This is a genomic window from Providencia sp. CIM-Carb-044 (assembly GCF_033901115.1).
GTDB classification, from domain to species: domain Bacteria; phylum Pseudomonadota; class Gammaproteobacteria; order Enterobacterales; family Enterobacteriaceae; genus Providencia; species Providencia hangzhouensis.
Window position 1 is genome coordinate 2,712 of sequence record NZ_JAXADV010000003.1, and the last position, 57,671, is coordinate 60,382.

The window sequence follows — 57,671 nt, forward strand, 5'->3', positions numbered from 1 at the left end:
AATCACTTAAATACTAAAAGTCACTATTCACCTCTTCCATTTTAAATCAATAATATCTTTTAGATTATGAATTACTGCGCGGTATAACCACCATCAATAGGAATAAATGCACCGGTTATAAAGCTACTTTCTTCTGATAACAAAAAGGCCACCACATTAGCAATTTCTAGCCGAGTAGCCATTCTGCCCATTGGGTGAGTAGAAGCCATCCATTGCTGCGTTTCCTGTGGTAATGCACTAATATTCGGTGTTTCTATATAGCCAGGGCCAACAGCATTGATACGGATACCTTTTTGAGCGTTCTCTAAGGCAGCGGAACGTGTTAATCCCAGTACCGCATGCTTTGCTGCAGTGTAAGGTGCTATACCCGCTATCCCTGTTACCCCATTGCAAGCTGATAAATTTACGATAGCTCCCCCACCACTACGCAAAATCATAGGAATACTGTACTTCATACCGTGAAATGTCCCTGTTATATCGGTTTCAATCACCTCATGCCAAGCCTCTAAAGGATAATCCTCAATATTGACGCCATGAGGTCCAGTGGTCCCCGCATTATTCACCAAATAGTGCAAAACACCGTATTGTTGCTCAATTTTTTCGACTGTTGTTTTAAAGTCTTGTGCATTTGCGACATTCATTTTTATAGCATAGACACGTTGTCCTGTTGGGTCTATCTCTCTAGCGGCTTGTTGTAAAGCGACCTCATTGCGCCCCGTAATTACCGTTATCGCGCCAAGTGAATACAGCTTTTGTGCAATAGTAAAACCGACACCTGTCGATGCCCCTGTAACCAATGCCACTCGCTGATTAAACTTCCCCATAGCTCACCTCAATTATGATTAACTTTAGTTAACTATAATTAATTAACCAAAGTTAATCAACTGGTCGTCTTATTATTAAAATCAATATATACTCAATAGATTGAATGTTACGGAGTTTTCATGATGCCAAATTCTCTTGAAGATGCACTTTCTCTGCTGCAATGTACGCTAGTTGCGCGCAGAGTTAGCTTTACCCCTGAGCAAATAACTTGGGGTCAATATGATGTGCTAGAGATATTGAGATTAAAAGGGGATTTAACACCAAGCCAGTTAAGCCAATCACTTGGCCTCTCTCGCCAAAATTTATCGAAATTTCTTCGAGTTCTGAAATCTTATGAATTTGTCGAGCAATATCAATCTGAAGAAGATAGACGGGAACTGATCACCCGTTTAACCGACAAAGGGCATCATTTTTTGCAGCGTGCAGCCACAGGACGTGCTGAAAATGCAGCTAAGGTCAAAGCAGCATTAACGCCCCAAGAACAAAAACTATTTATTACTTTAAGTCAGAAAATTACTCACGCACTAGGCCACGATTAACCCCGTTTTAAAGGCTTTACCAGCCCTTCTAAGCCTTCTATTTTTAGTCCTAGGGTCATCTCCATTAACTGCCCTAAACGTCCAGCAGGGAACTCTCCTTTCTTATAGAACCATAATAAATATTCTTCGGGTAAATCAATTAAGACACAGCCTTTATATTTACCAAATGGCATATACGTATTGGCCATATCAATGAGATCTTGTTTTTCCATTGTTATTTCTCTTTCGTATCAAAGCATAAAAAACGGCGCTCATTTGAACGCCGTTTCTTAATCTAACATGTTTTAGTGGATTACAAAACTAACCCAACAACCGCTGCGGATAAGAAACTAACTAAGGTTGAACCGTACAGTAATTTTAAACCGAAGCGAGCCACGGTATTACCTTGTTTCTCATCTAAACCTTTAATCGCACCTGCAATAATACCGATGGATGAGAAGTTAGCGAAAGAAACTAAGAATACGGACAAGATACCAACAGAACGCTCAGATAACCCACCAGCAATCGCTTGTAAGCCATCCATCGCAACGAATTCATTCGTTACCATTTTCACTGCCATAATTCCGCCAACCTGTAAGGCTTCATCGGCAGGAATGCCGAGCATCCATGCAAATGGATAGAATACGTAACCTAACATGGTTTGGAAGTCGATACCGAATACAGCTGAGAAAATACCGTTAATCATCGCAATGAGGGCAATAAAACCAATCAACATCGCTGAAACGATAATCGCTACTTTAAACCCTGCAAGAATATATTCACCTAACATTTCAAAGAAGCTTTGCCCTTCGTGCAGGTTGCTCATTTGAATATCTTCTTCACCTTCAGGTGGATACGGGTTAATCAGTGATAGTACGACGAAAGTACCAAACATATTTAGAACCAATGCAGCGACCACAAAACGCGGCTCTAACATGGTCATGTATGCCCCAACGATAGACATAGATACCGTTGACATGGCAGTTGCCGCCATGGTGTACATTCTGCGGTCTGACATCCGGTTCAATTGGTCTTTATACGCAATAAAGTTTTCTGACTGACCCAGTAACAATGAACTGACTGCGTTAAAAGACTCTAACTTACCCATACCATTCACTTTCGATAACACGGTACCGATAATACGGATCACGATAGGAAGAATTTTGATGTGCTGTAAGATCCCGATCAACGCAGAAATAAAGATGATTGGGCATAACACTTGTAAGAAGAAGAACGCTAAGTTCCCTTCAATCATGCCACCAAAAATAAATTTAGTCCCTTCTGCTGCATAGCCTAGCAAGTGAGTAAATACCCCTGCCACACCAAGAACAAAAGATTCGCCAATATTCGATTTTAAGAACAAATAAGCTAATGCAATTTGAATAACCAGTAGTTGAACAACATAGCGAGGACGGATCCCTCTACGGTTACTACTGGCTAAAATGGCAAGAGCGGCAATTACTACTAAAGATAAAACGAAATGCAGGATCGAGGTCATATGCGACTCCAACAAATTTAAGAATCAGTCTATGTGCATATTCTATGTAATAGACAACATTTAAATGAGACAGAGGTCACATTAATATGAAAGCTTACTAGGTGTATTTTGCAAAAAGAAGAAGGGGATCACGTTTCAACTATAACAATTCCTAGCATTCGCTTTTTTTGCACAGAAATTTTACTGAGAATTTAAGTTAAGACTTACAACAACCTGCGTATAAAATTGTTGCCTACAGAGATCGTAGGCAACTAAGTTAAATTGAATATAGTTCACTATTAAATATTCAGCAAACGAACCAATTCATTTTCATCAATAACGCGTATGCCAAGTTCATTTGCTTTGGCTAATTTAGAACCAGCGGCCTCACCTGCAATGACCAAATCTGTTTTCTTCGAGACGCTTCCTGAGACTTTTGCACCTAAAGCCACTAACTTGTCTTTGGCTTCATCACGCGTCAATACGCTCATTGACCCTGTTAGCACCACTGTTTTACCTGCAAATGGGCTATCGATTTCTGCACTATTAACGACTTTTACTTCAGGCCAATGAATATTTGCCTTCGTCAGTAAATCTTCAATCACCGCTTGGTTATGAGGTTCACGGAAAAAATTGACCACATGTTTCGCAACTACATGACCAATATCTTGAACGGTTTTTAGTGACTCTTCATCCGCCGCCATCACAGCCTCAAGTGTGGTGTAATGCGCTGCTAAGTTTGCCGCCGTTGCTTCGCCAACCTCACGAATTCCAAGGGCATAAATAAAGCGAGCCAATGTTGTTTGCTTAGACTTATTGAGTGCATCAACCAGATTCTGTGCCGACTTCGGCCCCATTCTATCGAGGCCAGTTAAAATACCTGCACTTAATTGGTACAAATCCGCTGGGGTTTTGACATACTCTTTTTCAACTAATTGGTCGATAATTTTATCGCCCATGCCATCCACATCCATTGCTCGGCGTGAGACAAAATGTTTCAGTGCTTCTTTGCGTTGTGCCCCACAAATAAGCCCACCAGTACAGCGTGCCACCGCTTCACCTTCAACTCGTTCGATATCAGAACCGCATACAGGGCAATGGGTCGGGAAGACAATTTCACGGCTATCTGTTGGTCGCTTGTCAACCACAACACTGACGATTTGTGGAATAACATCCCCTGCTCGACGAATAATGACCGTATCACCGATATGCACGCCAAGGCGTTCAATTTCATCTGCATTGTGTAACGTCGCATTACTGACCACCACACCTGCGACTTGCACGGGTTCTAAACGCGCCACAGGCGTGATAGCACCTGTACGCCCAACTTGAAATTCAACATCTTTTAATAATGTGACTTGTTCTTGAGCTGGGAATTTAAACGCTGTCGCCCAGCGAGGTGCTCGAGAAACAAAACCTAATTCTTCTTGAATCGCGATTGAGTTAACTTTAATGACTACCCCATCGATATCAAAGCCAAGATCAGGTCGAACTTGCTCAATTTCATGGTAAAAATCTAATACGGCCTGATGACCAACACGTAATTGAACATAATCACTAACCGGTAAACCCCATGCTTTAAATTGCATCAAACGGTCATAATGTGTGTCCGGTAACGAGCCACCTTCCACAAGCCCAACACCATAACAATAAAAAGTGAGTGGCCTTTTGGCGGTAATACGTGGGTCTAATTGACGTAACGAACCCGCAGCCGCATTACGCGGGTTTGCAAAGACTTTGCCATCCGTTTTACGTGCCTGCTCATTTAGTGCTTCAAAACCTTTTTGGGGCATGAAGACTTCGCCACGGATCTCAACGCGATCAGGAATATTGCTTCCCCTTAAACGCAATGGGATAGCGCGTATGGTTCGTACATTCGCGGTAATATTCTCACCTACGGTCCCATCACCACGAGTCGCCGCTTGTACTAATTCACCATTTTCATACAACAAACTTACCGCTAACCCATCGAGCTTGAGCTCACAACAGAAAGTCAGTTCTTGATGATTTTTCAAACGATCTCTTACCCGCTTATCAAACGCAAGGTAACTTTCTTCATCAAAAACATTATCTAGGGATAACATAGGTATTTCATGGCGTACGGTATCAAACGCAGCCAATGGTGCGGCACCAACACGTTGAGTCGGTGAATCACTCGTGACAAGTTCAGGATGCTGTGCCTCTATCTCTTTTAGACGTTGCATTAACTTGTCATATTCTACGTCTGGAATTTCGGGGGCATCTAATACATGGTATTGATATTCATGATGACGTAACTGTTTTTTTAATTCGTCTATTTCTTGTTTGGTAGTCATGATTCACTCATACAGATAAAAAACCCCCAATTAATGGGGGTTTTGTTCAACGTTTATTTAACTTAATGTGTTTCTAATTCGAGCATGATACACCTCTATTTTTTGAGGTGTCAGCATTTTGCGTTCGTCATCAAGAACAACCCCTCCCGCATCTGATGCGATACGTTGAGCAGCTTGCAACATCAATTTGAAGTTTTGCCCTGCATCACCGTAAGACGGGACCATCATAAACATGGAAACCCCTGGGGTGGTAAAATCAGCCATTGTCTCTGGGTCGAATGAGCCAGGCTTCACCATGTTGGCTAAGCTAAACAAAACAGGCCCCGTACCAGACGGGTTCACATGGCGATGGAATATTTTCATTTCCCCGAATTGGAAACCGGCTTGTAAAATACTTTGCAGTAATAATTCACCTTGAAGTTCCTGCCCTTGCAAAGCGGCTACGTGAAGTACCAGGACTGTCTCCTTGCTACTTGTTGTAGCAGAATCTTCCTGCGGCTCAGCTTTCTTCTCAATATGCTGCGTCTCTTGTTCATAGGTGCTCGGCTGAGGCTCTTCTCTCAATTTGGTTGAATCAATATGTGGTTCAGCGACAGTTTCAGTGGCTGGCTCAACAATCACTTCCTCACTCATATTAATGGTGAGTTGTTCGGGTACATGAACGGGTTCAGTACGTTGATGCATCGTAGGCTCATTATGAACCGGCGATTTAGCCTCAGGCTCCTTGTTCATAATAATGTCAGGTTCAACCGATGCTTTTGGCTGTATATTAGGCTCAACTGGAGACTCATTTTTTACCGGATATACAGGCTCAGTCGCAGCGGGATGAACAGGCGCCTGCTGAGTCGGTTGATTTTCAGTAAATAATGCAGAATCATCATATTCTGATGAATTCTCCTGCATATCGTTTTTTCTACGTTTTACGGGTCTGTCGCGAAATAACTTTGAGCGCTCTTTACGGCTGGTCCATAAACCATGCAGTAATAAAGCGACAATCGCTATCGCACCTACGACCACTAATATCAGACGCAAATCCTGCATCGCTGCTATCTCTAGTTGATGAATGATAATGCCAATACGGCGGAAACTTCCTTAAGATTATTTCTCAATTGCTCTAAGTGCAACCCCCAGAACGATTTTCTTACAAGAAAGAGAATATTCCGCTTTCATTTGCTGCTTTTTTAAGCGAATAATGGCTAGTCAGCCTAATTTCATATCTATATGATACATGGTCAACCGAAAAGGAGAGAACAAGAAGTATGACCCAATCGACATTTTCGACACAAAAAGACCATTCTGGTTTTTATTATTTTACACAAGGCTGGAGATTAATCACTCGGCCCGGTATTAAACGTTTTGTTATTTTGCCCCTATTAGCCAATATTTTATTCTTAGGCGGCGCATTTTGGTGGTTATATACAAAGCTTGGCGGCTGGATAGCCCAAGTGATGAGTTACGTTCCTGACTGGCTACAATGGCTCGATTATGTTATTTGGCCAATCGCTGTTATCTCTATTTTGCTCGTGTTTACCTATTTTTTTAGTACGGTTGCTAATATAATCGCTGCTCCTTTTAACGGTTGGTTATCAGAAAAACTCGAAGCCGAGTTAACGGGTAAACCATCACCAGATACTGGTGTTGCTGAGTTATTAAAAGATGTTCCTCGTATGATAAAGCGCGAGTTTGTCCGAATCGGTTACTACTTACCTCGCGCTATTGGGTTATTAATCCTATTTTTCATACCCGGTATTGGCCAAACAGTCGCCCCCGTACTGTGGTTTTTATTTGGTGCTTGGATGATGTCAATCCAATATTGCGATTACCCGTTTGATAACCACCGTGTTGGCTTTAACGAAATGAAGCAGGCGCTTGCCAAAGAGCGGATGAGAAACGTTCAATTTGGTGGCGTCATTAGCTTGTTAATGATGGTGCCTTTTGTCAACTTAGTGATCATGCCTGTTGCAGTTTGTGGTGCAACATTGATGTGGGTTGACAGGTATCGTGAGCGTTACGCACGCTACTAATCTATTAAATCATTGCGCAGGTTTATCGCCTGCGCTCTTTTATTTACTTATTATTGTTACACTATAATTATTCCTTAGAACTATTAGATCTAAAATAACATTTCGTTATAAGCTTATACTCAAATCATATTTGCATTAATTTGTTCTTAACGTATGTTGAATCCATCTCATTATTTTTAATTAATACCGATTACATTACTGGCTAACCGATTTTTAAGGATATCCCATGAGCAAAATTTATGATGATAACTCGTTGACTATTGGCCACACCCCACTTGTTCGCCTAAAACATTTTGGTGATGGCAATATTTTAGCAAAAGTGGAATCTCGCAACCCAAGCTTCAGTGTTAAGTGCCGTATTGGTGCTAACATGATTTGGGATGCAGAGAAAAAAGGTATCCTAAACAAAGACAAAGAATTAGTTGAACCAACTAGTGGAAATACGGGTATCGCTTTAGCCTATGTCGCTGCGGCGAGAGGTTATAAATTGACGTTAACCATGCCTGAAACCATGAGTATTGAGCGCCGTAAACTACTCAAAGCATTAGGTGCCAACCTCGTTTTAACTGAGGGGGCAAAAGGCATGAAAGGTGCAATAGCTAAAGCTGAAGAAATAGTGAATAGCAACCCTAAAAAATATTTATTACTTCAACAGTTTAATAACCCAGCAAACCCTGAAATCCATGAAAAAACCACTGGGCCTGAAATTTGGGAAGATACTGACGGCAATGTCGATGTTGTAGTCGCAGGTGTTGGTACGGGCGGGACGATTACAGGGATTGCAAAATACCTGAAAAACACCAAAGGCAAAGATGTGACTATCGTGGCTGTTGAACCAGAAACATCCCCTGTTATTACCCAAGCTTTAGCGGGCGAAGAAATTAAACCGGGCCCTCACAAAATACAAGGGATCGGCGCTGGTTTTATTCCGGGTAACTTAGATTTAAAATTACTCGATAAGGTCATTCAAATCAGCGATGACGAAGCCATCAAAACGGCTCGTGAGCTGATGGAAAAAGAAGGTATTCTTGCGGGTATCTCATCAGGCGCTGCTATTGCTGCTGCCACTAAAATTGCCGCAGACCCTGCCTATAAAGGTAAAAATATCGTCGTTATTTTACCTTCTTCAGGTGAGCGTTATTTGTCTACAGCCCTGTTTGCTGACATCTCGGCTGAGTAGCATAACTTCGTTACAATATCGTTAAAAAAGCACCTAAATGGTGCTTTTTTTGTGGCATAGATCAAACTTTAGCACGGATGGAGATGATTTATAATTCGGGGTTTAGTATTAAACATAGTAATTATTTTGCACCTCGAAATTAATCACTTTTTAGCCAACCTCTAGGGCGAGTAAAATAATTTGCCAATGAGAAAAAAGTATCGAGTTCGCAAGAAAAACAGAAAAAGGGTTGATACCGCACAAAGTAGGAAACCTTTTTTCAAGTTAATAATCTAACTTATACGCAAACCTAGTCTATTTCATCTACAATTGGCTGGGTAATTAAAAAAACGAAAGTTATTGAGGAAATACTATGTTTCAGCAAGAAGTTACTATTACGGCACCAAATGGTCTACATACTCGTCCTGCAGCTCAATTCGTAAAAGAAGCAAAAGCATTCTCTTCCGATATTTCTTTAATTTCTGGCGGCAAATCCGCTAGCGCAAAAAGTTTGTTTAAATTACAAACCTTAGGTCTAACACAAGGCACCGTTGTGACAATTTCTGCTGAAGGTGAAGACGAAAAAGAAGCCGTTGAGCATTTAGTTAAACTGATGGGCGAATTAGAATAATTTCTTACGAAAATAGCATTTACTGATTTCATTCAATGTCCCTGAGTGATGTCATTCGGGGACATTTGTATAATCGGCTATATTCATTGTCGTCTCTGCAACATCAGAACTCCCAGCACTAGCAGCAGTAAGGTAATATTATGATTTCAGGAATTTTAGTATCCCCGGGTTTTGCTTTTGGTCAGGCTTTAATCCTCAAAGAAGATCCTATCGTTGTTAGCACAAAAAAAATTGCTGACGATCAGGTTGATAAAGAAATTGCTCGCTTTATTGAGGGTCGTAACAAATCAGCCGAACAACTCAATTTGATTAAAGAGAAAGCCGAAAAAAATCTTGGAGCCGAAAAAGCTGAGATTTTTGAAGGTCATATCATGCTGCTAGAAGATGAAGAGCTGGAACAAGAAATTGTCTCTTTAATCAAAGGCGATAAAAAAACGGCAGATGCCGCTGCGTATTCCGTTATTGAAGATCAAGCTCAAGCGCTTGAATCCCTTGATGATGAATATCTTAAAGAACGTGCCGCTGACGTGCGTGATATTGGCAAACGTCTATTAAAAAACATCTTAAATATTCCTATCGTTGATTTAAGTGCAATCAGCGAAGAAGTTATTTTAGTGGCTGCGGATTTAACCCCTTCAGAAACCGCACAGCTAAATTTAGATAAAGTATTAGGGTTTATTACTGATTTAGGTGGCCGTACATCACATACCTCAATTATGGCGCGTTCTCTTGAGTTACCTGCCATTGTTGGAACTAGTGATGCCACCAGCAAAATTAAAAATGGCGATTTCATTGTATTAGATGGTGTCAACAACACCATCCACTTGAACCCATCTGAAGCCGAAATCGACAAACTGAAAGCTTTCCGTGATGAATATCTACAAGAAAAAGAAGAGCTCGCAAAATTAAAAGATTTGCCTGCCATCACCCTTGATGGTCATCAAGTTGAAGTTTGTGCGAATATCGGTACTGTACGTGATGTCGCTGGTGCAGAGCGCAATGGCGCAGAAGGCGTTGGGCTCTATCGTACTGAGTTTTTATTCATGGATAGAGACTCTCTTCCTACCGAAGAAGAACAGTTTCAAGCTTATAAAGCCGTTGCAGAAGCAATGGGCAGCCAAGCCGTTATTGTCCGTACAATGGATATCGGCGGTGATAAAGACCTGCCATATATGAATTTACCAAAAGAAGAGAACCCATTTCTCGGCTGGCGTGCAATTCGTATTTGTCTTGATCGCAAAGAAATCTTACACTCACAATTAAGAGCTATTTTAAGAGCCTCTAAATTTGGTAAACTGCGTATTATGTTCCCAATGGTTATTTCCGTTGAAGAAGTTCGTGAACTAAAAGCAGAGCTAGAAATGCTTAAAGCTCAGTTACGTGAAGAAGGTAAAGCTTTTGACGAGTCAATTGAAGTCGGTGTGATGGTTGAAACACCAGCCGCAGCTGTTATTGCTCGCCACTTGGCAAAAGAAGTTGATTTCTTTAGTATTGGGACGAACGATCTCACTCAATACACTTTAGCGGTCGACCGTGGTAATGAACTGATTTCTCATCTTTACAACCCGATGTCACCTGCTGTCCTAAACTTAATTAAGCAAGTGATCGATGCATCACACGCTGAAGGTAAATGGACTGGGATGTGTGGGGAGTTAGCTGGAGATGAGCGTGCAACCTTATTGCTACTTGGCATGGGGCTGGATGAATTTAGTATGAGCGCGATTTCAATTCCGCGTATCAAAAAGTTAATTCGCAATGCGAGCTTTACTGATACCCAAGCTTTGGCTGAACAAGCACTTGCTCAACCCACAGCGGATGAATTGATGAAACTTGTAGATACCTTTATCCAAGAAAAAACGTTATGCTAAGAACAGCACATTAGTTCGGTCCCATATAAAACGATTAGGAGAAGGTCCATGGGTCTGTTTGACAAACTGAAATCACTCGTTTCGGAAGACAAAAGTAGCAGTGGCAGTATTGAAATTATCGCACCTTTATCGGGTGAGATTGTCAATATTGAAGATGTTCCAGACGTTGTGTTCGCAGAAAAAATTGTTGGTGATGGTATTGCGATTAAACCCGCGGGTAACAAAATCGTTGCCCCTGTAGACGGTACAATTGGTAAAATATTTGAAACTAACCATGCGTTTTCTATTGAATCAGATGATGGTATAGAACTATTTGTTCACTTCGGTATTGATACCGTTGAACTTAAAGGTGAAGGCTTTAAACGCATCGCTGAAGAAGGCCAAACTGTGAAGAAAGGCGACTTAATCATCGAGTTTGATTTAGCGCTGTTAGAAGAGAAAGCAAAATCTGTTCTAACGCCAGTTGTCATTTCTAATATGGACGAAATCAAAGAACTAAACAAACTGACAGGCTCAGTGACAGTCGGTGAAACTGTCATCATGCGTATTAAGAAATAACTTAACTGCCAATATTTAGTTAAAACCATCAGGCCTTGCCTGATGGTTTTTCATTTGTGGGGATTTTTTATTGAGCACAGACTTGCCATTGAATTATCTCACTCATTAAATACACCTGTTGATAAATAACGGTCTCCTCGGTCACAAATTACTGCCACAATAACCGCTCCTGGGTTAGCTTTCGCCACTTTTAACGCACCAGCAACCGCCCCACCCGAGCTCACTCCACAAAAGATACCTTCAACTTTAGCTAAAGCTCTCATAGTCTCTTCAGCTTCTTGCTGGTTTATATCCAGTACACTATCAACTAATGAGCCATCAAAAATACCGGGTAAGTAACCTGGTGACCAACGCCTAATACCCGGAATTTGGCTTTTTTCCGCAGGTTGTAACCCAACAATATGGACATCATCTGACTGGGATTTTAAATAGCGACTTACCCCGGTAATGGTCCCCGTGGTTCCCATACTCGATACAAAATGGGTAATGCGACCATTAGTTTGCTGCCATATTTCAGGGCCTGTTGTTTTAAAATGAGCTAATGGGTTATCAGGGTTGTTAAATTGGTCTAAAACTTTCCCCTCACCTCTTTGTTCCATTTCCTTAGCCAAATCGCGGGCACCTTCCATACCAACAGCCGTACTCACTAAAATGAGTTCTGCACCATAGGCTTGCATTGAAGCTTGCCGCTCTTTGCTCATGTTATCTGGCATGAGTAATTTCAGTTTGTAGCCTTTTACTGCGGCTATCATCGCGAGCGCGATACCTGTATTTCCACTAGTTGCTTCAATTAGCGTATCACCTGGCTTAATTTCACCCCGTAATTGCGCTTCATTAATCATTGAAAATGCCGCGCGATCTTTCACTGAACCTGCGGGGTTATTACCTTCAAGTTTCACCCAAATTTCAGCTTCAATCCCTTGTGTTAAACGCTGAAGCTTTACTAATGGGGTATTACCGATAAATTGTTCCAGAGCCGACACTTTACCATCCTTATAATTTTTATATATAAATAAGAAATAATAGAGATAAGATATTACCCCAATATTGATATGTGAAAATTGAAATCTCTTCACATTAATATTAGAAAAATAGATTATCTTAATTACTATTTCTGATATAGCTAATTGATATATTATATTACAATAAGTTTATAGAATTACCAGTTATATTTCATATAAAAATATGATAAATAAATCTTTTATATCAATTGGTTATGGTGGATTTAATCATAAGGGGAAATAGACTAAATATTTTTAATATAAAGTCTAATCATCGGTCATATACCTAGAAAGTAATAGAAAAGATAACACCAATAATATATTTATTAGTGTTATAAGTTATTGAGTTTTATATTCATGCACTTTCAGCAAGTTGTGGGAAAATTAACGCCTGATCTCCTTGATAGATCTTTGCCTGCTGGCTACCTAAAAAGTAACGTTCACCTCGCGTTGGTATCATTTTTTCGGACTGCCAAATCACTGACAAAGGCTCTTTCCCCCAACCTAATGGTTGAACGGTTAATTGCCAAAAATGCCCTCTTGGCCCCGATTCTGTAATTCTAACAGGTAAACGGTGCTGTTCATCCACTTCAGCTTGTAATGAGATATCCCAAGGACGTAAAAATACGTCGACTTCACCTTGTTGAACACTGGTATGGTTAAGGGGGAATTCATAGCCATCTATATTTAATGTTGAACCTTTGATGTGGGCAGAAATTTGGTTCACTTCCCCCATAAATTCAAGCACAAAACGGGTTTCTGGTCGCTGCCAAATATCGCTCGGTGTGCCAACTTGCTCAATATGACCTTGGCTCATCACCACCACTCGGTCTGCAACTTCCATGGCTTCTTCTTGGTCATGAGTCACAAAAACACTGGTAAATTTTAATTCATCATGTAATTGACGTAACCAACGGCGTAATTCAATACGCACTTGTGCGTCAAGCGCACCAAAAGGTTCATCTAATAATAAAATTTGTGGATCAACGGCTAAAGCTCTTGCCAGTGCCACACGCTGTTTTTGCCCCCCTGAAAGTTGTGCGGGGTAACGTGAAGCCAGATGGGCGAGTTGAACCATTTCCAGCAATTTTGTTACTTTATCTTTAATAGCCTGAGCTGATGGGCGCTGCTTTCTGGGTAAAACCGTTAAACCAAATGCCACATTATCAAACACTGTCATGTGGCGAAATAGTGCATAGTGTTGAAATACAAAGCCAACATGCCTATCTTTCGCATGGATTTTACTAACATCGTGACCATGAAAGCGCAATAACCCCTGACTTTGTTGTTCAAGCCCAGCAATAATCCGCAATAAGGTTGTTTTTCCTGAACCGGAAGGCCCTAATAAGGCAACCATTTCACCCGATGCAATATCCAGTGAAATATCGCTGAGTACTTGGGTTTTACCAAATAACTTACCGATTTTTTCAATTTCAATACTCATGATTAATGGACTCCTGATTCAGATTGCTGGCGACTTAAATGCCACTGCAATGCACTTTTAAGTATTAAGGTGATAATTGCCAGCAGTGCTAAGATCCCTGCGGCCGTAAACGCCCCTACTGTATTATAATCCTGATGCAATAATTCAACTTGCAATGGCAAGGTGTATGTTTCACCACGAATAGCTCCTGAAACCACCGAAACCGCACCAAATTCACCGATTGCACGGGCGTTAGTTAAAACCACGCCATACAATAATGCCCAGCGGATATTAGGTAATGTCACACGCCAAAACATCTTCCATCCTGAGGCCCCAAGTAAAACCGCCGCTTCATCTTCTTGGCTACCCTGACTTAACATTAGCGGGACTAACTCACGTACCACAAATGGGCAAGTGACAAAAATAGTCACCAATGCCATACCGGGCCATGAAAACATTAGCTGGATATCAAAACCTTCAAGCCACCCACCAAACCAGCTGTTCGAGCCATAAAAAAGTAAGTACAGCAAACCCGCAACAACAGGTGAAACCGCAAACGGGATATCTACCAAGGTGAGTAATAATTGGCGACCAGGAAATTGAAATCGTGTCACTAACCACGCCATCATGGTGCCAAAAACTAAATTTACAGGAACGGTAATTAAAGCAATTAATACTGTTAAACCAATAGCGTGTAGCATATCTGGGTCTGCCAAATTCAGTAAAACGGCATCTAACCCTTTTTGAAATGCAGTAATAAATATCCAAACAATTGGAATCACTAATAGTAAAAATGAAAACAATAAACCTATCGCAATTAGTAGCCATTTCCCCCAGTTAATTTGGGTACGGCTAGTAGTGTGAATTGGTGTAATTTGCGCCATTACTTGCCCCCCAACCGTTTACCAAAGCGGCTTTGTACTAAATTAACACTAAATAGAAGTAACAATGAAACCGCTAAAATAACTGAGGCCACAGCACTGGCTGCCGGGTAATCAAATTGCTGTAGCTGACTAAAAATCATTAATGAGACAACTTCGGTTTGCCACGCAATATTACCCGCAATAAATATAATGGCACCAAACTCGCCTAAACTCCGTGTAAAGGACAAAACCGTTCCGGCTAATAAGGCCGGTGAAAGCTCTGGTAGTATCACTCGACGAAAGGTTTGCCAACGGCTCGCACCTAGGGTTTGAGCAGCTTCTTCGTATTCAGGGCCTAGCTCTTCCAACACAGGTTGAACCGTACGCACAACAAACGGAATACTGGTAAAAGCCATCGCAACCGCAATTCCCAGCCAAGTATTGACGACTTTAATATCAAACTGGTGCAGATATTGCCCATACCAGCCCGAGGTTGCAAACAGGGTTGCCAATGTCAGCCCCGCTACCGCAGTAGGTAATGCAAAGGGTAAATCTACTAAACCATCTAAAAACAAACGCCCAGGAAAGCGATAACGCGTTAAAATCCACGCTAATAACATGCCAAACACCGCATTAAACAAACTTGCGACTAATGCAGACAGTAACGTCACTTTGTACGCGGCAACCACTTGCGGGTAACTAATGACAGCCCAATATTGCTGCCATGTCATTTCCGATAATTGGATCACCAAAGCGCTCATGGGTAATAGCAAAATCAAGCAGGTATAAAAAAGGCTGCTACCTAGCGTTAGCCCAAAGCCTGGCAAAAAACGCTTTCCTGAACGATTCATTAACGGCGCCCTTCAGCCATTAATTGGTCAAATTCCCCACCGGTGGCAAAATGAACGTCCATTACTTTTGGCCAGCTCTCAAATTGAGATTCAACAGTAAACAACTGAGTTTCTGGGAATTTATCCTTATTCGCACTCATCACCGCTTTGTCATTCACTCGGTAATTGTACTGAGTGATGATTTCTTGGGCCTGTGGGCTATAGAGATAATTTAAGTAAGCTTTAGCGACATCTTCAGTACCATTTTTTTGTACATTTTTATCGACCCAAGCGACGGGAAACTCCGCTAAGATATCCACCGGCGGTACAATAACTTCGTAGTCTGATTCACCATACTGAGAGCGAATATTATTCACTTCTGATTCAAAACTAATAAGGACGTCACCGAGCCCCCGTTCAATAAATGACGTCGTCGCGCCACGCCCACCGGTATCAAATACTTCTACATTTTTCAGAAACTGTTTCATTTGCTCACGGGTTTTTGCTTTATCATCTTTATTTTCTTGATTAAAAGCGCCCCATGCCGCAAGGTAGGTATAACGGCCATTTCCTGAAGTTTTTGGGTTCGGGAAGATTAATTTAACATCTTCACGGACTAAATCATCCCACGTTTTAATCCCTTTAGGGTTTCCTTTACGAACTAAAAACGCCATTGTTGAATAATAAGGCGAGCTATTATTTGGTAAGCGAGCTTGCCAGTCTGCAGGGATCAAATTCCCTTTGTCATGCAAAATTTGCACGTCCGTGACTTGGTTATAGGTCACCACATCCGCTTTCAGCCCTTGTAAAATAGCCAGAGCTTGCTTTGATGAGCCGGCGTGTGATTGTTTAATTGTGAGTTTGTCGTCAGGGTGGGCTTCATTCCATTGTTTTTCAAATGAAGGGTTCAACGCCACAAATAATTCACGGGCAATATCATAAGAGCTATTAAGCAGTTCAGCTGCAACTAATGGTGAGCTTCCGAGTAATGATACCGTTGCCAAACTCGCTAGTGCTGTTTTTTTCAAAAATGATTTTTTCATTCCACACCTATTCGTAACTAAACCCAAATGGCTGACATTGGAACCACTGTATATGTTTTGGTTATAACTGTGTAGCTATCAATCACCTTTTTATATATCAAATTAGAATAACAAAGAAATGAACGTCATAAGCAGAAAAATTAACTGATTTTTTAATTAGTTAGTGATATGAACGCGTTTCATTTTTAAGTTTAGCGAAGCAAAGACACCTTAAACATTTTCCCCCTCTCTCTTTTTTATACACATAACACACACTTTAAATATTGTAAGCACTCTTCAGAGTGTGTATTATGTGTATATCAGTTAACGAAATGGAGGGATCGTGCAAAGTTCGGAACTGATAAACATACTGCAAAAAAACGGTTGGAAACTTGAAAGAATAAAAGGAAGTCACCATCAGTTTTCCCACCCACATTTTTCAATTGTAATTACTGTTCCGCATCCACAAAAAGATTTAAAGATAGGCACACTAAATCACATTTTGAAGGCTGCGAAACTAAAACATTAAATAAGAAAAGCGTTCACGCATGAGCGCTATCTTTAATGGAGATAACCTAATGCTTTATACCGCCTTTATTGAAATTGATAATGATGGCAGCGCAAGTGGCTGGTTTCCTGATATTGAAGGATGTACATTCGCGGGCAGCAATATAGAAGAGGCTTACGCAGAAGCAAAATCAGCAATTGATGCTCATTTTGAATTATTGAGTGAAAAAGGCTTTGAGATCCCATTATCGAAATCTCAGCAAACGCTATTGAACCCAATACAACCTGAATATGCGCATGGGATATGGTTATTTGTGGATGTCGATATGGATAAATACGATGGCCGTACTGAGCGTATTAATATCACCTTGCCGCATCGTTTATTACATCGTATTGATGCTTTAGTGAAGGTTAATCCTGAATATGGTAGCCGTAGTGGTTTTATTGCTGCTGCAGCTCGTAAAGAATTAAAAAAAACCGATTAATACATTGAAAATAATAGATTACATAAATAATTATCAATCGCCGCATCCTTGCGGCAACTTATTGATCAAAGAGACGTCAATGTCTCAATCGACGGAGCATAGTAATAACTCCCCGAAACGGCTTTCGTCATACGCAGCAAATCATCGTATTTGCCGTCTTTTTCACCAAACATGCTGAGTAACTGCTGTTCAATATTGTGTAACCTTGCACAATAAGCGATAAAGAATAAGCCATGTTTGCCGCTTGCTGTACCATATGGCAAGCTGTGACGCATGACTGAAAGCTCTTCACCCTCTTCTTCTATCACCACGCGTGAGACATGAGAGGTGACATTGCGCGCATCTTCATCTAATTCAACGCTATCTTTTTTCGTACGGCCAATCATTTTTTCTTGTTCATGTTCCGAAAAACGATCCCATTTTCGTAAATCGTGTTCATAGCGTTGGACTAAAACATAGCTTCCGCCTTTATCTTCACCGTCTTCAATTAATGTAACCTCTGAAATTTCTTCCCCCTGCGGGTTCTCTGTTCCATCAATAAAACCACTTAAATCTCTGTCATCTACCCAACGGAAGCCATGAATTTCTTCAACCACAGAGATAGATTTACCAAATGCTTTTAAAGCAGCTTGTGCTAAAGAAAAATTAATATCGTGGCGCAGTGATTGAATATGAATAAACATATCCCGTTGAGTGGCGGGAGCAAGCCCTTTACCCAGAGTGCGAAATGGTTTCAATTCAGGAGCAGTATTTGCCTTACCGAGCTGTTTCCAGATATCAGAGCCAAACGCGATAACTGCACCAAGGCGATCATCTGGATATTGCGCTTGTAATTTGGTTAAAGCCTCGACAAAGCTTTTACATCCAGACTTAACTTCATCCAGAGATCCCTCTTGCACTTGCGCTTCAATAAAAATACCAAAACGGCTATGTTCTTTCAAAATACCACTTTGAGAATGAGACATACGGTAAACCTCGTAAAATGAATATGTTATATAACCTATTTTTTATATAAGCGATTTTAATATCTTATCTTATCGCTATGATGTTCACCTTGTTTTAACGCAAGGGAATATAGGTTTCCGGTCTATTATAAGAAAGAAAATTTAAGAAAGGGTAAATTTCTTTGAAAACAAGGAAAAAGAAATACTAATGGAAAGATATCGCCAGTATAAATAGTTCTGGCGATATTATTAACGAAATGAGATTATTTATGCCAAATAATTTGCGAGATTTTCCATGTTTTCAGGTCATCATCTGAAGGCATTAAATCTTCTGGCCCTTGCCACTTACCTGTAAAACGGTAAACCACTTTACTTGATTGCGGTGAATTACATTCAATGGTTGGAACGTCATTGACTCGCTCGCCTAGACCGCAAATACCGAATGCTTTTTGATAAATTTCACTAAATTCAGTACCCACTGTCGGCCCCCATTCAGTTGCAATATCGGGGTCACTCACTATAATTCGTGATACATAGCCGTGCTCTGGGCCAACTATTTCTAATTTTACTTCATTATCATCCATTCCTTGGAAAATTGTGACCACATCCCCATTTTCCATTTGCATACCGCTGCGTAATGTATAGCGGTCATCAAGTTGTTTCTTAATGATATCCGCTTGCATTGGTGTAAAACTAGTCACTTGACCAAGTCCTGAGCTAGAAACCACCAGTGGGCCGCTAAACCAAGTCGATGGCGAAAAGAATTTCACACCCGCACACCCTGATAACAGAACTGTTCCACAGACTAGAGAAGCCTTCAACAACGGCGATAATCCATTATTTCTATTCAACTTTGCATGTTGGGACATATCATCCTCTTTTATGAGTCGCATAATGCATATTGTGACAATCTATTTATCAAAACATTCCCATGAATAGTTAAATAAATAGTCAATTAACTTAAAAATCCATTTCGTGCGTTAATTTTTTCGAATAAATTAAACGTTCAGGCTGTTCTTCTTCATACAACATTTTTTCAAACATACAGATAGCAGCATCAGATTCTTCACTCACTAACAGCTCGATTCTTCCGCAGCCTCTGGCGATCAGTTTTTTTTCTAGTCTACTCACTAATGCATTCGCAATACCACGGCCACGGTATTCAGGGTGAACGGCAAGGTAAACAGCAGTACCACGAATGCCATCATACCCCCCCATAATAGTGCCAACGACTTCCCCGGCAACTTCAGCCACTAGAAATAAGTCTGCTCCACACTGTAATTTGCGTTCAATATCGAGTTCAGGATCCCCTGAAAATTCATTAAGAGAACAACGCTCCCATAATGTCAGGACGTCTTCATAATCACTTTGTCGAAAGACTCGTATTTCCATCTCATTTGCCTGCTTAAACTAATCTTTCTGCCATTATCTCTGCTTTTGCCACACAATCAATATTCAATATGCCTTTCTTCGAGCAAAAGGGTATACTTTAACCATTATTTTTTACCTATGGTTCTATTATAAAACAATGAATTACCCAGATATTGAACGTGTAAAAACCTATTTGCAAAGCTTGCAAGAGGCTATTTGTCAAAAAATCACTGAGCTAGATGGTAAGGAAACTTTTCTAGAACAAACATGGGAACGCTCTGAAGGTGGTGGGGGTCGTAGCCGAGTATTAACCAAAGGGGCATTATTTGAACAAGCTGGGGTTAATTTCTCTCATATTAAAGGAGAAAAATTACCTGCATCTGCTTCAGCCCATCGCCCTGAACTTGCTGGTCGTAGCTATCAAGCAATGGGCGTCTCTCTCGTCATTCACCCTCTGAATCCTTACATTCCGACAACCCATGCTAATGTCCGTTTCTTTATTGCTGAAAAAGAAGGTTGCGAGCCTGTTTGGTGGTTTGGTGGCGGTTTTGATTTAACCCCTTTTTATGGCTTTCATGAAGATGTCATCCACTGGCACACTGTTGCTCGTGATTTATGCCGCCCTTATGGTACTGATGTTTATCCTAAATATAAAAATTGGTGTGATGAATACTTTTTCCTGAAGCATAGAAATGAACCTCGTGGTGTCGGTGGGCTATTTTATGATGACCTTAACCAAGGGGGTTTTGAATCCTGTTTTAACTTCACTCAAGCCGTTGGTAATGGCTTTTTAGATGCCTATGTGCCGATTGTTGAAAAACGCAAAGATCATTCATGGGGTGAACGAGAGCGTCAATTCCAATTATATCGTCGTGGTCGTTATGTCGAATTCAATTTGGTATGGGACAGAGGTACATTATTTGGCTTACAAAGTGGAGGCCGAACAGAATCAATTTTAATGTCAATGCCACCACTTGTCCGCTGGGAATACGACTATCATCCTGAACCTAATAGCCAAGAGGCTGCTCTCTATACTGAATTTTTAATCCTAAATAAAGAGTGGGTTTCGCCATAATTAATAACATTAGTTTATAAATTAAGGTAGAAAGATAACCGTTCTACCTTTCTAATATAAAATAACAGCAATTGATTTTAAAGCTTATATATCAACTAGTTACAAAATTATCACAACAGATTATGATTCCATTTCACCCAACTGAATGGAGTTATAATATGAATCAAATTTTAGGCCGTTCTTTACTCTCACCTTGCTTATTAGCCAATTTAGTGACTAAAGCAGGTCATACTGACTTAAAATCAACGCTCACTCATATCAATGATATTATGAGCCGAACCTATTCACATGAAGATGCATTATTTCATCGCAATAATCTTTCATCTTGCCCTATAGATACGACAGGAAAGCGCTATAACCGTTTTATTCGTGATGCTCAGCGCCCTATTCCACATAAACATCACTGGCATTCTGACCTGCCAATTTGTGAGCGTTCAGGGCTTTCTCCAGATAGTCATATGCCACATGATGACTATGCGGTAATTATGTGCGAAGAAGACACTCAAGCACCATCAAAACCCGCTGGGCAAGTATTTAATTCAATTGGTGTTATTCGTACCTTTTTCAAGGAAAAATTAAATATTGACCAAATTTTTGGCTGTTCTGCTGATATTAATGCGGTTATTCATTATGGAACAAACTACGCTAACGCATTTTGGAATTCTCAAGCTATTTTCTTTGGTGACGGGGATGGAATCGTTTTTGGCCCATTCTATAACGACATTGATATAATTGCTCACGAACTTGCTCATGGTTTTATTAGTTCAAAAGCTAATTTTAGATATTCTTTCCAGTCTGGTGCTCTTAATGAGTCTGTCGCAGATGTACTTGGGATTATGGTCAAGCAATATTTAAATAATGAAACAGCCAATACCTCTAATTGGCTACTTGGGGAAAATTTATTTATTGACCAAATAAATGCACCTGCCCTACGTTCGATGATAAATCCAGGCGACGCTTATTATCTTTCTGATGAGGTCAGAGATCCACAAGTTGGCCATATGTCTCAATATCAAGATTTACCTATTTTTGTTGATAATGGCGGCGTACATATTAATTCAGGCATTCCAAATAGAGCCTTTTACTTATTAGCTAAGAGCCTTGGTGGCTATACGTGGGATATCGCCGGTAAAATTTGGCTGGAAGCAGTGTCTGACAATAGAGTGACAAAGAAAGCGACATTTATCGAATTTGCTGATGCTACGATCCGTGCGGCTAAGAAACTGTTTGATGATAATATTGCGCAAAAAACACAACAGAGTTGGTTAGGTGTTGGGTTGATAGTAAACCTGTAATAAAATATATCGCTAGATAGCATTAAACCATTTGAAATTAATTTTTCTGTAAAATACAAAGGCCGATACTAAAGAGCATTAATCAACTCTTTTATTCAGCCTTATTCATTAAACCTGCACGTTAACGTTTTTTCTTTTTTCTACCTGGTTGTGTAAACTTTTTACGTGTCGGGTTTTCTGTTTTTACTTTGGGTTTACTTGGCGATGCTTGCTTTGTATTACCTTTATTAGCAGAAACCGATTTCTGTGCTTTTTTCGGTTTAATATCTGACTCAGATTTTTCCATCATATCAAATAACTCAATCAATTCGTCATCTGTTAAGTCTCGCCACTCCCCGACAGGAATACCCGTCAGCCTAACATTCATGATGCGAACGCGTTCAAGTTTAGTGACTTCAAAACCAAAGTGTTCACACATGCGACGAATTTGACGGTTTAACCCTTGCACAAGAGTAATTCTAAAAACAAATGGAGCTTCTTTCTTAACCTTACATTTTTTAGTCATTGAGCCAAGAATCGGTACTCCAGCACCCATTCCACGGATAAATTCATCTGTAACGGGTTTATTGACAGTAACTAAATATTCCTTTTCATGGGAATTTCCTGCCCGTAAAATTTTATTCACCAAATCCCCATGGTTTGTGAGGAAAATCAACCCTTGAGAGTCTTTATCTAAACGGCCAATTGGGAAAATTCGGGTACTGTGATTAACATAATCAACAATATTATCTTTTTCACCACTCTCTGTCGTACTGACAATACCGACTGGCTTATTCAGAGCGATTAACACTAAATCTTCTTCATTACGCGGCTCAATTAATTGCCCATTAACTTTTACCACATCACCAGAAAAAACTTGGTCGCCTATTCCTGCACGCTTACCATTAATAAATACATTACCCTGCTCAATATAACGGTCAGCTTCACGTCTTGAGCAAATACCACTTTCACTAATATATTTGTTTAAACGTGTAGAAGAACGAGTGTCCATAATTTCCCTCAATCTTTAATTCTTCCCCCTGTCCGTCATGATATATTTCGATAACGTAAGGGCGATATTTATTCTTAAAGTATCAATCTAAATAATATTAAAAAGCCGTAACATAATGGTTTTGTTACGGCTTTATGCATTTAATACGGTCAACTAAACCTACATTAGTGCCTTATTAACTAACGTTTTTTCAAATGCTGCATTAAACGCTTACGCTTACGTAACTGAGTTGGCGTTAGCTTATTTTTCTTATCTGCATATGGGTTTTCACCCTCTTTAAACAGAATTCGAATTGGCGTTCCCATCACTTGTAATGAACGACGGAAGTAATTCATCAAATAACGTTTGTAGCTGTCTGGTAAATCAGAGACTTGGTTACCATGGATCACAACAATCGGTGGGTTATGCCCCCCAGCATGGGCATATTTCATTTTAACACGGCGACCACGAATAAGCGGCGGTTGGTGCTCATCTTCTGCCATCTTCATGATGCGCGTTAATAATGCCGTTCCCACTCGACGAGTTGCAGATTCATAAGCTTCTTGCACTGATTCAAATAGGTTACCCACGCCACTGCCATGCAATGCAGAAATAAAGTGAATTCGTGCGAAATCAACAAAACCAAGACGCAGTTCAAGCATATCCTTCACGTGCTCGCGGTCCTCGGGCTTCATACCATCCCATTTATTAACCGCAATAACTAGTGAACGACCTGCATTGAGGATAAAACCAAGTAAAGATAAATCTTGGTCAGAAATACCTTCCCGTGCATCGATAACTAACAATACGACGTTCGCATCTTCAATCGCTTGTAATGTTTTAATTACAGAGAATTTTTCGACTGTTTCAGTAACTTTACCGCGTTTACGCACACCAGCCGTGTCAATTAGAATATATTCACGCTCATCGCGTTCCATTGGAATGTAAATGCTGTCACGGGTTGTGCCTGGCATATCAAACACAACAACCCTTTCTTCACCCAATATACGGTTGGTTAATGTCGATTTACCGACGTTCGGACGGCCAACGATGGCTAATTTAATAGGTAATGTTGTTGGGTCGAAGTCATCTTCTTCGTCTTCATCAAGCTCACCTTGAGCTTCTAACTCTGCCCAATATGCCGCATTTTCTTCTTCTTCGGTCAGTTCGACTTCTTCTTCATCTTCAGCAACAAAAGGTTTTAACGATTGTTCTATTAACTGAGTGACACCGCGGCCATGTGATGCAGCGATAGGATGAATTTCCCCTAAACCAAGAGAGTAAAAATCCCCGATTGCTGTTGTGACATCAATACCATCTGTTTTGTTTGCCACTAAATAAGTTTTTTTCTTGCGGCTACGAAGATGTTTGGCAATGCCTTCATCCGCAGGCATTAGCCCTGCTCTTGCATCGACCATAAACAGAACAATGTCTGCCTCTTCAATTGCTTGCAAGGACTGTGCGGCCATGTGCGTTTCTACGCCTTCCTCAGTCCCATCGATACCACCCGTGTCGATAATAATGAATTCGTGACCTTCAACTTCTGCACGACCATATTTGCGATCACGAGTCAGACCGGGAAAGTCCGCTACTAATGCGTCACGGGTACGGGTTAAACGGTTAAATAACGTGGATTTTCCTACGTTTGGACGCCCTACCAGCGCTACGACGGGTATCATTCTTAGATGCCTCACAACTTTTATTAACTAAAGGAATTCTGAGGCTTTAACTCAGAAAACAAAAAACGAAACGGCTCCTGTGTTCAGGAACCGTTGATTTTATCGATAAATTGGCGGTTTGTCAGAAAATTAACGTGTTAACAGGTAAACTGTTCCGTTTTTTGTCTGAACCATTAGTTTATCACTTGCAACCACTGGGCGACTGTGAATACCAGAGCTGTTTAGTTTGTTTTGTGCAACAAACCCACCCGTACTCATGTCTAACCAATGCAGATAACCCTCTTTGTCACCGACAACAAGATAGCCATTATACATTTCTGGTGCAGATAACCCGCGGTTTAGTAAGTCTTCCTGTGTCCACAGTGTCACACCATCGCTTTTACGAACAGACAATACGCGGTCACTTTGGTCAACGAGGTACAGGTTTTCACCTGACATTACCATGTCATTGATTGAGCCCAGTTCACGTTTCCATAGGATTTGACCTGAACGCATATCCAGTGCTGCCAATGTGCCATTATAAGCAATCGCATACACTTTACCGTCATCAATAATTGGTGTCATATCGACATCGTTTAAGCGGCCGATTTCTGTCGAACTTGTCACTTGCGAAATGCGTTGCTGCCAAATTAATTGGCCTTGAGACAATAGCACTGCACTGACACGACCGTTATCCCCCCCCACAATCGCAGCACCAAAGGCAACTGCTGGAGCAGATTCACCACGTAATGACAACGATGGGGTATCCATGTTAACGGTCCACTTGATTTCCCCGCTATTGACGTCTAAAGCTTGCAGTTGACCATTACTGGTATGAATAACAACAAGGTCATTACTCACTACAGGTTTAGAAAGGGCTTCACCTGCAACTTCGACATCCCAAGCGACTTGACCATCTTCTTTGTTAAGAGCGATAACTGTTCCACGCTCAGTACCCACAAAGATTTTGTCGCCATCAACGGTTAAACCACCGGATAATAATGCAGATAAATTAGCAGAAAGAAAACCCGTTCGTTTAGATAAATCTACCGACCATAGTTCTTTACCACTGTCGAGTTCAAAGGCTTTAACTAAACCTTTGCGGTCTGCTGCATAAACGGCTGAGCCATCCCAAACCGGTGATAATTCAGAATAAAATTGTTCAACACCATTTCCAACAGATTTATCCCAAACAATTGATGGGGTGAATTGATTTTCAACCTGTGGAAGTGGCGCCATAATAATAGAATCAGTTTCGCTGGAACAACCGGCAAGTAAAGCTGAAGCGACTAGGCCAACTAAAAGTGTTTTGCGCAACTGCATGTTTGTCGTTTCCTTTCTTCTTATGAATTAGATACGTTGTTCAACTTCAGAGTCAAAATACCTCTAATAGATTGAGAGCCTTCACTTTCTAACCCCTGAGTGTAAGCGGCTTTTGCGCCTGCTTTATCACCCTTGTGGAGTAAGGCATCGCCACGGACATCCTGTGCCGTTGCTTGCCATGACTTACTTTTAATATTTGCCACTGACGCTATCGCACCATCAGCATTACCTTGAGCCAATTGTACTCGTGCTAAACGCAAGTTAATTAAATCTTGCATATCCACAGTTTTTGCTTTGGCTAATGCATTGGTCAATGCAGTTTGTGCGTTAGCTAAATCACCTTTATCCACTGCAATTTGCGCAAGCTCTAAACCCATCATCGCACTGTATACATCGTCAGTTTCAGCCGCAAATTTTTGCGCCGCAGCAATAGCCTGATCTGAACCCGAACGTAATTGGGCGTTTACTGTTTCAAATTTTTGTGCACTTTCTTGCAGTACATTGGTTTTATGGGACTGCCAGTAGTTCCAACCAAATACACCGCCAACGCCAATGACGAGACCAATAACTAATGCCACGCCATTATTCGCAAAAAAGCGCTTAATCGCATCGACTTGATCATTTTCGTTTGTATAGACTTCCACTTGTCTCTCCTTAACCTAATAATTCGGCGATGCGTGACGCCATAAGTTGCTGCGAAATAGTTTCTTGTACGCCAGTACGTAAGTCTTTCACTGTGACTTGGTTATTTTTAATTTCATCTTCCCCCAAGATCAGTGCAATTTTAGCGCCTTGTTTGTCCGCTCTTGCTAACTGTTTCTTGAAGTTACCACCACCGTGGTTAGTCATTAACCGTAGTGTTGGTAGTGCATCACGGACTTTTTCAGCCACTAATATCGCTGCTTGTTGGCTATTTTCGCCAAAAGAAGCGAGATAAACGTCAGCGACTGAAGCATCCGCTGTAAATTCAGGGTTCACTTCTTGGACTAATAACACCATGCGTTCCATACCCATGGCAAAACCAACCGCAGGTGTTGCACGACCGCCTAATTGTTCAACTAGGCCATCATAACGGCCACCCGCACAAACAGTGCCTTGTGAACCCAGCGCCGTGGTTACCCACTCAAAAACAGTGCGGTTATAGTAGTCAAGACCACGAACTAAACGTTGATTTACGCGGTATTGAACCCCAGCAGCTTCTAACAATTTGCATAAACCATCAAAGTGCTCACGTGATTCGACATCAAGGTAATCAAACAGTTCAGGTGCATCATTCAATAAAGCTTGAATCTCTTGATTTTTGGAGTCCAAAACACGTAAAGGATTTGTGTACATCCGGCGTTTGCAGTCTTCATCCAGCTTATCTTTATGCTGTTCTAAGAAAGCAACTAAAGCCTCACGGTAATTAGCACGCGCTTCTAATGAACCAATCGAGTTCAGCTCTAATGTTACATGCTTACTAATTCCTAACGCTTTCCACCAGCGCGCTGTCATTAAAATAACTTCAGCATCGATATCAGGGCCTGCAAGACCAAAAACCTCAGCCCCTAACTGGTGAAATTGACGATAACGACCTTTTTGTGGGCGCTCATAACGGAACATTGGGCCTAAATACCACAAACGCTGTTCCTGATTGTACAGCAAACCATGCTCAATACCTGCACGCACACAACCTGCGGTATTTTCAGGGCGTAATGTCAGACTTTCATCGTTACGGTCATTGAAAGTGTACATTTCTTTTTCAACGACATCCGTCACTTCACCTATCGCTCTGCGAAATAGCGGGGTCTGCTCTACAATCGGGGTACGAATTTCACTAAAACCATAACCCTGTAAAATATTTTTTAATGTTGCCTCGATTTTCTGCCATACACGCGTGTCAGCTGGCAAGTAATCATTCATGCCGCGAATGGCTTGGATATTTTTTCCCACTTTATTTCTCTATTTTCAGAATTACATTAGTTTGATTATAAGAGCGAAATATCATCTGGTTCAATCAACAAACACCAATTACTGATACTAATCGGGATTTATCTGTTAATTTGTACGGTGAGCGACCGATTTTAGAAAAAAATGCGGATAATTGATATAGCGTTTGTTCTAAATACGCCAAACGACTCTATGAGTCGCTTGGCATTAGAATACACAAAATTAATCTTTTAAGTTGACTTCAATCCGCTTGCTTTCATCCATCATCGCTGCTTTTGCTCGAATTTTAGCCTCTAATTGGTCGATGATGTTGTCATTATCAAAGCGCTCTTTTTGACGTTTACCGTCTTCATAGAAACCACTCTTGGTTTTTGCGCCTGCAACACCTAGCGTAGAAACTTCCGCTTCACCGGGGCCATTGACCACACAACCAATAATCGACACATCCATTGGCGTAATGATATCTTCTAAGCGCTGTTCTAACTCATTCACCGTGCCTATCACATCAAATTCTTGCCGTGAGCAGGTTGGACAAGCAATAAAATTAATGCCACGCGAACGAATACGCAGTGATTTTAAAATATCAAAACCGACTTTAACTTCTTCAACAGGGTCTGCAGCCAAAGAAATACGCAGAGTATCACCGATACCTTCAGACAGTAACATTCCTAAGCCAATCGCTGATTTTACGGATCCTGCACGTGCGCCACCCGCCTCGGTAATACCTAAATGCAGAGGTTGATCAATTTTATTCGCTAATAAACGGTAAGAGCCGACAGCTAAAAATACATCAGAAGCTTTTACACTGACTTTGAATTGGTCGAAATTCAGCCTATCTAAGATGTCCACATGGCGCATTGCCGACTCAACTAAGGCTTCAGGTGTTGGTTCTCCGTACTTCTCTTGAATGTCTTTTTCAAGGGAACCGCCATTGACCCCAATACGAATAGGAATATTGTAATGGCGTGCGCAATCAACAACTTGGCGAATTCTTTCTTCACTACCAATATTACCTGGGTTAATACGCAAGCAATCAACACCGTACTCAGCAACTTTTAATGCAATACGATAGTCAAAATGGATATCAGCCACCAGTGGAACGCTAACTTGCTGTTTAATCAATTTAAATGCTTCAGCAGCATCCATGGTAGGAACAGAAACACGCACGATATCAACACCCACGCGCTCAAGGGATTTTATTTGGCGAACTGTGGCTTCGACATCAGTTGTACGGGTATTGGTCATTGACTGGACAGCGATAGGAGCACCATCGCCTACGGGTACGCTACCTACATTAATACGGGTGGATTTACGTCTTTTTATCGGTGATTCATTATGCATTTTGGTTTAATTCTCCGAACGTCCATGTGCTCTTTGTTACCGTGGTACTTTTTGTGCCTATAGTACTCTTTGTTACCGTGGTATAGTTTTAACGATTATTTTTATACGCTCAACTATACACAAGAAAGCAAACCATAGCCTATCAAAAAAGATGTTTTCGGATATAGTTTGCTTCTTTTTGCCTATTTGTTTTTAGGCTTCAGGTAACTTCAATTTTGCTGGACGTTTCGCTTTAATAAAACGGCTTAAATCAACAGCGTTACCTTGGAACTGTACCGTCACATTCGCCGGCGCACCAATGTTCAGACGATAAGGTTGCGGACCATCAAGTTCCAGCTTATCCCCATTATTTTTGGTACCACTGAATAAAATTTTATTATTCGCATCACGAATTTCTAACCAACACTGCCCAGTAAAATTCAAGACCAGAGCTTGGCTACTCACTGCAACAGGTTCAGTCGTTTCTGTATTTTGTGTTCTGTCTAATGCAACTGAAGATTGTGGTGCATTCGGTAATGGAATTGTTCTAACTGGCTCTGTAACAGAGTCAGCCGTTAATACGGGCTCTTGGCCTTGTAATTCAAGTGTATTTTCCTGTGTAACAGGCGCTGTATCCGTTGAGACTATCTCTGTTGAAGCCGGCAATTCAACGGGGGTTGTGCTGTTATCTTGCTGAGACAAAATCAAATCATTTTGATTTGCCATTGAAACTAATTCATCTTTTTGTGCGTTATGATCTTGCCACCACCATACACCAACCATTGCAATGAGGACGATCACAATCAACCAAGTCAGTTTCATTAACCAACCTTCGCGCTTTTTACGCTTTTTCCCTAAAGAATAGCTTTGCATAGGAGAAACTTTGGCTAATGTGACGGGCTCTTCCGTTTTCATATACGTTTTTAATTCGCTTTCTGGTATACCTACCATGCGTGCATAAAGGCGAATATAACCACGTAAAAACGTCGGTTCTACACCAGCGGGAGCAATATCTTGTTCTATCTCTTTTACCGTACTGATTTTAAGGCATAATCGCTCTGCAACAACATCTTGGGTTAGCCCCATGCGCTCACGTGCTTGCGTCAATAATTGTCCTACTGTCGTCGTAGTCTGTTCGGTATTATTTTCGATAGTCATTTGCTGGCAACACTATTTCCAAGTTAAAAATATATAAAGCAAGCATTGAGCAGCTTTACTCGTCAATAATTTATCATCATGTTGAAACAACAATTAAATTTTTCTTATTGCTTCTACTATTGTAGGTGAACAAAGGCGTTTTGCCTAACTCTAAAACGCCCTAAACCATAACTTAATTCACTGATTCAAACATATTTATAAATCAGACTGTTTTTACCTTGATAGGTTCCCCTGCTAAGCGTTTTTTCAACGTTCGTTTTGTTCTGTCGATCACATCGCCAGCAAGTTGCCCACAAGCTGCATCTATATCATCACCGCGTGTTTTGCGTACTATCGTAGTAAAACCATATCCCATCAATACTTTACAAAAGCGGTCAATACGACTATTCGAACTTCTACCGTATGGCGCTCCAGGGAACGGGTTCCATGGAATTAAGTTGATTTTGCTCGGTGTATTTTTTAAACATTCCGCTAATTGATGAGCTTGTTCAACACTATCGTTCACGTGATCTAACATCACATACTCAACGGTTACTCGTCCTGCATTGGCATTCGATTTCGTTAAATAACGATTCACACTGTTGAGGAAGGTTTCAATATTGTATTTTTTATTAATTGGAACGATATCATCGCGGATATCATCTGTTGGCGCATGCAATGAAATCGCTAACGCGACATCAATCATATCCCCTAATTTGTCCAGTGCAGGTACAACACCGGAAGTGGAAATCGTGACACGGCGCTTAGATAAACCAAAACCGAAGTCATCTAACATAATTTCCATCGCAGGGACGACATTATTCAAATTCAGTAATGGTTCGCCCATTCCCATCATTACAACGTTGGTAATTGGACGGCGTCCACTGGATTTCAGTGAACCAATAATTTTTGCAGCTCGCCAAACCTGACCAATGATTTCCGAAACACGTAAGTTACGGTTGAAGCCTTGTTGCGCCGTGGAACAGAATTTACACTCCAGCGCACAACCAACCTGTGAAGAGACACACAATGTTGCACGATCTGCTTCTGGGATATATACAGTTTCAACCAGTTGGTCACCCACTTTGATAGCCCACTTAATGGTACCATCTGATGAGCGCTGTTCGTCAGCGACTTCCGGTGCACGGATTTCCGCGACTTCTTTTAGTTTTGCTCTAAGAACTTTATTAATATCGGTCATTTGGTCAAAATCATCATAGCAATAATGATAGATCCATTTCATGACCTGATCCGCGCGGAACGGTTTTTCACCCATTTGGGCAAAGAACTCACGCATTTGCTTGCGGTTTAAATCAAGTAAATTGGTTTTTTGATTCGTTTTTTCTGGCGTGACAGAAATAGCAGAAGAAGTTGCACATTGTGCATCTGTCGTCATATCAGACATGGTGTATTGCCTCGTTGTTACACTTTCGGCAGTGCTAGTAATGAGTATAGCACGACGTAATTTTTGCAGTCTTAAAAATATAATCGCCCCGCTAATCATAGCAGGGCGTCGCATTGTACAAACTTTATAACAATAATGCTAATGCATTAGTTAAAGAAGTCTTAGCGTGGGCAGATTTCATCAGCAGTGAAGAAATACGCGATTTCACGAGCAGCAGATTCTTCAGAGTCTGAACCGTGAGTTGCGTTTTCAGTGAAGCTGTCTGCGTAGTCTGCACGTAAAGTACCTGCTAACGCGTTATCTGGGTTAGTTGCGCCCATCAGGTCACGATGACGTTGGATTGCATTTTCACCTTCTAACACTTGCAGCATGATAGGGCCTGAAGTCATGAATTCAACCAGACCTTCAAAGAAAGGACGGCCTTTGTGTTCAGCGTAGAAGCCTTCAGCTTGCTCACGAGTTAAATGCATCATTTTAGCGGCGATGATTGTGAAACCCGCGCTTTCAAAACGGTTGTAGATTGCACCAATAACGTTTTTCTTCACAGCGTTTGGTTTAATAATAGAAAATGTACGTTGAACAGTCATAAATAACCTCTTAGCGATTCATTAGGCCTTTATTCTTTATTCTTCCCTGTAACTTAGGATGCAAGAACTTAAAATAGGCATGTTGTAGTTTTTTATATTATTTCTAATTCTATTGTTAGGCTTTTAAACTTCAAAAGCAACCATGTCTAGGAAAAAGAAAAATAAGGCGATGATTATAGGGGCTCTGATTACAATTTCCTACAGTCACAACAACATTTTGTTAAACTTTTTATAGCAAAAAACACTATTTTTTCGGGTAAGTCACGTTTTTCATCTATTACTTCACTCTAAAACTCATTGCCGTCACTTGGCCGCTTAAATCCAATACCGAAATTTGGTAGTTTCCACTTTTATCGAGTGTCAGCAAAATAGAACCATTTTGCTCTGTTGTGTTCACCTGTTCTCCATTTAAGAACCACCATTTCTGCCCCTGCCCACCCTGTGTGACTAAACGCAAATCTAAACTGGTTTTTCCTGGCAAGCGCTGTAATACTTCACCATCACGTATACCGGAAATCAATAATGGCGGCGTTTCTAACTTCAATGGAGGGCAAGCTAAATCTGCTTTAGGTAATCGATTTTCCCGTTTTTCACTACTCGGTAACCATGACTCCACCGTAATCGGCCATAAATGTACCTCTTTTTCCTGTGCATTCGGGCAATCTGCCGCCACTTGTAGCCCTTTGTTATTTACCCAGATTTTTTGTCTTAACCCTAAGAGTGACTCTTGGTCTCGTGCCATTAAAGTGGGTGGGATCGTATTATCCAAGATCCAACTTAGGCGCCTTTGGCGGCAATTATTATCATCTTTCAGTAATGCCGTTCCTCCCGGCCAGCAAATCACTGCTTGGCTAACACTGGCAGGCTTCACATCTTTCGGTAACGGTTCATGAGATAGGTAAATTTTGCTCAGTAACATTCCATTGATTTGATTCATAATCGGGATAGCAGTGGCAAAGCCTAGCTGCCCTGCAACAGGCGTTGCATCCGGTCGTCCGACCCAAACGCCGATGGTATAACGCGGATTAACACCAATCGCCCACGCATCTCGATAACCATAACTGGTTCCCGTTTTCCATGCTAAATTAAGTTGCCCTGATAAATTAGCCTCAGGAACAGGGCGTGCTTCCCCGCCCATAATACGGCGCACTATCCATGCGGCTCCCGGTGACATCAGCGCTCTATCGCGAATTTTATCGGTTGGTTTAAAACGTAGCGGCGACACATAACCTTTTCTCGCAAATGCGCTGTAAGCGGAAACCAAATCTTCCATCCGTGTGGCTGTGCCGCCTAAAATCAGCGACAAGTTTGGTTCACTCCCTAACGGAAAGCGCAGCTCAGTCCCAACATTACGCAGTTGAGCCGTAAATCGTTTACTACCATACACATCTAATAACTGAACCACGGGTAAATTTAATGAACGAACGAGTGCATCACTAACACTCACTGGCCCATTAAAACCACTGTCAAAGTTCCCCGGACGGTAATCATTAAAGCGCCTCGGTACATCTTGTAATAACGACTCCGCATGGATGAGCCCGTCATCCATCGCTAATGCATATAAAAAAGGTTTTAACGTTGAGCCTGGAGAGCGCCAAGCGCTAATCATGTCCACATGACCAAAACGGCTATCATCTTGGAAATCAATTGAGCCAATATAAGCTTTTACTGCCATATCCGTATGATCAACCACCAAAATCCCCAGTGAAGTTTGTTTTGGTAGTTGGTTTTTCCAATTCATTGCCATGTCTTCCAGTTGCCTTTGCAAACTGGCGTCGATAGTGGTTTCAATGATGGGGTCTTGCGTATTTTTAGTCACACGCCTTGCAAGCAAAGGAGCAGAATGCGGATTCTTCCGCGGTGCTAGCCAAATTTGTTCTTGTTTAATATCGGCAACTTTTTCAGGGCTCCAAACTTGGTATTCCTCTAACCTGTCTAACACCTTATCACGAGCGGCTTGTGCCCTTTGTGGATAACGGTCTGGCCTTAAACGGCTAGGAGCTTGAGGTAGAACAGCAAAGAGAGCCGCTTCACTCGCCGTCAATTTTGCTGGTGACTTATTCAAATATACCCAGCTAGCGGCTCCAATACCTTCAATGGTTCCACCATACGGAGCGCGGTTTAAATACATTTCTAAAATTTCATCTTTTGAGTAGTGATACTCAAGCTGAGCCGTACGCCAAAGCTGTTTCAGCTTACCGCCCAATGTTCTTTCATGGGGATCAATTAACCGTGCAACTTGCATCGAAATGGTACTACCGCCCGACACAATACGCCCTGAACTCACAAACTGCCCCGCGGCCCTAACTAGCGAAAACGGGTTTACCCCCGGATGGCGATAAAAATGGCGGTCTTCATACGTTAATAACGCTTTAATAAAATCAGGAGAAACCTCTTCTAGTGTAACCGGAAAGCGCCAAATACCTTCTTTGTCTGCAAAGCGCCACAATGGTGTGCCATCCGCAGCAACCACAGTTCGAGCCATTTCAATTTGCTTAATCGGCAACGGCCATATTTTATCAGCCGCTAGAAAAGCCAGTGGCAAAATAATGACCAACAGAACCAGTGCAATGCCTGTGCGGCGTAACCATTTTTTCATTGATGGGAGTACCGAAAATAAATTAAAAGAGCCCTTATACTTTATATATCAATATATAAGGGCTCAGTTTAGCGGTGATTAACGAACGATTTCTAATTGGCCATCAGAATAGCCCGTCGCGCGCCAATCAGGGACATACATTGATTCAACTTGTGGTACTGGAATGCTATATACACCCGGTGTCACTGCACGTGCTAAGTAGACTAATGTCGTTGGGCGATACTGCTGAACTTCAACGGCAGCCACAAAACGGTCATCACGGTATTCCATATGGCGAATTTGTGATTGCTGCATATCATCAATCAGTTCTTGCAGGTTCGGCGCAGACTCACTCAAATTAGCGCTACTGTTCGCTAAATTTTGGTTTTCCAGTTCTAAGCCCGCTGGTAGTAAGTCAACCACTAGCGCATCTGGTACGCTTTGGGATGCTTGAACTTCCAATTTAACCACCACCATTTCACCGCTTCTTAGCCTATCTAACGAAATGCGGTTACCTTTCATATCATAGTAACTACGAGTGATACCCAGCACATTCGAACTTGGTTTCGGCGAATGTTGTGGATAACCCACCACGTTTAGTCGTGTGTATAGCGTATTGGTTCCCGTGTTTTCGATGCTATAACCTGTTTCTAATTGTGCTTTACTCAAGAACTCACTCACGGGTTTATCTGAAACCATCGGAGGTTCTTGGCCATTAATCGTTGCTTTCCATGGAGCTTCACTTTCATTTAAGTAGAAACGGCCCGCTAAGTACAACGCATTGCTCTCTTGTGTCGAGAAATAACGTTGAGAAGTCAAGTTATTAGACAAAGTTTGTAGTTTTTGGTCACGGGATTTTGGCATTAAATTATATTCATTTAATAGCGCAACAATCATCGCGTCATCACGGATCACCGAACCGTAATCCCCTACATAGCTGTAGCGGTTACGTTGTTTTTTCAGTCCGTCAATCACCGCGCTCTCACCACGTGATTTATCCCCCATCAAGTTCAATGCAACACCAAGCTGAACGAGCGGTAAACCACTAGCGGCATGATCTCTTTGGTTATAAAGTTGACGTAATGCACCTAGAGGTGCTTTTTGCTGTGACGCCAACACTAAGCCAGCGTAGGCTTGAGTTGCGAAACGCGCACCTGCCTGATTTTCCGTATAAGGATAATTGATTTGGCTACCATCTTGTAAATAGCTCAATAAGCGCGTGTTCGCGTTACTGATAGCGTCTTGGGGAACCGTAAACCCACGCTGATTCGCTTTATTCAAGAAATCCGCCGCATATGCAGTTAACCAATACTCTTCGCGGCCGTTTCTATCCCATAACGAGAAACCGCCATCATTACGTTGCATACTTAACAAATGCGGAATACCAATTTCAATCGCTTTATGACGATCCGCATCTGTTTGCGTTTTAATCCCTATCTTATTCAGCTCAGCTTGAGTTGAGAATAATGATGGATATAACCCGCTGATAGTTTGCTCCAAGCAACCATATGGGTAAGCAAATAGCTCTCTAATATAACGAGAAATATCTAACGGTGGACGGCTAGTTAATAGCACTTGCCCTTCTAGGGTATCGGGTTGTAACCCGGCAATTTGGTTAGTCGGCAACGCCCATGAGGTGCCTGGCTCAATAGCAGTTGCAAAAGAAACAGTTTCTGCTGGTTGTGCCGGACGAACCCCGACTTTCCAACTATTACTGTAATCTTTATTGGCTTCGCCTTGAATTTTCACACCATTAATGGTCATTGACACTTCACCTTCACCGAAGCCGTAGTCTGCTCTGACAGGTAAATTAATCGTGGTACGTTTGCCTTTTGGTAACTCCAACTCACGGCTGCTGACACCATCAAGTTTCACCATTCCTGATGCCTTGAAATTGACGGTCACATTTTGTGTATTATCCGTCATATTAGTCAAATCAAGCGCAAAGTAAGACTTATCACCACCAGCCATAAAACGTGGCATCGACATTTGTGTCACTAATGGTGCCGCGACAATCACTTTGCTATCCGCATGGCCGAACTCTTTTTCATTCCATGCTTGGGCCATCACACGTAATTCCCCGTTAAAATCAGGGATAGCGAGGCTAATTTCACCTTCGCCGTCTTTATTTAATGTGACAGGCTTGGCTTGCTCCGCAATAATTTGCACTTCAGTGAGTGGCTTCATACCACCACGCTCTAATGCGGCATCCTCGCTGTCACCACCAAAGCGCAAGTTAGCAACCTTACCTTGTCCTTCAATTAAATGACCATAAACGTCATATTGGTCAACGCTATAACGCTTACGGCCAAAAAAGGCATCATACGGGTCTGGGGTTTTGAAATCTGTGATATTCAATACGCCAGTGTCAACCGCAGATAACAACACATTCACTTTTTCAGGTAACGGTTTGCCATCTTGTGCTGTCGCTTTAATTTTTACCGTTAAGTCTTGGTTTGGACGCATTTTATCTGGCGCGGAGAGTGCTAAAGCAATCTTACGGTTTTCATCTGCGATTGGTAAATGCAACACACCCACCGCACGTTTTACCGTTGCTTCTTTAGAATCGTCTCCTGGGCGCACCACAACTGCTGAGACGTACAAGTCATGACGAGCCCACTCTTTATTGACTGGGATTTCAACGTCTAAGCCTTTTTCTAGCACATCAATTTCTTCCCACCACAATGGACCGTTGCTCGATTCGAGCAATATATACCCTTTACCGGCTTTAGGAGATTCAATGCGAACTTTAGCTTTTTCACCCGGTAAGTACGCAGGCTTATTCAGGCTGAGTTTCACTTGGTCAGGACGAACAGAGCCACTTCCCCCTGTGTTATCTTGCCATGAATACCCTGCCCAAAACTGGACGCTCGACACTAGCTGATTTTCTGGGTTAACAACTTCTAGGCGGAATGCCCCCCAATCCACAGGGAAAGACACTTTCGCCGTTCCGTCTTTAGCAATAGCAATATTTTCATTCGCCATAACGAGGTCTTTTTGGTCATAATTTGAAGACCAACCACCACTTTCAGACCAACTCCAGTAATAATCACGACGCTCATACACTAAACGCACGGTTAAGTTTTCTGCTGCCAGTTTATTACCTGCGGCATCAGCCATGACTAATTCAAATTCTGCGAGTGAATTTTCATCCACATTGTGACGTTTTACATAACGGTCAGTGCGGTAATCATAAATTTCTTTTTTCGCAAATAATGGGCGAATACCGACCAGCTTTTCCGCAGGCCAAATGGCTTGCTCGGCACGGCGCGTCACAGGACGTCCGCCAGCCTCAAGCAAACTTGCTTGTAAAACAGCCGAAATAGGTGAACGTGTTGAACTCCAATTGCTATTTGGAATTGAAATCACGGTTTCACCATTGCTGTCCAGCGTCAAGTCAAACTCGTCCAACTTACGTGGTAAACCTTCTTCATTGACAGCACCAAATTCAAAACCAGGTAATTTTGCGACCGCTTCCCGAGCTGCTTTTAAGACAATTTGCCCTTGTAGCTGGTTATCAGCCGCTGGCGCACCGTATAAATAACGACCTTGAATATCAAAATCGACAGATTGACTTGTTAAACGAGGGACATCGCTGCCCTCAATTTCCAGAGCCATACGTTCTGGCATAAAATCTTCAACATTAAATTTGTAGTAACGCAGTGGTGAACCATCACCTAAATCAAAGCGAAGCGACCAACCGCCTGTTTCTGCATTTTTAGGAATTTCAAATTGATATTGATATAAGCCATTTTGGTTTTCTTCTGGTTGCCAAACAAAACTACGAACCACTTGCCCATCAGTTTTTAATACATCAACTTTAACTGGCTGAGTTTTGACTGGGTTACCATCGCCATCACGCAATAGGCCGTTTACCAGCAATAATTCACCTGGGCGATATAAATCTCGAGGACCGAAGGTGAAAAATTGTTTTGCGTAGCCTTCTGGCCCTGAAATATCGAATTCAGATAAATCAAGCGCTGGCTGAGTGAGGTCAATCATACTGGTTTGCCCTTCATGGGTTGCCAGCAATAATTTTCCACCCGCTAATTTATCTAGCTGAGCATGACCATCGCCATCTGTCGTACCTTTTGTTACTAACTGGCCTTTTTCATCCAAAATACGCAGCTCAACGCCTTTAATTGCAGAGCCTTTCGCTAAGGATTGAGTGAAAATATCGACACGGTCTTGGTAACTGTGTAGTGATACACCAATATCACTCAATGTGAAGACAGTTGCAGGGAATTGATAACTATAGCTGCCTGCTTTTTGCATGATGGCCAAATACACGCCATCTTGCTGTAACTCTTTGACATCTTTCAACGGCAGTAAAATGGTTTGGCGGGTATTTTTATCTGGATTTAAGTCAAAGCGGCCGGTATAAGCCAGCTCCACTTTGTCGAGAAACTCTTCGGAATACCAATACTCATAATTACTACGATACTGCCACTGTGCTAAAAATTGTGGTAATTGCTTTTCATCCACACGGAAGAAATTGACGTCGACCTTATCAACGTTCAAGGCAATCACAGGTAAGCCTTGGGCAACCTTGCTAGGTAATAAAGAGCCTTTACTTGCAAAACCAACGGTTGGGATGATTTGTGCAGTGGTCAATTTTTTCTCAAAATTTTCGGTCGTCGTACGCTCATTAACCGCTTTAATACCCGGGTTAATGGTTAAGTTTAACTCTTTAGATGGCGGAAGATGGCGAAAACGGAGTTCCATTTGGTTATCAGACAGTTCCCAAGCGCCATCTAACTTACCCGCTTTAACATCAATGAGGTTAATGTACTGGCCAAAGTCTTGGTTTGCTTGTAGTGGAACCGAGAATGTCACCACCATGGCACTCGCACCATCAAGCTGTAATTCAGACGCATCCAAAATAGTTAAATCTTTCCCTGCATATTTTTTTATCATTTCTTCAGTGGAAAGTTTCGGTGCTGCTTTTTTCTGTTCTGCAACTGGCGCTGTTTTGGTTTGATTTTCTGGCGCTGTGGTTGAAACATTTGGCTCATTTTTGGTTGTTTCATCTGTATTATCACAACCAGCCAATGCCACTACCGATGCCAACGCAAGTGCTAAATAACGCTTTTTGGTTTTGAGACCCGCCAATGAAGCCCAACTTGATTGTTGTTTCATTACCGCCCGCCCTTTAATTAGTTAAAATTGATTCTGTTTTTTAAGGTTTTAACAGGAGATTAAAACCCTCTACATACTTAGAAATGTTTAAAAACACACACAGATAAATACTGCTGATATTATTTCAATTATCGAAACAATTTAACAGAATGTGATTAGAACACCTATCAGACAAAACGGAAAAAATGATGGGAGAGAAAAACAGAGAAATGAAATAATATTTTTTAAATAGTAAGCAGAATATATATTTAATAAATGAGCAATATGCATTTTATGAGTGAGAAAAAATATTTCCCTCACTCTATACATGGAATTATTAGGTATTTTTTACTGGGATTGTGTCCCGCAAGAAGCTACCAAGACGACGCTGGTAAAAAGGCTGAACGTGTTGAGTAATAAAATGGCTAACACCTTGTTCATTTTCATTCACCACACAAAAATCAATAGACTCGTCATCAGCTAAAAACTCACAAGCAAGCGTCCCAGCCCCATGGATAATTGAATCAATATTTTCTGCTCCTGTGGTAAACTCCAACGCTATCATTAAGATAGGCGCTTCTTTAGCAGAATCGCTCTCTGTTGCGGAGACCATGAAACCGCGTCTGACCACTTTGTGTTGTTTAAAAAATTCAGTAAGCGCGTCAACAATGGCTTGTGGCTGATCTTCTAACACACTTAATTTAAGTGATGAACCTTTCGGCACTGTTAATTCAGTAAATTGGATCTCAGTTTCTTGGTTGGAACTGTTATTATTCGATTGCTGCGACATTGCCAATCCCCTGTTATTAAAAAGAATCGCTTATTATACTCGCAAATACGTCAAGGTAAAAAAATAGGCACGAAAAGTCACCTTCCCGTGCCTGTTATCAATCAAACATTCGCTACTTTGATTTACTGATTAATAAGTTAGCTAATGTTCTTACACCTGTACCCGTTGCGCCTTCTGCCCATAAGCTAACTGCAGATTTACGGTAAGTCGCTGAGCAGTCAATATGCACCCAATTTTGACGATAATTTTCGACAAAATGCGATAAAAATGCCGCAGCGGTGCTTGCGCCTGCTGTGTGCGATGGTGCCGCAATATTGTTCAAATCCGCAAAACCAGACGGTAATTGTTGGCGATGGAACTCTGCCAGTGGTAAACGCCAGAACAGTTCAAATTCAGCGTCTGAAGCGCTCATTAAATCAGCAACTAACTTGTCATCGAAACTCAATACAGAATGGTAGTCATTACCCACGGCAGTTTTCGCTGCGCCCGTCAAGGTTGCTGCATCAATAATTAACGTTGGTTTTTCTTTGCTCGCATCAATCAGGCCATCGGCTAGGACTAAACGACCCTCAGCATCTGTATTCATTATTTCAACGGATTTACCATTGCGGTAACGAATAATATCACCCAATTTGAATGCATTGCCGCTAACCATATTGTCAGCAATGCACAGGAACATTTTCACACGTTTTTGTAAGCCACGTGAAATCGCCAATGCCAATGAACCTGCCAATGTTGCTGCACCGCCCATATCGGCTTTCATTGAATTCATTGAGGATGATGGTTTGATACTATAACCGCCTGAATCGAAGGTAATTCCTTTACCCACTAACGCAGCAAATACAGGGGCATTTGGGTTGGCTCCTGGGTTGTAATCCAACGCCAAAAATACAGGTGGACGACTTGAACCACGACCAACCGTATGAATACCGGTATAACCTTGTTCTAATAAATCATCACCTTTAATAATACGGTAGCTAATGTCTTGTGCGCCGACAGTGCAGAGTAAATCAATGGCGCGTTGTGCGAGTTGTTCTGGGCCTAACTCTTCTGCCGGTGCGTTAATCACATCACGTACCCAATCAATGGTACGAATGCGGTTTTCTAACTCTTTACGATCCGCTTCTGGCAACACTGGCCATTCAATCGTTCTAGCCCCTTTTGGCGCACGAAAACCTTGCCAAAATGCCCAGCTTTTTTCTAAATCCCAGCCTTCGCCAGCCAAAGCTACATTGCGGATCCCTTGGCCATCTAATTTACGGCCAGCGCTTTGTACTGCACATAATTTACCTGCATGTTTCAGGTGGATTGTCATCCCTTTATCGCTAGAGCTTAACAATGCGCCTTCGCCCCAACAAGGTGCAGCAGGCTCACAAGAAATCATTACTGGCATAATTTGTTTTGTCATCGTTTTTCTCACTTTGTCTATTTTTGCAGACAGTAAAAGCCCATTTATTCTGTCGGCAGATGGCATTACCTTAACTGATAAATACCAATAGAGATATCATTATAGTGCTGATATAAAATAAAAAACCGAGCACTATTTCTGGCAGTCACTCGGTTTTTAGGGGAAAACCCTACTTATTCGAATTCATCCAGCCAAACTAACAAAATCGCTTCTAGGATTTTCTCGTTCGATTTTTGCGGATCATCATCAAATTCTTCTAAATCGCAAATCCACTGGTGCATATCGGTAAAGCGCACCGTTTTTGGATCAACATCTGGAAATGCGTCATACAGTGCTTCACCGATTTCACGGCTATTTGACCATTTTAAACTCATCATTTTCTCTCATTATATGAACAACTATTTTTCGAATTATAGCCCTTTGAATCATACCAACGGATCTTTTTCAGTTATTCTTCATTATACTGTTTGTGAGAGGTAAATCGATAAGTGTTTCCAAACAAGCTAGTGTAATACCTTGCTCTTTTAATGCTGTAAACAAGCCGCTTGATGAAACATAAGGGAAACCCAACTTTTCTTTGATCTTTTGAATTCGTCTATTTTCACTGGCTTCTGAACAACCTTGAATATAACTGATTTCTTTTACCTTACAGTGCGAAAGCAGTAGGCGTATGGTTATCATCTCTTTTCGTGTAAAACGAATATGGCCAAAACGCATATATTTTTGAGGATTTAATAGTTCCGGTGCAACATTCTTTGTTTGCCCTAATAATTGTGCCTTTATAGGAATATTCGCTCTCATCGGTAAAGTAACGTCAGGATTTTTTTTCCAAAGCTGGTGGGCATACTCAGAAATCATGGGGCGATGCTTATAAATAGATAACATTTCAGATAATGTGAGCTGCTTATTTGAATTTACAGTAGTAATTTCAAATGTACTCCCATATCTATTACAAAAATCAACTTTAAATTTACTTTTTTTCGATTTAGCTAGAATCTTCATGAAAACTTCTGGGTAATTATTCCAATATTGGATGCTCGATTTTAATCTTTCTTCCACCAAAAGATCCAACCCACTGTTTAGACTTATTAATTGCCATTCATAATTATTAGATGCTATATGCATTGTTTTATTTTTTAAATCAACACAGAAATAGGTAACATCAACATCATGCCAATCAAAAATATTTATAAATTCATTTTTAAAATTACTACATACATCTTCAAAAACTTGGCTTTCAGCATTCATATCAATTCCTTAATAAAGTTTAACTTCCCGTTTTTGTCTCTATTTCAAAATCTTTAGATGGTTTTTTATAAATTAAAAATCGAAGTGCACCACACAATGTTAGAAATAAGCCCACATAGGCTATATTAATATTAGCAAGATAAGTTGTAATCAAAGGTGAGACACCACCAAAAAGCATTGCTGTAAAGTTAAAACCTAACGCAAGTGTAACAACCTTTCCTTTTGCCGCTTTAAACAACATAAAGGGGGTCGTTGCTAGAATCATTGCTGCATATATATTGATAATTAATTGAGAAATAATAGTTAATATTATAGATTGACTGCTAATTAATAAAAATATAGGAATTGATAAAAACACCATTCCTATCACACCGAGGTTATATACCTTTTCCAAAATATTATATTTGTCGGTAAGCCAGCCACAAATTAACATAAAAGATAGAAGTAAAATTGACAATAACAGTGCCCATACAGTCCTATCTTCTATCATTTGCATTTTTTCAAGAAACATAGCTGTTGAAACATGCTGCACAAAGAAGAGCACATTTCCAGGTATGGTTAATAAAAAAACAAAAAACATATCCATATAACTAATAGGTACTGATTTTATTTTTTCACTTGAATTATTAGGCAATTTCATTCTAAACCAAAAGCTAATAGTAATATTAAGCACTCCTAAAAACAGGGGAACTCGCCATCCAATACTTTGCATCATCTCTGGTTCTAAAAAAAATTCCAAAGCAAATACAACTGTAAGTGAAATAATAATACCGAATGCTGTACTGCCATTGATTATGGCTGATAACCTTGAGTTTTCATTATTCTTAGAGTTATTAAAAAGGTAAGTAATTAATGATGGATATTCTCCTGCAAAACTAAATGATAGTGCCATTTGCAAAATTAAAATGGCAATAGGAGTGTAATTCCCTAATAAATTAATAGGTAATAATGCCATGCATAGTGTAGCTGTCCCTGTTATAAAACTTGTTAAAACCAATGCGGACTTTTTACCAACACTGTCGGCATACCTCCCTATAATATAAGCGCCAACAGGCCGAATAATAAAACGCAAAGCAAATATACCCCATACCATCTCTGTCGCTTGGTTATAGCCTAGCCGCTCTAATTCTGCGCTGAGATAACTCGATATTGCCGCAAAAACAGCAATATCATAATATTCAAGTGTATTACCAGCCACTGCGCCAAATCGATATTTCCATTTCATGATAAAATTCCTTTTTATCTCCAACTTTATTTAATTAGCATTTATATAAACATTGAATCATTGTATTTTAATCCAAAGGTAACTACTCAATATCGATATTATCTATAACATAAAAAACAAAGCGCACAAAGTGATAATTTAATTACTAACTTTAAATCAGCAAATAAATAAAACAAAAAAATTTCATAATATATAAATAATTAATTTATTAAAATTAAATAAAATATTAAGAGTTGCATTTCACTTTCAAAAAAACAAAAGAAAATAACAAGGAAAATATTAAAATACAAAAAATCACTCTTATTACATATATGAATAAATATTAAGGACGATTTACTGTTATTTTTTAAATAATTCACATTGTAGCTAGACGGCAAATGAGAGTATTTTGGAGAGCATACAAAAGTATGTGACTAGGGTTAGCGAAAGAAGCCAACAACGCTACAGCGTGAAGCATGACATGTATTTTGATTTTTTAAATAATTCACGTTGTAGCTAGGCAGCAATTGAGAGTAGCTTGGAAAGCATACAAAAGTATGTGACTAGGGTTAGCGAAAGAAGCCAACACCCCTACAACGCGAAATATAACAAACTATTCAATGCTCTAAATAGTTCGTGTTGTAGGTAGGCGGCAATTGAGAGTATCTTGGGGAGCATACAAAAGTATGTGACTAGGGTTAGCGAAAGAAGCCAACACCCCTACAACGCGAAATATAACAAACTATTCAATGCTCTAAATAGTTCGTGTTGTAGGTAGGCGGCAATTGAGAGTATCTTGGGGAGCATACAAAAGTATGTGACCCAAGTACTCGAAAGAAGCCAACACCCCTACAACGCGAAATATAACGAGCATTAGTGTTCGCGGGCGTGATTGATAGTATAACGTGGTATCTCCACCACTAAATCCTCATCCGTCACCAACGCCTGGCAACTTAAACGACTTTCTGGTTCTAACCCCCATGCTTTGTCTAACATGTCATCTTCGAGTTCACTACTTTCTTCTAGTGAATCAAAACCTTCGCGAACGATGCAATGACAGGTTGTACAAGCACAGGATTTTTCACAGGCGTGCTCAAGCTCAATACCGCTGCGTAATGCAACATTTAAAATAGACTCGCCTTCTTGTGCTTCAACGACAGCACCGTCTGGACATAAATCACTATGAGGTAAAAAAACTATTTTAGGCATAATTATATCTCATCCACAGAATGGCCTGACAACGCTTGGCGAATAGACGTATCCATACGACGCGCTGCAAACTCCTGCGATTGCTTATCCAGTTGTTTAATGGCATTTTCAATTACGATTGGGTCTGTACCCTCAACCGCTTTAATTAACTCATTGACCGCATTATCAATTTCTGACTCTTCTTTTGGCGTCAGTAAATTGCCATCTTGGGCTAATGCGTTCGTTAAACTTTCAAGCACTCTTGCAGCTTCAACTTTTTGCTCCGCTAAGCGGCGCGCATTTAAGTCATCTTGCGCGTTAGTCATTGAATCTTTAATCATGTTTGAAATTTCGTTATCCGTTAACCCATACGATGGCTTAACTTGAATCGAGGCTTCTACACCAGTGGATTTTTCCATAGCACTGACACTCAACAGCCCATCGGCATCGACTTGAAAAGTCACACGAATATGAGCTCCACCGGCTGCCATTGCTGGAATATCACGTAAGGTAAAGCGCGCTAACGAGCGGCAATCTGCCACCATTTCACGTTCACCTTGCACCACATGCACACTCATTGCCGTTTGGCCGTCTTTAAATGTGGTAAATTCTTGAGCTCGAGCAACTGGAATCGTCGTATTGCGCGGGATCACTTTTTCAACCAATCCCCCCATGGTCTCTAGACCAAGGGATAACGGGATCACGTCCAATAACAACATTTCGCTGTCAGGCTTGTTCCCTACTAAGATATCGGCTTGAATTGCGGCGCCAATTGCCACCACTTTATCTGGGTCGATGGATGTCAGTGGTGATTTACCAAAAAACTCCCCAACTTTTTGACGTACTAAGGGTACGCGAGTCGAACCACCAACCATAACAACGTTCAGCACCTCTTCTGCCTCAACACCTGCATCTTTCAATGCACGACGACAAGCCATCAGTGTACGTTTCACGTAAGTTTCAATTAACGTTTCAAACTGCTCACGACGAATTTCCCCTTGCCAATTGGCAAGCTGAATAGCCACTGCATCTGCGTCACTGAGCGCGACTTTCGTTTCTGTCGCCACATTTAATAGTTGACGATTTAAATGATGATCACCTTGTAATGAAACGCCTGCTTGCTCAGCAATCCACTGTGCCAGTACTTGGTCGAAATCATCGCCCCCAAGTGCAGTATCGCCGCCCGTTGCCAACACCTCGAATACACCGCGGCTTAAACGCAAAATAGAAACATCAAAAGTACCACCACCAAGGTCATAAACAGCAATCACACCTTCTTGCCCAGAGTCCAACCCGTAAGCAATCGCAGCGGCAGTCGGTTCATTCAGTAAACGTAATACATGTAAGCCTGCAAGGCGCGCCGCATCTTTTGTACCTTGGCGTTGTGCATCATCAAAATAAGCCGGCACCGTAATCACTACGCCATCCATTTCACCACCTAAGGTTTCTTCTGCACGTTTTGCTAATGTTCTTAGAATGTCAGAAGACACTTGGATTGGGTCGACTTGGCCAGCCGCAGTTTGAATAAATGGCAAACCATTTTCACTGGCACTTAGTTGATAAGGTAAGTCAGGGTAGCGTTTTTGAATATCGACCAATGAACGCCCCATCATGCGTTTCACTGAAATAATGGTATTGACTGGGTCTTGCTCTGCAAGTTGCTTCGCATCCCATCCCACTAGTTTGCTTTCAGGCTGATAATTAACAATCGATGGTAATAAAAAACGCCCTTGATTGTCAGGCAAAGCCGCAGCTTCACCACTGCGCACTGTCGCAATCAAAGAGTGGGTGGTACCTAAATCAATGCCAGCAGCCAATTTGCGTTGATGCGGAGCTGCTGTCATACCGGGTTCGCTGATTTGTAGTAACGCCATAATCGTTTTCTCTTAAAATTCATCTAGTAACCGTTCTTCGAGTTGCTCAGCTTGCTGCTGAAGCTTATCGAGAAAACGTAGTTTACGTACGGTATCAGCGGCTTTTTCCCACTGCATGGCATCTAACTCTGTCACCATCAGTGCGCTTCGTGCTTGCTGCATTTGTTTGACGTTTTGCATAAATTTAGCCAATAAATCAAGTGCATCATCACTGTTTTCAATATTGTCTAACTCTTCACGTAGCTCAAGCTGCTCCATTAAAAATGCCGTATCATGCATGGTATGTTGTTCGTTATTAATATCAAAACCATGTAATGAAAGCATATATTCCGCGCGTTTTAGCGGGTGACGAAGGGCTTGATAGGCAGCATTAATGGTTGCTGCTTTTTGCAGTGCTTGCATTTTTTCCTGTTCAGAACAGGTTGCAAACCGGTCAGGATGGTATTGACGCTGTAAGTCTTGAAAACGTAACGTCAGTTGTTCGCTATCGATGGCATAAGTTGGGGTCAACCCAAAAAGAGTAAAGTAATCCATAAGTGCTCAGTTTCTCGAACCGGTTACCAATGCCACTAACAAATTAATATTAGTGAGATTGGCCGAAAATTAGGCTTAATTGAACGCATTATACGTGGAAACTTTCACCGCATCCGCATTCACTATTGACGTTAGGGTTATTAAATTTAAACCCTTCGTTTAAGCCTTCTTTAACGAAATCCAGCTCAGTACCATCAAGATAAACAATGCTCTTGCCATCGACGATGACCTTCACGCCTTTATCTTCAAAAACCGTGTCTTCTTCATTAATTATATCAGCGAATTCAAGAACATAAGCCATCCCTGAACAACCTGAAGTTCTTACACCTAAACGCAAGCCCTCGCCTTTTCCACGATTTTGCAGAAAGGATTGAATACGCTGCGCAGCACTTTCTGTAAGAGAAATAGACATTGCAAACCTCACTTTAGAAACAAACAAGGCAGATGCTACTCATGAGTCGCATCCGCCTTCAAATTATTTTATACCCACCCTATTTCTAAGCTAAGAAACTCAGCGATGTTTAGCCTAGAAGGCATGAGTATTGTTCCAGTTATAGGACGATAACTTGTTGTTATTTATTAATATGGCTTGCCCTATAGACTGATTAAAAACTTATTTGCTTTGGCGTTTGCTTTTGTAATCAGCAATAGCAGCTTTGATTGCGTCTTCCGCTAGAATTGAACAGTGAATTTTCACTGGTGGTAATTCTAACTCTTCTGCAATGGCTGTATTTTTGATTGACTCTGCTTCGTCCAAACTTTTGCCTTTCATCCACTCAGTCACGAGTGAACTTGAAGCAATTGCTGAACCGCAACCATAAGTTTTAAAACGTGCATCTTCAATAATGCCGTCATCATTTACTTTAATCTGTAATTTCATGACGTCACCACAGGCAGGTGCGCCTACCATACCGCTACCGACGCTTGGGTCGCTGTTGTCAAACGAACCAACGTTGCGTGGGTTTTCATAATGATCGATAACTTTTTCACTGTAAGCCATTTTTAAACTCCTGAAACCGTCTGATTAATGGTGAGACCATTCGATGCTGTTAAGATCTACGCCGTCTTTAAACATTTCCCATAAAGGAGACAGCTCGCGTAAGTGGCCAATTGCGCCATGAATCATTTTGATTGCATAGTCAATTTCTTCTTCTGTCGTGAAACGACCTAAAGAGAAACGGATTGAGCTATGTGCCAGCTCATCATTCATCCCTAAAGCGCGCAGTACATAAGAAGGTTCTAGGCTTGCAGAAGTACATGCAGAACCTGAAGATACAGCCAAATCTTTTAATGACATCATCAGTGATTCACCTTCAACATAGTTGAAGCTGACGTTCAGAATGTGCGGCGCACCGTGTTCTAAATCACCATTGAGGTAAACTTCTTCGATATCTTTAATACCGTTCCACAAACGTAACCGTAAACCGCGTAAACGCTCAGATTCCGCAGCCATTTCTTCTTTGGCAATACGGTAAGCTTCACCCATACCAACGATTTGGTGTACAGGTAATGTCCCAGAACGCATACCGCGCTCATGGCCACCACCGTGCTGCTGCGCTTCAAGGCGAACACGAGGTTTACGGCGGACATACAGTGCACCAATGCCCATTGGGCCATAGAGTTTGTGCGCAGAGAACGACATTAAATCAACTTTTAACGCATTCAGGTCGATGGGCAATTTGCCCACGCTTTGAGTTGCATCGACGTGGAAAATAATCCCTTTGCTACGGCATAATTCACCAATAGCTTCGATATCCTGCACTACACCAATTTCATTATTAACATGCATAATAGAAATTAAAATAGTGTCTTCACGGATAGCGTCTTGTAGGTCTTGCATAGCAATTAAACCATTGCTTTGCGGTGACAGATAAGTCACTTCAAAACCTTCACGCTCTAATTGGCGGCAGGTATCTAAAACGGCTTTGTGTTCCGTTTTACAGGTAATAATGTGGTTGCCTTTCTTTTTATAGAAATTAGCAGCGCCTTTAATCGCTAAGTTATCAGACTCAGTTGCGCCTGAAGTAAACACGATTTCACGTGGGTCAGCGCCCACTAATTCGGCGATTTGATTGCGAGCAATATCTACCGCTTCTTCCGCTTGCCAGCCGAAACGATGAGAACGGGACGCTGGGTTACCAAAGTTCCCATCCATTGTTAAACATTGCATCATTTTTTCAGCCACACGCGGGTCAACCGGTGTTGTTGCTGAATAATCAAGATAAATTGGTAATTTCATTGCTCACTTACTCCAAAGGACAAGGTAACTTGCCTTTAATTTTTAAAGATACAAATAGCGGAAATTAGCTCTTCGTCTAACAACTCACCAAGATGTACCGACTGCAATTTTTTTAATATTTTTAAGCACGTACATTGATAATCGATTCAGGTGTAATCCCATTTGGCATGGTTTTACGCTGTTCGTTATCTTGTCTATCAGCAACAACCATGACTTCTTGGTTTTTAACCAGCTCATCAAGGCTAATGCTGCTAAGGAAACTTGTAATTCTATCGCTTAAATCGCGCCATAATGCGTGAGTTAAACAACGATCGCCATTTTGGCAACCTTCTTTATTACCCTGGCAACGGGTGGCGTCAACAGATTCATCTACCGCAGCGATTACTTCAGCAACAAAGATTTGGTCTGCGTCTCTACCAAGCAAATAACCGCCGCCTGGACCGCGCACACTCGAAACCAACTCGTTTTTGCGTAAACGAGAGAAAAGTTGCTCAAGATAAGAGAGGGAAATTCCCTGACGTTCAGAAATGTCAGCTAAAGGCACTGGACCTGACTGAGAGTGTAATGCGACATCTAACATCGCAGTTACTGCGTAACGCCCTTTGGAAGTGAGTCTCATAACATATTACTCCGTGGTAAATTATGGTCAGATTGTGACATTCCTGAGTAATTTAGTCAACTATTTACCTGACTAATTTACTCAAGTATTATTCAACTGCTTTTACCACGGATTTCGCCTCACTTTTTCGCCCATTTTTCCATTGACGTTAAAATACCCCGCAGGATATGTAACTCTTGGGTTTCGATATGCGCTCGAGTGAATAAACGGCGTAATTTATTCATAATTAAGCCAGGGTGGGCTTTACGTATAAAACCGGATTCATTCAATACGCTTTCAAGATGGACATAAAACCGCTCAACATCTTCTGACGGCGGGTATTCTACCTCATCATCTGCGGAAATTACCGTATTTTTTTCATTCATTGAAAGATACGCCATACGTATCTCATAACTCACCAACTGAACCGCCATCGCTAAATTCAAAGAACCGTATTCAGGATTCGTTGGGATATATAAATGATACTGACATTTTTGTAATTCTTCGTTGGTCAATCCTACTCGCTCACGACCAAAAACAATCGCAACTGGCGATTCTTTGGATTGCTCAACAGATTTAACGCCACATTCACGTGGCTCAACCATCGGCCAAGATAAAGTACGAGAACGCGCACTAGTGCCGATCACTAGTTTACAGCCTTCTAAAGCTTCATCGAGAGTTTTAACGATTGTCGCATTACCAATAACATCACTTGCTCCTGCAGAAAGCGCAATAGAGTGTGAGTCTGGTTCAACAAGAGGGTTAACAAGATAGAGATTAGAAAGCCCCATGGTTTTCATTGCACGGGCCGTTGAGCCCATATTACCAGTGTGTGAGGTCTCAACAAGAACAATACGGATATTATCTAACATGGTTTATACGTTTCATAAAAAAATTATCGCAATAGCTTAACACAAAATTGCTTATTGTGACGAACATCTATATACTTCGGCACTCAAGTTTTTCGTTCTTTAACATTCCAGTGGAAAAAGCCCATGCATCCGATGCTTAACATCGCCATACGTGCAGCACGTAAGGCCGGTAATCACATAGCTAAAAACTATGAAATGCCTAGCAATATTAAAGTCACTCAGAAAGGCACTAACGATTTCGTTACTAACGTTGACCAAGAATCTGAGCAACTGATAATTGAAATCATCCGCAAGTCATATCCAGACCACACTATTATCACTGAAGAAAGCGGTGAATTAATTGGTAAAGATGATGATATTCAATGGGTAATCGATCCACTGGATGGCACCACCAACTTCACAAAACGCCTCCCTCATTTTTCTGTTTCTATCGCTGTACGCGTTAAAGGCCGTACAGAAGTTGCTGTTGTCTACGACCCAATGCGTAATGAATTATTTAGCGCAGTACGTGGACAAGGCGCTCAGCTTAACGGTTATCGTATTCGCATTGATGAAAAACGTGACCTTGATGGCGCTATCGTTGCGACAGGTTTTCCTTTCAAACAAAAACAACACGCTGCGGTATATATGAATATCATGACCGCAATGTTCGACAAATGCGCTGATTTCCGTCGTACGGGTTCTGCGGCATTAGACCTGTGTTATGTTGCTTCTGGTCGTGTTGATGCATTCTTTGAAATCGGCTTAAAACCATGGGATTTCTTAGGCGGCGAGCTAATCATGCGTGAAGCTGGCGGTATCATGACTGACTTTATTGGCGGCCATAATTATATCGCATCTGGTAACTTAGTCGCTGGTAGCCCACGTGTTGTTAGAGACATACTGTCCGTCATGAAAGATGAGTTATCGGAAGCATTAAAACGCTAATTCATTCAGACTAGAAATAAATTAGCGCCAAACAAAAACCCACTCTTATTGTGGGTTTTTGTTGTTATTTAAAATAAATGTTTGTTTAAAATAAATTGCTATTTAAAACAAAATAACACCTTTAATTAATTCACGATTATTAATGACATCACTTTCATAAACATCACCAATGGTATCAAAGTCAAATTGGTGTGTTAGCATCATCCCACTAGATAACTTACCTTCAGCCATTAATCTTGCAACTTTATTGAAGTCTTCAGGCGTTGCATTACGACTCCCCATCATTGTTGTCTCTTTTTTATGGAAATCGGGGTCTGGAAACGATAAATTACCTTTAAATAGGCCAACAAATACAATTAAACCACCATGACGAATTAAATTCACCGCGGTGTTCATTGCGTGTTGATTCCCCGTAGCATCAATGACTTTCTCAGCAAGCATGCCTGAAAAATGGCCTTCAATGCTTGATAAGTAATTTTCAGCCGCTGGGTCACACGTTTTTAAGCCTAAGACCTTTTCAACATGTTGGCGACGTGCCTCACTGGTATCAGCCACTAATACGTTAGCACCATCCGCTTTGGCAATTGCAGCAACGCCAAGCCCTATCGGTCCAGCCCCTACGACTAAAACAGTATCTTGCGCTTTAACTTGCGCACGCCTGACGGCATGAGCACTGATTGAAAATGGTTCGATCAAGGCGCCATCAATATCTGTGACAGTGTCTTCAATCGCTAATACATTTTTCTCTGGAACATTTAAATATTCACAAAAACCCCCGTCTTCGTGAACGCCAATAACTGAAATTTTTTCGCAACAATTTGTTTTTCCTTCCTTGCATGCACCACATTCGTAACATGCGACATAAGGCATCACCGCAACACGTTGCCCGACTTTCCACTGCGTGATATCTGATGCAACCTCACAAATAGTTCCAGAAATTTCATGTCCTAATACTCGTGGATATTGAAAAAATGGCTGGTTTCCTCCCCATGCATGAATATCAGTTCCACATATACCAACCGCATGAATTTTTATTTTTACGTGCCCAGTTTGAACTGTAGGTTCAACAACTTGTTGATAGACTAATTGTTTAGGTTCTTGGCAAATCAATTGTTTCATATTTCCCTCCATCAATTTATCTGTCTTTTTTAATTTAAAAAACATAGACTAGATAATTAACAACCGAATTTTGTGATTAAATGTTTTTAAATCGGTTTTAAATCGGTCTTTAAAGAATAAAAATCAGATTCAAGGAGTATTTAAATGGTGAGGAGTAAAAATATACGCTATGGGTCAATTAATGAATTCTTAGATGCCATACATAAAAATTTATTAACATCCCCTTTCCCCTCACAATCTTCTTTAGCAGAGATGTTTAATATCAGTCGAACCACCGTGAGACATACCCTCGAATATTTATTAGAAAAGAAAATCATTGAAAAACAAGGGAATGAATATCATGTCATTCGCTATCCCAATAAAACTGATTTCTTTCCTGTTGAATCAAGTCTCCCTGATCAACAAATCGTCTTATTCGAAAAAGCGTTTTATCAAATGATTAAACGCAAAGAATTGATGCCCGGAGATACTTTTACTGAATTACAATTAGCAAAAAAAAGTCATGTAAGTTCTAGTGTTGTTCGGGAGTTCTTAGTGGAGTTTTCCCGTTATGGGTTAATTAAAAACACCCACCGAGGAAATTGGCATATGATGAAGTTTTCACGTGAATACGCAGAAAAACTTTTTGAGTTTAGGGAGTTACTAGAAACCAATGCATTGACTCATTTTTTAAATTTACCACCAGATGACCATCGTTGGATTTTAGCGAAAGAGCTATTACTCAAACATAGAACACTGCGTGAAACCGTTACTATCAATTACCGCGACTTTTCTCAACTAGATTATGAACTACATAGCCTTATTTTATCGGGTGCCAACAACCCATTTTTTAATCAATCTCTTGAAATCATCACTGTGATATTTCATTTTCAATATCAATGGGATGAATCAGATTTAAAAGAAAGAAATGTACTGGCAATTGAAGAACACATGACCATTTTAAGTGCGTTAATTAGCCGTAATGATATTGTCGCGATGAATGAACTTAGACATCATTTAGATACCGCTAAACGAACTATGATCAACTCCATACAGCAAACTTATGAATAAATAACATTAGTTTACAAGGCCAATGGATGGCCAATGACGAATTATTTCTTTGGGTCGATAATGGTACACATCAAACAAAACCTGAATTTTTCAGTAAAAAAACAGCTTAATTATAAAATTATTATTATCAAAAATTATAGAAAATAAAATTATCACTATATTTCAATTAATTAAAAGACATATTTATTGAACAGATTTAATCTATCAATAATTCATCTGTTTTTAACTGATAAAAAACACATTAAAAACATCAAAAAGCCATTCATTCCACAAAATTGATGCAATTAATAGTCCATAGAAAAAAATACTTCTAGTCTGAATCAACACCAGATGATTAATACACATAATAACTAGAGGAATGGTCATGGATTACTTAAATAGACAGTCAATGGCTAATAAGCAATACCCAGAGAGAATTTTGCAATTCGGAGAAGGTAATTTTTTACGTGCTTTTATCGACTGGATGGTTGACCAACTGAATGAAAAGACAGATTTCAATAGTGGCATTACGCTTGTCAGGCCAATTGACTCATCTCATCCCTCAATTAATCAACAAAATGGACTTTATACTGCCATCACCAGGGGGATTAATGAACAAAAACAAAGTGTTTCTAATATAAGAATTATTAATTCGGTTAACCGTGAAATACTTATCTATTCTGAATATGATAAATTTTTAAAGTGTGCAGAAAATCCCGAATTACAATGGATCTTCTCTAATACTACGGAAGCAGGGATCGTATATAAACACGACGTACGCTTAGAAGATACACCAGCAAGTAGTTTCCCTGCGAAGCTTACTCAATTTTTATTTCACCGCTTTCAACATTTTAATGGCGATAGTAGCAAAGGGTTGTTCATCATCCCCTGTGAGCTAATTGACTATAATGGCGATAAATTACAAGAGTTTGTAAATCAACATGCACAAGACTGGCAACTCCCCGCAGATTTTATCGCTTGGCTAAATAGCAGTAATACGTTTTGTTCTACGTTAGTCGATAGAATTGTTACTGGCTACCCGAAAAATGAAATTGAAAAACTGGAAAAAGAATTAGGTTATAAAGACGATTTTCTCGTCACTGCTGAATATTTCTATTTATTTGTTATTCAAGGGCCAAAAATACTAGAGAAGAAGCTAAAGTTAAATGAATTGCCATTAAATATCAAAGTAGTAGATGACATAAAACCCTACAAAGAACGTAAAGTTGCAATCTTAAATGGTGCACACACTGCGATGGTTCCCGTTGCTTATTTAGCAGGGATTCGAACTGTTCGTGATGTCACTACCAACCCAATCTTTTTATCTTTCATCAAAGATTTAATTGATAATGAGGTTATTCCTGTTTTATCTCAAAGCCCTTCGGAGCTTATGGCTTTTGCCTCCGCAGTAATTGACCGTTTTAATAACCCATATATAGAGCATGAGTTACTTTCAATTTCTCTAAACTCGCTAACTAAATTTAAAACTCGTTTATTACCTCAATTAATCTCTTATGTTAAGCAATACAATAAAATTCCTTATTGCATTTCATTTTCACTTGCTGCACTTATTGTTTTCTATCGAGGAAAACAGGGTGAACAACTCATTCCTTTAAATGATGATGATTATTTACTCGAACGCTTTAAAGCTTGGAATGAGCTCTATGACTCAAATGTAAAACAACTGACTGAAAATGTGCTAGCAATGTCTGATTTATGGGGATTAAACCTCAACGAAATACCACAATTACAAGATGATGTGAGCCAAAAAATCACAGATATTCTGAATAGTGGCACAGAAATAATGCTACGCAAAAAATACATTGGTTAGAAAAAAACTAAATACTTAAAACAATAAATCCCCCTACAGGAGATACCTTTATGAAACTGAGCACATTAAACGGAAAAACATTTCTTAGCTTAACACTCAGCACAATGCTATTAATGGGTAGCATGACAGGTGCCGCATTCGCCGATGCTAAATATAAGCTAAAAGTCGCTTATGAAAATAACCCCGGAGAGCCTTTTGACTTAGCTATCCACGAATGGGCAAAGAAATTCAATGAAAAAACTAATGGTGAAGGTGAGTTAATTCCTTACCCAAGCTCACAATTAGGTTCTAAAAAAGATGTGATCGAACAAATGAAGTTAGGTAGTCCATTAATTACCTTAGCAGATGGTGCCTTCTTTTCTGATTATGTACCTGATTACGGTATTATGTTTGGGCCGTACTTAGGGCTATCTTATAAAGATATTTTTAAATTAAATGCCTCACCTTGGTATGGTTCATTAGAACAACAGTTAGATAAAAAAGGCCTTCATGTGGTTTCTAAAGATTGGCTATATGGTTCACGTCATATCTTAGCCAATAAAATGATCCAAACCCCAGATGACCTAAAAGGTTTAAAAATTCGCGTCCCCAACA

The 57,671-nt window shown here is 40.7% G+C and carries 52 protein-coding genes (1 of these 52 only partly in view); 14 read left to right on the forward strand and 38 right to left on the reverse strand.

Annotated features, from left to right (window positions below; all coding sequences use genetic code 11):
• Positions 1–71: 71 nt before the first annotated feature.
• Positions 72–824, reverse strand: a complete 753-nt coding sequence (locus SJ312_RS06575) for an SDR family NAD(P)-dependent oxidoreductase (protein ID WP_110591947.1) — start codon at positions 822–824, stop codon at positions 72–74.
• 120 nt (positions 825–944) lie between these two features.
• Between SJ312_RS06575 and SJ312_RS06580 the strand changes: the two genes are divergently transcribed.
• Entirely contained in the window at positions 945–1,364 is a 420-nt protein-coding gene (locus SJ312_RS06580; RefSeq protein ID WP_004264867.1) for a MarR family winged helix-turn-helix transcriptional regulator, read from the forward strand.
• Here the strand turns inward: SJ312_RS06580 and SJ312_RS06585 are convergent.
• The 4 genes from SJ312_RS06585 to zipA all read right to left on the reverse strand — a co-directional run bounded on the left by SJ312_RS06585 (position 1,361) and on the right by zipA (position 6,176).
• Positions 1,361–1,576 (reverse strand): DUF3820 family protein, encoded by a 216-nt coding sequence (locus SJ312_RS06585; RefSeq protein ID WP_004912576.1) that lies wholly within the window; start codon positions 1,574–1,576, stop codon positions 1,361–1,363. The two genes, SJ312_RS06580 and SJ312_RS06585, sit on opposite strands and share 4 nt — an antisense overlap.
• Positions 1,577–1,656: 80 nt before the next feature.
• Positions 1,657–2,841: a NupC/NupG family nucleoside CNT transporter gene (locus SJ312_RS06590; protein WP_102137575.1), complete on the reverse strand. Its 1,185-nt coding sequence runs from the start codon at positions 2,839–2,841 to the stop codon at positions 1,657–1,659.
• A gap of 278 nt (positions 2,842–3,119) precedes the next feature.
• Positions 3,120–5,135: an NAD-dependent DNA ligase LigA gene (gene ligA / locus SJ312_RS06595; protein ID WP_096863456.1), complete on the reverse strand. Its 2,016-nt coding sequence runs from the start codon at positions 5,133–5,135 to the stop codon at positions 3,120–3,122.
• Between the two features lie 57 nt (positions 5,136–5,192).
• Positions 5,193–6,176, reverse strand: coding sequence for a cell division protein ZipA (zipA, locus tag SJ312_RS06600; RefSeq protein ID WP_110591949.1), 984 nt, complete (start codon positions 6,174–6,176; stop codon positions 5,193–5,195).
• Between the two features lie 218 nt (positions 6,177–6,394).
• Between zipA and cysZ the strand changes: the two genes are divergently transcribed.
• The 5 genes from cysZ to crr all read left to right on the forward strand — a co-directional run bounded on the left by cysZ (position 6,395) and on the right by crr (position 11,375).
• Positions 6,395–7,159, forward strand: coding sequence for a sulfate transporter CysZ (cysZ, locus tag SJ312_RS06605; RefSeq protein WP_004264874.1), 765 nt, complete (start codon positions 6,395–6,397; stop codon positions 7,157–7,159).
• A gap of 226 nt (positions 7,160–7,385) precedes the next feature.
• Positions 7,386–8,339 (forward strand): cysteine synthase A, encoded by a 954-nt coding sequence (gene cysK / locus SJ312_RS06610; protein WP_110591950.1) that lies wholly within the window; start codon positions 7,386–7,388, stop codon positions 8,337–8,339.
• Positions 8,340–8,691: 352 nt separating this feature from the next.
• Positions 8,692–8,949, forward strand: a complete 258-nt coding sequence (gene ptsH, locus SJ312_RS06615; RefSeq protein WP_004264876.1) for a phosphocarrier protein Hpr — start codon at positions 8,692–8,694, stop codon at positions 8,947–8,949.
• A gap of 140 nt (positions 8,950–9,089) precedes the next feature.
• On the forward strand, positions 9,090–10,817 hold the full coding sequence (gene ptsI / locus SJ312_RS06620) for a phosphoenolpyruvate-protein phosphotransferase PtsI (protein WP_004264877.1): 1,728 nt from the start codon (positions 9,090–9,092) through the stop codon (positions 10,815–10,817).
• 48 nt (positions 10,818–10,865) lie between these two features.
• Positions 10,866–11,375 (forward strand): PTS glucose transporter subunit IIA, encoded by a 510-nt coding sequence (gene crr / locus SJ312_RS06625; protein WP_004264878.1) that lies wholly within the window; start codon positions 10,866–10,868, stop codon positions 11,373–11,375.
• Positions 11,376–11,473: 98 nt separating this feature from the next.
• Here the strand turns inward: crr and cysM are convergent, their stop codons facing one another.
• From cysM to SJ312_RS06650, 5 genes are all read right to left on the reverse strand, one after another.
• Positions 11,474–12,358 carry a cysteine synthase CysM gene (cysM, locus tag SJ312_RS06630; RefSeq protein ID WP_036958988.1) on the reverse strand — a complete coding sequence of 295 codons (885 nt, stop codon included), beginning with the start codon at positions 12,356–12,358 and terminating at the stop codon, positions 11,474–11,476.
• A gap of 373 nt (positions 12,359–12,731) precedes the next feature.
• Positions 12,732–13,820 (reverse strand): sulfate/thiosulfate ABC transporter ATP-binding protein CysA, encoded by a 1,089-nt coding sequence (gene cysA / locus SJ312_RS06635; protein WP_110591952.1) that lies wholly within the window; start codon positions 13,818–13,820, stop codon positions 12,732–12,734.
• Between the two features lie 2 nt (positions 13,821–13,822).
• Positions 13,823–14,683, reverse strand: coding sequence for a sulfate/thiosulfate ABC transporter permease CysW (cysW, locus tag SJ312_RS06640; RefSeq protein ID WP_004264881.1), 861 nt, complete (start codon positions 14,681–14,683; stop codon positions 13,823–13,825).
• Entirely contained in the window at positions 14,683–15,513 is an 831-nt protein-coding gene (gene cysT, locus SJ312_RS06645) for a sulfate/thiosulfate ABC transporter permease CysT (RefSeq protein WP_004264883.1), read from the reverse strand. Before cysT ends, cysW begins: the two co-directional genes overlap by 1 nt.
• A complete protein-coding gene (locus tag SJ312_RS06650; RefSeq protein ID WP_094961725.1) occupies positions 15,513–16,535 on the reverse strand; it encodes a sulfate ABC transporter substrate-binding protein in 1,023 nt (340 codons plus the stop codon). The genes cysT and SJ312_RS06650 overlap by 1 nt, the downstream gene beginning before the upstream one ends.
• 322 nt (positions 16,536–16,857) lie before the next feature.
• Between SJ312_RS06650 and SJ312_RS06655 the strand changes: the two genes are divergently transcribed.
• Positions 16,858–17,043 carry a type II toxin-antitoxin system HicA family toxin gene (locus tag SJ312_RS06655; protein ID WP_094961724.1) on the forward strand — a complete coding sequence of 62 codons (186 nt, stop codon included), beginning with the start codon at positions 16,858–16,860 and terminating at the stop codon, positions 17,041–17,043.
• Positions 17,044–17,092: 49 nt separating this feature from the next.
• Positions 17,093–17,506, forward strand: a complete 414-nt coding sequence (locus SJ312_RS06660) for a type II toxin-antitoxin system HicB family antitoxin (RefSeq protein ID WP_094961723.1) — start codon at positions 17,093–17,095, stop codon at positions 17,504–17,506.
• Positions 17,507–17,571: 65 nt separating this feature from the next.
• Here the strand turns inward: SJ312_RS06660 and SJ312_RS06665 are convergent, their stop codons facing one another.
• From SJ312_RS06665 to SJ312_RS06675, 3 genes are all read right to left on the reverse strand, one after another.
• Positions 17,572–18,471 (reverse strand): Dyp-type peroxidase, encoded by a 900-nt coding sequence (locus tag SJ312_RS06665; RefSeq protein WP_164455474.1) that lies wholly within the window; start codon positions 18,469–18,471, stop codon positions 17,572–17,574.
• A 242-nt stretch (positions 18,472–18,713) separates the two neighbouring features.
• Complete coding sequence (locus SJ312_RS06670) at positions 18,714–19,319, reverse strand: RpoE-regulated lipoprotein (RefSeq protein WP_110591953.1); 606 nt, start codon at positions 19,317–19,319, stop codon at positions 18,714–18,716.
• Positions 19,320–19,410: 91 nt separating this feature from the next.
• Entirely contained in the window at positions 19,411–19,842 is a 432-nt protein-coding gene (locus SJ312_RS06675) for a GNAT family acetyltransferase (RefSeq protein WP_110591954.1), read from the reverse strand.
• A 136-nt stretch (positions 19,843–19,978) separates the two neighbouring features.
• On the opposite strand from SJ312_RS06675, the gene hemF reads away from it, so the two are divergent.
• Together hemF and SJ312_RS06685 are read left to right on the forward strand one after the other, a co-directional pair.
• The gene (hemF, locus tag SJ312_RS06680; RefSeq protein WP_004264888.1) at positions 19,979–20,896 is read left to right on the forward strand and encodes an oxygen-dependent coproporphyrinogen oxidase; all 918 of its coding nucleotides are present in this window, start codon (positions 19,979–19,981) and stop codon (positions 20,894–20,896) included.
• A 158-nt stretch (positions 20,897–21,054) separates the two neighbouring features.
• The gene (locus tag SJ312_RS06685; RefSeq protein ID WP_036958991.1) at positions 21,055–22,191 is read left to right on the forward strand and encodes a M4 family metallopeptidase; all 1,137 of its coding nucleotides are present in this window, start codon (positions 21,055–21,057) and stop codon (positions 22,189–22,191) included.
• Positions 22,192–22,312: 121 nt separating this feature from the next.
• Here SJ312_RS06685 and rluF read toward each other — a convergent pair whose 3' ends face one another.
• The 24 genes from rluF to trmJ form a co-directional block, all read right to left on the reverse strand.
• The gene (rluF, locus tag SJ312_RS06690) at positions 22,313–23,182 is read right to left on the reverse strand and encodes a 23S rRNA pseudouridine(2604) synthase RluF (protein ID WP_319867267.1); all 870 of its coding nucleotides are present in this window, start codon (positions 23,180–23,182) and stop codon (positions 22,313–22,315) included.
• Between the two features lie 179 nt (positions 23,183–23,361).
• Positions 23,362–24,840 (reverse strand): ribosome biogenesis GTPase Der, encoded by a 1,479-nt coding sequence (gene der, locus SJ312_RS06695; protein WP_094961719.1) that lies wholly within the window; start codon positions 24,838–24,840, stop codon positions 23,362–23,364.
• A gap of 129 nt (positions 24,841–24,969) precedes the next feature.
• A complete protein-coding gene (gene bamB / locus SJ312_RS06700) occupies positions 24,970–26,142 on the reverse strand; it encodes an outer membrane protein assembly factor BamB (protein WP_094961718.1) in 1,173 nt (390 codons plus the stop codon).
• 20 nt (positions 26,143–26,162) lie between these two features.
• Complete coding sequence (locus SJ312_RS06705; RefSeq protein WP_004264893.1) at positions 26,163–26,786, reverse strand: YfgM family protein; 624 nt, start codon at positions 26,784–26,786, stop codon at positions 26,163–26,165.
• A gap of 10 nt (positions 26,787–26,796) precedes the next feature.
• Positions 26,797–28,074: a histidine--tRNA ligase gene (hisS, locus tag SJ312_RS06710; protein ID WP_165880321.1), complete on the reverse strand. Its 1,278-nt coding sequence runs from the start codon at positions 28,072–28,074 to the stop codon at positions 26,797–26,799.
• 219 nt (positions 28,075–28,293) lie between these two features.
• Positions 28,294–29,412 (reverse strand): flavodoxin-dependent (E)-4-hydroxy-3-methylbut-2-enyl-diphosphate synthase, encoded by a 1,119-nt coding sequence (gene ispG, locus SJ312_RS06715; RefSeq protein ID WP_004264895.1) that lies wholly within the window; start codon positions 29,410–29,412, stop codon positions 28,294–28,296.
• 192 nt (positions 29,413–29,604) lie between these two features.
• The gene (rodZ, locus tag SJ312_RS06720) at positions 29,605–30,549 is read right to left on the reverse strand and encodes a cytoskeleton protein RodZ (protein WP_110591955.1); all 945 of its coding nucleotides are present in this window, start codon (positions 30,547–30,549) and stop codon (positions 29,605–29,607) included.
• Between the two features lie 202 nt (positions 30,550–30,751).
• A complete protein-coding gene (locus SJ312_RS06725) occupies positions 30,752–31,933 on the reverse strand; it encodes a bifunctional tRNA (adenosine(37)-C2)-methyltransferase TrmG/ribosomal RNA large subunit methyltransferase RlmN (RefSeq protein WP_004912645.1) in 1,182 nt (393 codons plus the stop codon).
• A 161-nt stretch (positions 31,934–32,094) separates the two neighbouring features.
• Positions 32,095–32,520 (reverse strand): nucleoside-diphosphate kinase, encoded by a 426-nt coding sequence (ndk, locus tag SJ312_RS06730; protein WP_004264899.1) that lies wholly within the window; start codon positions 32,518–32,520, stop codon positions 32,095–32,097.
• 277 nt (positions 32,521–32,797) lie between these two features.
• Entirely contained in the window at positions 32,798–35,119 is a 2,322-nt protein-coding gene (pbpC, locus tag SJ312_RS06735) for a peptidoglycan glycosyltransferase PbpC (RefSeq protein ID WP_319867271.1), read from the reverse strand.
• A gap of 78 nt (positions 35,120–35,197) precedes the next feature.
• Positions 35,198–40,237, reverse strand: coding sequence for an alpha-2-macroglobulin (locus SJ312_RS06740; RefSeq protein ID WP_319867273.1), 5,040 nt, complete (start codon positions 40,235–40,237; stop codon positions 35,198–35,200).
• A gap of 316 nt (positions 40,238–40,553) precedes the next feature.
• A complete protein-coding gene (locus SJ312_RS06745; RefSeq protein ID WP_004264902.1) occupies positions 40,554–41,006 on the reverse strand; it encodes an enhanced serine sensitivity protein SseB C-terminal domain-containing protein in 453 nt (150 codons plus the stop codon).
• A 112-nt stretch (positions 41,007–41,118) separates the two neighbouring features.
• Complete coding sequence (gene pepB, locus SJ312_RS06750; RefSeq protein ID WP_036959049.1) at positions 41,119–42,414, reverse strand: aminopeptidase PepB; 1,296 nt, start codon at positions 42,412–42,414, stop codon at positions 41,119–41,121.
• 173 nt (positions 42,415–42,587) lie between these two features.
• On the reverse strand, positions 42,588–42,788 hold the full coding sequence (gene iscX, locus SJ312_RS06755) for a Fe-S cluster assembly protein IscX (protein ID WP_004912658.1): 201 nt from the start codon (positions 42,786–42,788) through the stop codon (positions 42,588–42,590).
• Between the two features lie 70 nt (positions 42,789–42,858).
• Positions 42,859–43,662 carry a hypothetical protein gene (locus SJ312_RS06760; protein WP_136134217.1) on the reverse strand — a complete coding sequence of 268 codons (804 nt, stop codon included), beginning with the start codon at positions 43,660–43,662 and terminating at the stop codon, positions 42,859–42,861.
• Between the two features lie 19 nt (positions 43,663–43,681).
• Complete coding sequence (locus SJ312_RS06765; RefSeq protein WP_319867276.1) at positions 43,682–44,887, reverse strand: MFS transporter; 1,206 nt, start codon at positions 44,885–44,887, stop codon at positions 43,682–43,684.
• An 852-nt stretch (positions 44,888–45,739) separates the two neighbouring features.
• Positions 45,740–46,075: an ISC system 2Fe-2S type ferredoxin gene (fdx, locus tag SJ312_RS06770; protein ID WP_004912660.1), complete on the reverse strand. Its 336-nt coding sequence runs from the start codon at positions 46,073–46,075 to the stop codon at positions 45,740–45,742.
• A 2-nt stretch (positions 46,076–46,077) separates the two neighbouring features.
• Complete coding sequence (gene hscA, locus SJ312_RS06775) at positions 46,078–47,928, reverse strand: Fe-S protein assembly chaperone HscA (protein WP_153673949.1); 1,851 nt, start codon at positions 47,926–47,928, stop codon at positions 46,078–46,080.
• A gap of 12 nt (positions 47,929–47,940) precedes the next feature.
• Positions 47,941–48,462 carry a co-chaperone HscB gene (hscB, locus tag SJ312_RS06780; RefSeq protein WP_094961711.1) on the reverse strand — a complete coding sequence of 174 codons (522 nt, stop codon included), beginning with the start codon at positions 48,460–48,462 and terminating at the stop codon, positions 47,941–47,943.
• An 88-nt stretch (positions 48,463–48,550) separates the two neighbouring features.
• Complete coding sequence (gene iscA / locus SJ312_RS06785) at positions 48,551–48,874, reverse strand: iron-sulfur cluster assembly protein IscA (RefSeq protein ID WP_004264913.1); 324 nt, start codon at positions 48,872–48,874, stop codon at positions 48,551–48,553.
• 201 nt (positions 48,875–49,075) lie between these two features.
• Positions 49,076–49,462: a Fe-S cluster assembly scaffold IscU gene (gene iscU / locus SJ312_RS06790; RefSeq protein WP_004264914.1), complete on the reverse strand. Its 387-nt coding sequence runs from the start codon at positions 49,460–49,462 to the stop codon at positions 49,076–49,078.
• A 24-nt stretch (positions 49,463–49,486) separates the two neighbouring features.
• Positions 49,487–50,701: an IscS subfamily cysteine desulfurase gene (locus SJ312_RS06795; RefSeq protein WP_004264915.1), complete on the reverse strand. Its 1,215-nt coding sequence runs from the start codon at positions 50,699–50,701 to the stop codon at positions 49,487–49,489.
• Positions 50,702–50,822: 121 nt separating this feature from the next.
• On the reverse strand, positions 50,823–51,320 hold the full coding sequence (iscR, locus tag SJ312_RS06800; RefSeq protein ID WP_004264917.1) for a Fe-S cluster assembly transcriptional regulator IscR: 498 nt from the start codon (positions 51,318–51,320) through the stop codon (positions 50,823–50,825).
• 119 nt (positions 51,321–51,439) lie between these two features.
• Entirely contained in the window at positions 51,440–52,171 is a 732-nt protein-coding gene (gene trmJ / locus SJ312_RS06805; RefSeq protein ID WP_004264918.1) for a tRNA (cytosine(32)/uridine(32)-2'-O)-methyltransferase TrmJ, read from the reverse strand.
• A gap of 123 nt (positions 52,172–52,294) precedes the next feature.
• Between trmJ and suhB the strand changes: the two genes are divergently transcribed.
• Complete coding sequence (suhB, locus tag SJ312_RS06810; protein ID WP_004264919.1) at positions 52,295–53,098, forward strand: inositol-1-monophosphatase; 804 nt, start codon at positions 52,295–52,297, stop codon at positions 53,096–53,098.
• A gap of 102 nt (positions 53,099–53,200) precedes the next feature.
• Here the strand turns inward: suhB and SJ312_RS06815 are convergent, their stop codons facing one another.
• A complete protein-coding gene (locus SJ312_RS06815) occupies positions 53,201–54,229 on the reverse strand; it encodes a zinc-binding alcohol dehydrogenase family protein (RefSeq protein WP_004264920.1) in 1,029 nt (342 codons plus the stop codon).
• A 132-nt stretch (positions 54,230–54,361) separates the two neighbouring features.
• Here SJ312_RS06815 and SJ312_RS06820 point away from each other — a divergent pair, with 132 nt between their 5' ends.
• The 3 genes from SJ312_RS06820 to SJ312_RS06830 form a co-directional block, all read left to right on the forward strand.
• A complete protein-coding gene (locus SJ312_RS06820) occupies positions 54,362–55,267 on the forward strand; it encodes a GntR family transcriptional regulator (RefSeq protein ID WP_004264921.1) in 906 nt (301 codons plus the stop codon).
• A 364-nt stretch (positions 55,268–55,631) separates the two neighbouring features.
• Positions 55,632–57,077: a tagaturonate reductase gene (locus SJ312_RS06825; protein WP_187710423.1), complete on the forward strand. Its 1,446-nt coding sequence runs from the start codon at positions 55,632–55,634 to the stop codon at positions 57,075–57,077.
• 50 nt (positions 57,078–57,127) lie between these two features.
• A protein-coding gene (locus SJ312_RS06830; protein WP_004264923.1) for a C4-dicarboxylate TRAP transporter substrate-binding protein crosses the window boundary here: on the forward strand, positions 57,128–57,671 show its 5' portion. Its footprint extends 461 nt past the window's final position; only the first 544 of its 1,005 coding nucleotides appear in the window; the start codon lies at positions 57,128–57,130; the stop codon falls past the right edge of the window.

What these genes read in the sequence shown, in the direction of transcription:
- ispG (WP_004264895.1), bottom strand. Translation starts at nt 29,412, where the DNA reads ATGCATAATGAATCACCGATAAAAAGACGTAAATCCACCCGTATTAAT.
- rluF (WP_319867267.1), bottom strand. Translation starts at nt 23,182, where the DNA reads ATGGACACTCGTTCTTCTACACGTTTAAACAAATATATTAGTGAAAGT.
- SJ312_RS06575 (WP_110591947.1), bottom strand. Translation starts at nt 824, where the DNA reads ATGGGGAAGTTTAATCAGCGAGTGGCATTGGTTACAGGGGCATCGACA.
- SJ312_RS06665 (WP_164455474.1), bottom strand. Translation starts at nt 18,471, where the DNA reads ATGTCTCATTCTCAAAGTGGTATTTTGAAAGAACATAGCCGTTTTGGT.
- SJ312_RS06650 (WP_094961725.1), bottom strand. Translation starts at nt 16,535, where the DNA reads ATGAAAAAATCATTTTTGAAAAAAACAGCACTAGCGAGTTTGGCAACG.
- der (WP_094961719.1), bottom strand. Translation starts at nt 24,840, where the DNA reads ATGATACCCGTCGTAGCGCTGGTAGGGCGTCCAAACGTAGGAAAATCC.
- suhB (WP_004264919.1), top strand. Translation starts at nt 52,295, where the DNA reads ATGCATCCGATGCTTAACATCGCCATACGTGCAGCACGTAAGGCCGGT.
- zipA (WP_110591949.1), bottom strand. Translation starts at nt 6,176, where the DNA reads ATGCAGGATTTGCGTCTGATATTAGTGGTCGTAGGTGCGATAGCGATT.
- iscA (WP_004264913.1), bottom strand. Translation starts at nt 48,874, where the DNA reads ATGTCTATTTCTCTTACAGAAAGTGCTGCGCAGCGTATTCAATCCTTT.
- hscA (WP_153673949.1), bottom strand. Translation starts at nt 47,928, where the DNA reads ATGGCGTTACTACAAATCAGCGAACCCGGTATGACAGCAGCTCCGCAT.
- SJ312_RS06760 (WP_136134217.1), bottom strand. Translation starts at nt 43,662, where the DNA reads ATGAATGCTGAAAGCCAAGTTTTTGAAGATGTATGTAGTAATTTTAAA.
- SJ312_RS06795 (WP_004264915.1), bottom strand. Translation starts at nt 50,701, where the DNA reads ATGAAATTACCAATTTATCTTGATTATTCAGCAACAACACCGGTTGAC.
- SJ312_RS06585 (WP_004912576.1), bottom strand. Translation starts at nt 1,576, where the DNA reads ATGGAAAAACAAGATCTCATTGATATGGCCAATACGTATATGCCATTT.
- crr (WP_004264878.1), top strand. Translation starts at nt 10,866, where the DNA reads ATGGGTCTGTTTGACAAACTGAAATCACTCGTTTCGGAAGACAAAAGT.
- cysT (WP_004264883.1), bottom strand. Translation starts at nt 15,513, where the DNA reads ATGAATCGTTCAGGAAAGCGTTTTTTGCCAGGCTTTGGGCTAACGCTA.
- ligA (WP_096863456.1), bottom strand. Translation starts at nt 5,135, where the DNA reads ATGACTACCAAACAAGAAATAGACGAATTAAAAAAACAGTTACGTCAT.
- SJ312_RS06765 (WP_319867276.1), bottom strand. Translation starts at nt 44,887, where the DNA reads ATGAAATGGAAATATCGATTTGGCGCAGTGGCTGGTAATACACTTGAA.
- iscX (WP_004912658.1), bottom strand. Translation starts at nt 42,788, where the DNA reads ATGAGTTTAAAATGGTCAAATAGCCGTGAAATCGGTGAAGCACTGTAT.
- hemF (WP_004264888.1), top strand. Translation starts at nt 19,979, where the DNA reads ATGAATTACCCAGATATTGAACGTGTAAAAACCTATTTGCAAAGCTTG.
- SJ312_RS06820 (WP_004264921.1), top strand. Translation starts at nt 54,362, where the DNA reads ATGGTGAGGAGTAAAAATATACGCTATGGGTCAATTAATGAATTCTTA.
- hscB (WP_094961711.1), bottom strand. Translation starts at nt 48,462, where the DNA reads ATGGATTACTTTACTCTTTTTGGGTTGACCCCAACTTATGCCATCGAT.
- SJ312_RS06740 (WP_319867273.1), bottom strand. Translation starts at nt 40,237, where the DNA reads ATGAAACAACAATCAAGTTGGGCTTCATTGGCGGGTCTCAAAACCAAA.
- ptsI (WP_004264877.1), top strand. Translation starts at nt 9,090, where the DNA reads ATGATTTCAGGAATTTTAGTATCCCCGGGTTTTGCTTTTGGTCAGGCT.
- SJ312_RS06825 (WP_187710423.1), top strand. Translation starts at nt 55,632, where the DNA reads ATGGATTACTTAAATAGACAGTCAATGGCTAATAAGCAATACCCAGAG.
- cysA (WP_110591952.1), bottom strand. Translation starts at nt 13,820, where the DNA reads ATGAGTATTGAAATTGAAAAAATCGGTAAGTTATTTGGTAAAACCCAA.
- cysW (WP_004264881.1), bottom strand. Translation starts at nt 14,683, where the DNA reads ATGGCGCAAATTACACCAATTCACACTACTAGCCGTACCCAAATTAAC.
- iscR (WP_004264917.1), bottom strand. Translation starts at nt 51,320, where the DNA reads ATGAGACTCACTTCCAAAGGGCGTTACGCAGTAACTGCGATGTTAGAT.
- iscU (WP_004264914.1), bottom strand. Translation starts at nt 49,462, where the DNA reads ATGGCTTACAGTGAAAAAGTTATCGATCATTATGAAAACCCACGCAAC.
- SJ312_RS06815 (WP_004264920.1), bottom strand. Translation starts at nt 54,229, where the DNA reads ATGGAGGGAAATATGAAACAATTGATTTGCCAAGAACCTAAACAATTA.
- fdx (WP_004912660.1), bottom strand. Translation starts at nt 46,075, where the DNA reads ATGCCTAAAATAGTTTTTTTACCTCATAGTGATTTATGTCCAGACGGT.
- rodZ (WP_110591955.1), bottom strand. Translation starts at nt 30,549, where the DNA reads ATGACTATCGAAAATAATACCGAACAGACTACGACGACAGTAGGACAA.
- trmJ (WP_004264918.1), bottom strand. Translation starts at nt 52,171, where the DNA reads ATGTTAGATAATATCCGTATTGTTCTTGTTGAGACCTCACACACTGGT.
- ndk (WP_004264899.1), bottom strand. Translation starts at nt 32,520, where the DNA reads ATGACTGTTCAACGTACATTTTCTATTATTAAACCAAACGCTGTGAAG.
- SJ312_RS06675 (WP_110591954.1), bottom strand. Translation starts at nt 19,842, where the DNA reads ATGGAAATACGAGTCTTTCGACAAAGTGATTATGAAGACGTCCTGACA.
- SJ312_RS06745 (WP_004264902.1), bottom strand. Translation starts at nt 41,006, where the DNA reads ATGTCGCAGCAATCGAATAATAACAGTTCCAACCAAGAAACTGAGATC.
- SJ312_RS06670 (WP_110591953.1), bottom strand. Translation starts at nt 19,319, where the DNA reads ATGTCCCAACATGCAAAGTTGAATAGAAATAATGGATTATCGCCGTTG.
- bamB (WP_094961718.1), bottom strand. Translation starts at nt 26,142, where the DNA reads ATGCAGTTGCGCAAAACACTTTTAGTTGGCCTAGTCGCTTCAGCTTTA.
- pbpC (WP_319867271.1), bottom strand. Translation starts at nt 35,119, where the DNA reads ATGAAAAAATGGTTACGCCGCACAGGCATTGCACTGGTTCTGTTGGTC.
- ptsH (WP_004264876.1), top strand. Translation starts at nt 8,692, where the DNA reads ATGTTTCAGCAAGAAGTTACTATTACGGCACCAAATGGTCTACATACT.
- SJ312_RS06590 (WP_102137575.1), bottom strand. Translation starts at nt 2,841, where the DNA reads ATGACCTCGATCCTGCATTTCGTTTTATCTTTAGTAGTAATTGCCGCT.
- SJ312_RS06660 (WP_094961723.1), top strand. Translation starts at nt 17,093, where the DNA reads ATGCTTTATACCGCCTTTATTGAAATTGATAATGATGGCAGCGCAAGT.
- cysK (WP_110591950.1), top strand. Translation starts at nt 7,386, where the DNA reads ATGAGCAAAATTTATGATGATAACTCGTTGACTATTGGCCACACCCCA.
- SJ312_RS06685 (WP_036958991.1), top strand. Translation starts at nt 21,055, where the DNA reads ATGAATCAAATTTTAGGCCGTTCTTTACTCTCACCTTGCTTATTAGCC.
- SJ312_RS06725 (WP_004912645.1), bottom strand. Translation starts at nt 31,933, where the DNA reads ATGTCTGATATGACGACAGATGCACAATGTGCAACTTCTTCTGCTATT.
- SJ312_RS06580 (WP_004264867.1), top strand. Translation starts at nt 945, where the DNA reads ATGATGCCAAATTCTCTTGAAGATGCACTTTCTCTGCTGCAATGTACG.
- pepB (WP_036959049.1), bottom strand. Translation starts at nt 42,414, where the DNA reads ATGACAAAACAAATTATGCCAGTAATGATTTCTTGTGAGCCTGCTGCA.
- cysZ (WP_004264874.1), top strand. Translation starts at nt 6,395, where the DNA reads ATGACCCAATCGACATTTTCGACACAAAAAGACCATTCTGGTTTTTAT.